Here is a 56,121-nt window from a genome sequence, read left to right on the forward strand (position 1 = left end):
ATCAAGTCCATAATTCGACAAAATTAGATAGTGAGACGACCAAGGAATTTTACGAAAACATTGACAAGTATATCGATCAAAAACTCTCTGAAAAAGATTCACAAAACGATCTCGTAAAAGAAAATGAAGCAGACAAGGATTGAGGACAATGAACTGAATCGGTTTTTACGCCGTGTTTTTCTTGTATCTTCCTCTTTCTTACTTATAGCAGGTTGTTTTTGCTTGAATAAGAAATAAATTAGAAGTTCTATCATCTAAGAAAAATGATGAAAAAAATCATTTAACTAATGGTGTGAACGTTTAGTGTTTATCAGCTCCATTCTCTGTAATTTTGGGGGTAAAATCCACACCATTTAGATAAAATTAGTTGAATTTGATTGGAAAAACGCTTTTATAAAAGCGGAGAAAAGTCTTGATATTACGCTGTTTTTAGTCCAACTGAAATTCATACTTTCCAAACCAGGTCTTAAGAAAGCTCGTAAAGCTAGCCAGTTCTCTAAACGTTAATTCGTTGCTGGACAGCAGAATACAAACGAAAACACTTTGCATATTGCAAGGTGTTTTTTCTATGAGAACCGGCGGTGCGCAATTAGGATAGCTCTAGCGACTTTAGTCGCATAGAGATATGCTATGCACAGTTGCCCCAAGAAAACAAGCGAAGCGATGTTTGATTGGATGGCAACCACTGCACTCAAAACGTTCTTCAAAAGAATGACTATACTTACAGAGAGCACCTTTCGGGGTGTTCTTTTTTATTAACACCTTGTAGATTTATAATTAGAAATCTCCTTGAAGGGTATCAGGTAAATGAAAAATTCGGCGATCATATCCTATTTCTTCGTACTTTAGTCTAATACCTATAATGTAAAAAACTCTAGCTATCAGGTAGTTGATAGTTAGAGTTTTTTTCTATTCATATGATTTAATGAGATGAAATAAGGCTTCTATTTCTGATGACAGTGTAGCCGATTTGAGATAAGCGTAATAAACTGTAAATGTTATCTGGTCCTCCGGTATTAGAGGGATTTTTATTAAATCATCATCTTCATCAGAAAGTGCGATATCAGCCAGTAAACTAACGCCAATCCCTTTCTTTAAGAGTTCTTTAATGATGACAACGTCGTCACTCTTAAAGAATATTTCTGCCTTGTTTTGATACTTTTGATTAAGTAGTTCAAAAGCTTTCAGGTGAACAAAGTGTTCGTCTAAAAGTATAAAGGATTGATCTACTAAATCCTCAAAAGTGAGGGAAGGAGCAGTAGCAAGAGGATGGTTCTTAGATAAAACGACATACAGTTCTTTATGAAAGAGTTCATGTGTCTCTATTGAAGGATGATTGAGTGGTTCAATCAAGCCGAGTAGGCTGGCATCAAGGTCTCCCTTGAGGAGAAGATTTAATAACTCTACGGAACCACCGCGGATAGGGCGTACCTTTTTTAAAAAATCGAATTTATCTTTTTCGTTTAAGGCAGCAAAGAGATACTGAATGATAATAGGAGGGAATCCTACAGTAGAGTATTGTGCAAGGAGCGATTAATTTCTTTGCGAGTAGAAATAACCTCAGATAAGATCTTTTCTGTATGCTTTAGAAGGATTTGCCCTTGAGGAGTTAATTTAAAGGAACGATGCGAGGGATCGTGGTGAATCAATTTGCAATTAAAAGATTCCTCTAAGCGCTTGATGGCATAAGAAATAGATGGTTGGCTGACTTTGTGTAGTTTTGCTACTTCCGTATAGGATTGGAGCTGACAGAGGTCATAAAAATATTGTAGATCTTTTAAATTCATATGGGCTCACTTTCATTAAATGGAGAAACATAAGTGGAAATCACCAGATAAATAAATTTTATCCGTATCCTACAATTTGACTATACGAGTATTCGCTGGTTAAAATGTAAGTGAGTCAGGAATCTCAAAGATTATCTAAGATACTTTCAAAAATGACCAACATCTTTTCTCGTTTATCAATAGGGAGCTGTTTAATCTTCATGTTGATTCTTTTGAGTGCAAGATTGTTGGTCTTATCAGAGGTTGATTCAAGGCTATCAAAATTGAAAAATTCCTCTGGGGTCATCTCTAGGGCGTCAATCACTTTTTCAAGACTGTGAATGGTCAGATTCACATTTTGGTTTTCGAGTTGGTTGATATACTTAAGCCCAAGTCCCGCTTGTTCCGAAAGTTCTTCCTGGCTCATTTTGTTTTGTGTTCGAAAATATTTCACTTTTTGGGAAATGTACTGTTGTAAATAGTTTTTAGTTGTCATATAAATAGAATACAAGTTTTGCATGACAAAAAAACACATTAAAAAGTACAAAGTATTGTTTAAGGTACTTATGTGATATTAATTTTAATCAGGATTGCCAATTTGTATGATTATTTTGCTATACTTGTAACTTTTAGTAAAGAGTGATCATCGAGAGTTTCATGAGTTCAGGACTTTATAAAATTTAACAACTTGAAATATCATCAATAATAGTGTTTTAAGTATAAAAGAGCTTATTAGAAAATTGTTCTCGTAGACTCATTATAACATATACGTACATAATCGTATTTTTTAAACGACAAAGTTTTCCAAACAATTCATTTAAGTAGTATAATAGAAGTAAAAAGGAGGTTGCACTATGACTGCACATGATATTTTAAACAATCCTTTCCTGAATAAGGGAACTGCTTTTACCTTAGAGGAGCGAAAGGAACTAGGCCTTGTTGGTTTACTGCCACCGTATGTTCAAACGATTGAAGAACAAGCGGCGCAAACTTATGCGCAAATGCAAACAAAAGCCAATGATTTGGAAAAGCGTCTTTTCCTAATGGAAATTTTTAATACCAACCGGACTCTTTTCTATTACCTCTTTTCTCAACATTTGGAGGAATTTAATCCAATTGTATACGATCCAACCATTGCAGATACCATTGAAGGCTATAGTGACCTCTTTATAGATCCCCAATATGCGGGATATCTTGATATCAATCATCCTGAAAATATTGAAGCCACTTTGAAAAATGCTGCTGGGGATCGCGAGATTCGTCTCATTGTTGTAACAGATGCAGAAGGAATCCTTGGAATCGGTGACTGGGGAACAAATGGTGTCGATATTTCTGTTGGGAAATTGATGGTCTATACGGGTGCTGCTGGAATTGATCCTTCTATGGTCCTTCCTTTAGTTATTGATGCAGGGACTAACCGTGAAGAACTTCGTAACAATCCTAATTACTTAGGAAATCGTCACGAACGGGTTCGCGGAGATCGTTACTACGACTTCATTGACCAATTTGTTCAAACAGCAGAACGTCTCTTTCCTAAACTCTACCTTCACTGGGAAGACTTCGGTCGCTTGAATGCAGCCAATATTCTTGAAAAATACCGGAAACAAATTCCAACTTTTAATGATGATATTCAAGGTACAGGAATCGTTACCTTAGGTGGTATCTTTGGTTCACTGGATATTAGTGGTGAAAAATTAACAGATCAAGTTTATCTCTGCTATGGTGGTGGTACTGCGGGTGCAGGAATTGCCTCTCGTGTTCTTCGTGAAATGGTGAGTGAAGGTCTTTCTGAAGAAGAAGCCTATAAACGTTTCTTTATGGTTGATAAACAAGGTCTTCTCTTTGATGACATGGATGACCTAACCCCTGAACAAAAACCGTTTGCTAAGAAACGTGCTGACTTTAGTAACGTAGACAAGTTGACTGACCTGCTTGAAGTAGTGAAGACTGTGAAGCCAACCATTCTTGTAGGAACTTCGACTCAACCTAATACCTTCACTAAAGAAATAGTAGAAGCTATGTGTGAAAATACAGAACGACCGATGATTTTCCCTTTGTCAAATCCAACCAAACTAGCAGAAGCTAGTGCCAAAGATTTGATCGAATGGTCAGATGGCAAAGCTTTTGTCGCAACAGGAATTCCTGCTGATACAGTTTCTTATAAAGGTGTCGACTATGTGATTGGTCAAGCCAATAATGCCTTGATTTACCCAGGTCTTGGTCTAGGTATGCTGGCTTCTGAATCAAGTCTTTTGACTGATGAAATGATTGGAGCAGCGGCTCATTCATTGAGTGGTATTGTCAATCCAGGCCAACCAGGAGCTCCTGTCTTGCCACCATTCAAGTATGTAGCAGATGTTTCTATTAAAGTAGCAGAAGCAGTCGCTAAAAAAGCACAAGAGCAAGGTCTTGCGCGTGCTAAGGAAACAGATATGGCCAAAGCAGTTCGTGATTTGAAGTGGTATCCAGAGTATAAATAATTCATTGCTGCTGTCTATCCTTCACTAGCGACAGATTTGTATGGGCTGTGGACTTAAGTAATTTAGAAAGGATACCTATGTCACTCTTTTTAACCTCGATTACGAGTATCATTCCGATTATCACTATCATTGTTTTGGGGTATATTCTTCAGGTGAAGGGATGGTTTGGAGATGACTTTGGACCTAACCTATCTCGTTTAATCATGAATGTAGCCTTGCCAGCGTCAATCTTTGTGTCGGTGATGAAATACCTAACACTAGATAAGCTAATCAGTCTTTCTGGAGGCCTCCTTTATACATTTGTGGCCTTTATCTTGGGCTATATCGTAGCTTATATTGCAGTTGTTGTTTTCAAGGTTCGTCCAGGACGGCGAGGAACCATGATGAATACCTTTGTGAATGCCAATACTATTTTTATTGGTTTACCTTTAAACGTTGCTCTTTTTGGGGATCAGGCTCTTCCTTATTTCTTAATTTACTATATTACCAACACGATTTCCACCTGGACATTGGGCGTGTATTTGATGACGAGTGACAGTAAATCGGGCCAAAGCAAGAAGACAAGTAAATTTGATTGGAAGAAATTGCTACCAGCTCCGCTTATAGGTTTTCTTGTGGCTCTACTATGTTTGATTCTTCGAATCTCTATTCCAGATTTCGCAACCAATACCTTAACCTATGTTGGAAATATCGTCACTCCCCTATCTCTGATTTATATTGGTATCGTTCTTGCAAAGGCAGGCTTGAAAACTATTACTTTTGATAAAGATACAATTGTCACTTTAGTTGGACGCTTTATCCTAGCTCCTCTAATCATGCTTCTTGTATTGAAGTTCTTTGCACCAAATATGGCCACAGTAGAATTTAAGACCTTTATGATTCAGTCCGCTACACCAGCTTTAGCTGTTCTTCCGATCCTTGCTAATCAGGGAAAAGGAGATGTGGAATTCTCTACGAATGTGGTGACTCTAAGTACGGTTCTATTTATCGTTGTTATTCCAATATTACAAACTTTGTTAGGATAAGAAGGAAGAGGATAGGATTGAAAGTTTTGCGTTAAGAAATTGCACTATTATAGATACATCTATTCCTATTTCTTGAAATCAAAATCAGAAGAAACTCTTCTGACGGTTGCTATTGAGCGCTTTTGAGCTGTCCTAAAAGTCAGACTGTTCAAATCAGGTCTTAAGTAAGCTCGTAAAGCATCACAATTTAGTAAACGTTAAAACTTATTTATACTTATTGAAAGCATTTCGTATCAAAAATACGGGATGCTTTTCTGTTTGGCTTAAAGTTACAAATTGGCAATTATGTTATAATCATTAATATGGTTGCATGCAAAAAATGGTGGATAATCACTTGGAACGGAGGCAACTAATGAGAAATAAGGTTGCTAAAATAATTGCTATTGTAATAGTTTTTATATTTGGAGGTGCTTATATATATAATAAACTAACTAAGCCGAGTCTAGGCCCCAAAACAGCCAAACTCTATCAGCATGGCTTTCAACTTCTAGAAGAGCAACTAGGAACGTATATAAAAGAGTATTACTCAGGGGTTGAAAAGATTGAATTTTCCCCAATCTACGTTACCGAAGAAGGCTCAACATTCTCAAATATCTATGTGCGTCCAACTATATATGATAAGTATGGAAATAAAGCTACCTTGGGTACGCAAATAAAAAAATATGTTCCTAATAGTTTTGGGAATGAAGCAGATCTTGTTCTTGATTTTGATTGGAGTGGTAATGAAGTAATTGAGTTGTTAGATTCAGAAGATAATAGTATTGACGTCTCAAATGCTAAAGAACTTCCTGAAGAAGCTAAATTAACAGATGCAAAAAGTATAGATATAAATATTCAAATGTTAATAGAAGATGGTCAGTTAAAAGGAGTCGTGAAGGATGGTAAGGGGAGTCCGAATGCAGAAATTGTTTATAATGTTAACTTGAGTAAAGCGAACGAATGAAATGACTTTACCTGATCAAGAAATAAAAAAATCCAGTTCCATACTAAAAATAATATTAGAAAAAGTAAAGATGCAAGTCTGTCAATATTTTGAACACATTTTGAGATGAAAATTCAAAGGGTAAGAGAAAACAAAAAAGGAGATTCTTATGTGTATAGTTGACCAAGTTAAGAAAATAGCAACTTATATTTGTGAAGCTTTTGAAGACTGGGGTTTGGATGATCCTGTAGAGGAAGGATACCTGGAAGATTATCAGGAAATTTCTGGTGCATCTGAGGAGGAAATTCAGGAGTTTGAGAAGAGACTTGGAATTTCTCTCCCCGATGAACTGAAGGAAGTCTATCGCTACAAAAACGGCAGTAAATTCTTAGCAGTCTTACCCTGTGTGATTGACCAAAGAGAAATAGCTTTTTCTCTGATGAGTTTGCAGGAAATAGAAGCTGGGAAAAGATATTTTCAAAATAGGGATGCCCTGTTAACGGAATTTCCCGACTATTTTTCGAGCCAAGAAGTTGAAGAGATGCGTGATAGTAGAGTTAAACCCTATCTTTTTAATAAAAAATGGCTTCCTTTTGCGGAATATTGCGATTCTTGTTATCTCATGCTCGATTTTGATCCAGACCAGGAGGGGCAAGAAGGGCAGATTATTTGCTACATTCATGACCCTGATGAAATTATCTATGTGGCAAAAAGTTTTACGGAGTTGATTGAAGAGATAATGGAAGTGATTGTATAAAAGAGGGTAGTATGTTCCCCTGTTTAAAAAATATTGATTCAAATTTTATGAAATCAATCAGTAGATATCATTCTGAAAAACCTTGATATGACGCTGTTTTTAGTCCAATTGAAACCCATACTTTCCCAATTAGGTCTTAAGAAAGCAGGTAAAGCATCACAATTTAGTAAATGTTCTTCGAAAGAATTATGATACTTACAAAGAGCACCTTTCGGGGTGTTCTTTTTTATGCCTCCATACTAAATTGGTGCAATTGGCACAGTTGTTGTGACTTACAAATACGGCTGCAACCTGACAAAGTCAGTTGCCTCTATACCTTAATCAACACGATACTATCAATCTATACAGACACTCAAGAATTTTCTCTTGGCTGTCTTTTTTTGTCTAAAAAACTAAAATTTATCCCGTTATTTTTTTGATTTTAAGTATCCATTTCACCTCTATTTAGAAAAATATTAAATCAATCCTTATTCAGAATAATAATTTTGATCGCTATTATTTAAAAAAATGACAAAAATAATGATATTTTTGACTAATATAGTTGTCAAAAATAAAAAGATGTGTTACAATGTAATCAAGTCAAAGAAAGAAGACCTTAGATAGGGAGAAACTATGTGGGTATCGGTAATACTATCTTATTTAATGGCAAAGGAGGAAAGATCAAATTCTACTGTTTTTAGGTTATCTAAGCCAAGTGGTTGAGTTTGATGACAATGGTAAATATGAAGCTAAAAAATCGTTTAAAAGAGCTTCGCGCTCGTGATGGTTTAAACCAAACCGAGCTTGCAAAGCTAGCAGGTATATCGAGGCAGACCGTTAGTTTGCTAGAGCGTGATGAGTATACCCCCTCTATTATTATCGCCTTGAAAATCTCTCAGATATTTCATGAGCCAGTAGAGTCGGTATTTCGCCTAGAGGAGGAAGAATCATGAACAAATATAGAGTAATGTATTATCTTTGTATCATTGCCTTTGTAGCAAATGTTTCGATGATGATCGGGACCTTGCTGGGATTGATTCACATTTTAGACAGTAACTATTTTTTCTGGACTAGCTTGATTTTTAGTTTAGTATTTGAGCGGATAGAAAAGAAAGTAAAAGAAAGAGAAAAAGTATAAAAGGAGTAAGATTATGAAAGAGTTTTTGGCGGATTTTCAAGTAGATACCGAACACAAAGAAATTGCAGGGGTTTGTGCCGGTATAGCTAATTATTTCAAGGTAGACCCTCTGATGATTCGTGCACTGGCTTGTTTGCTTTTTCTATCTTCGATAGAAATTAGTCTTCTCACCGTTATAAGCTATGCTCTTTTAGCTGGCTGGATGGGGAGTGGATCTCTTGAAGAGGTCATCAAAAAATCAGGGTACAAGATCCTATTTTTCTATATAGTTTCCATTCTCCTGAATAGCTTTGGTGATCAAGTGTTAACAGCTACCTTTGGATTTGGTCATGCTCTGGTTCAAGGGCTACTTAGTTTATTTTAGAAAGAAGATGGAAAATGAAAAAGAAACATTTATTACTATTGTTAGGAAGTTTATTGTTGGGTGGTTTAATCGGAATGTTTGGTGTTGCCTTCACAAATCTTCATTTAAACATTTCTCAAGAGCAAGTACAGTTTGTTTTGACGACCTTCTTTTTCTGTCTGGGAATACTATCGACCATAGTAGCTCTTTATTTTATTATGAATAGTAGGAAAGCTTATGATAGCTACCTAGCAGAAGAAGATGATGAATTAAATGAGCTGGCTTATATCAAGATGTATCGCTCTCTAGATTATGGGACAGTTGCTTACAATGTTTTGCAAGTTAGTATGCTTTTCAGTTTGGTTACCGTGTTACCTAGTCATGATCTTCCGTTATCAGTTTTTCTCTTAGCGGTATTAACCATTCTTGTTGGAAGTTTCTGCGTCAAAACAACGAGCAAAATTCGTAATTACCAGATCTCTATTTTAGCCACACCAAAAGAGGTATTAGATTATCTAGAAACGTATGATGAGGGAGAAAAACAGGCGGAAATGGCAGAGGCTTATTTAATCTTGTTCAAACTCAATCAGCTAATCTTACCATCGGTCTATATCATCTTATTTGCCTTATCCATCATTCTTGGTGAAGTGCAGTTAGTTGGTGTCCTTATAACGGCTCTAATCCATCTCTATATTAATATTGCACAATTAAGAAAAACAAAACGATACTTTAAATAGCGTGGATTTATATGAATGGTGTCGAAAATGGAGGTGACGATGTTGAAAGGGATGAGTCAATCAAAATTTATTCTGTTTCAAGATAAAGCGATCACATAAAAACTGAAAAGATCGTAAAGCAGCACCATTTAGTAAACCTTTCTTTAAAAGAAAGACAATCGTTATAAGAGAGTGGGACAGAAATCGGCAATTCGTTAGAATTCGATTTCGTCGTCCCACCTCCGCACAGTTGAGTAGGGCTGTAAAAGCTGATGAAATCAGCGTAGTAGAGCCCACTCAACCACTGCGTCTTGCTCGACAATCCAAAGACAATTGAGAGGCTAGGACTTTTGTCCCAGCCTCTTTTTTCTATACCCAAGATGAATGAAAAAAACACCCTATCTTCCACAGTCAAACGTGACGGTAGAAAATAGAGTGATTCCAGAATGTTAAAAATTAGTTATCGTCTTTGTGAAGGATATTCTTCACGCCCTTGATAGCTCCTTCAACAGCTTCTTTTGCATCTTCAGCAACTTCTTTAGCTTTTGATGCAACTTTTTCAGCAACGCCTTCAGCTTCTGTTTTTGTGTCGCCGGTTACTTTACCGAGACCTTCCTTAACAGAACCTTTAACTTGGTTTAATTTATCTTCTAATGACATAGCGCCACCTCCGTTAAGTAAATAGTTTTTTAATCTGAATTGAAGACAGTTCATTTAAAAAATGAAAACTATTTAGTTCAGATTAATATAAGTATATACCCTCTGAAATGGAAAGTCAAATTTTCGCTACGGTATTCTAAATACAGGATCGCCTCCTGATCCGATTGCGAATGATGAGGAACCAATCAGTCAAGACATTCAGTTTTTAGATCAAAGATTTGAAATGAAAAGAGTAAAAAATAGGGCTGTCTCCATTGAAATAAGTGGTATAATGGTCATGAATGGACAGATTGCCAAGTTGTTTTTTGAAAAAGAGAAGATGAACATGAAAAGAATCCTCAAAACCTACCCCGTTGTCAGTACTTTGTCTTTAACTTGTTTGTTGCTAGGTCTTTTGACTTCCTTTTATGGGGATGCTATGTATGACCTGTTGGCCTTTCATTCGAAGCCAGTCTATGCTTGGCAATATGTCAGTGGGACCTTGATGCATGGCAGTAAAGGAGCCCCTGTCTGGTTTTTATGGGTCCATTTGATTTTAAATGGACTCATGGTCCTTCCTTTTGGTGGACTGTTAGAAAGGAAGAGAGGACCCAGGCAAGTCTTGATCGTTTTTGTGACGGCGACAACTCTCTCTTCCATCGTTTTTCATCTTTTAACGCAAGGGCAGGACATTCAGGCAACAGGGATCTCTGCTGTAGGCTATGCCTTTGTAATGGGAGGAATCCTGATCCTACCAAATATGTGGAAAGAGTATTCACTCTTCGTAAAACTGTTTTATCTATTCTTAGTTTTTCTATCTGGCCTCATGCTCTTACCGGCCATCACCGGCTGGATCTCGACTTGGCTGCACCTTTCAGGGATTGCCAGTTATCTATTGGTCTTTTTCGGAAGTAAAAGTCTGAAGAAGGCTCCTACCAATGAAGCTCGCTCTTAAGCGAGATTTTCATCCTGCTTCCTTGACTCTTCCTTCATTGCGCCGTATAATACTCTATATCAATGAAAAATCACCTTTTGTCATTGCGCAAAGGGTGATTTTATAAGTGTAAAAAGGAGACACAATGGGCTATATTTCTACAATTAAAACAGCTGTTCAGCTCTTTCCTTTCCTGGCCTTTTTGCTGACCTTGCCCTACATGATTTTGAATTACCGAAAATATGGCTCGGTCAATAAATTACGGGTGCTGATTTTCTATTCTTTTATGCTTTACTTGATGACGGTCTATCTCTTGGTGGTCTTGCCCCTGCCAGATCCAAGTAAGATCCATACCAGCTACTCGGAAATGATCAATCTGTATCCCTTTGCCTTTGTGGTGGATTTTTTCAAGGAGAGTCCCTTTGATCTGGCGCAGACAAGCACTTGGATTCAAGCCCTTAAGCATCCGACTTTTTATGTGCCCGCCTTTAATGTCCTGATGTTGATTCCTTTTGGGATGTATCTGCGCTATTATTTCAAGTGTGGTTTTAAGAAGACGATTTTCCTGACGGCCCTCTTTAGTCTTTTTTTGGAGCTGACCCAGTTGTCAGGTCTCTACTTTCTATATCCGGGCCCCTACCGCCTAGCAGATGTCGATGATATCATTCAAAATACCACTGGTGGTGGAGTGGGCTACCTGCTCGGTTGGTTTCTGGTTTGGTTACTGCCAACACGAGATGAAATAGACCAGCATTCTTTCCGAGTGGGGACGAGAGTATCTGGCTTTCGGATGGGTCTTGCTTTCTTGATCGACTTTGTGATGGTATCGATTCTCTACGCATTGATTGGGGGTTTAGGGACGATTCCTTATGTAGCGGTTTTGGCTCTTTACTTTAGCTTGCTTCCTTTGTGGCGGGGCAAAACCTTGGGAATGGCTTTGTTGAAATGTCGCTTGCATTTTGATAAGCAAAGATGGCTTCGCACCATTTGGAGGGGGATTCTAGTGGCGGGCTATTTCTACTTGATACCCCAAGGATTGTTCTATTTGATTTCACTCTTGAATCAGGATTTGACGAAAAATTCTCTCTTAACCTTATCCATGATCTTGTTGCTCTTCTTTGTGCTTTTATTGTACCTCATTCTCACTTTTGCCATCATCTTGCTCAGTCGTCGCTTTCCGTTTGACCGCCTGGCTGGAGCAACATATGAAAGTACGGTGCGCGTGAAGAAAGAGTTCTTAAGAGATGAAACTGAATAGTCGATAGAGAGGTTGGATGTAGATCCAGCCTTTATTTTTTAGATACGCGGAAAATATCCGAACGTTCCCAGTTGAGAAGGGCGATTTTAAGGGGATTATGCTACAATGAAAGCAAATAGATAGAATGGAGCAGTGAAATGAAAGCAATTATTACAGTCGTCGGAAAAGACCACAAAGGAATCGTAGCGGGTGTCGCAACAAAAATAGCAGAATTGGGACTTAATATTGATGATATCTCTCAAACGGTATTGGATGAGTACTTCACCATGATGGCAGTCGTGACATCGGATGAGAAAAAAGATTTCACCCAGCTTCGTTCAGAATTAGAAGAATTTGGTCAGTCTCTTCATGTCAAAATCAATATCCAGAGCGCAGCGATTTTTGATGCCATGCACAATTTGTAAGATAGGGGTGAGGATTTATGGACATTAAACAGGTAACAGAAACCATTGCTATGATTGAGGAGCAGAACTTTGATGTTCGAACCATCACCATGGGCATCTCCCTTCTGGATTGTATTGATCCAGATATTGATAAGGCGGCAGAAAAGGTCTACCAGAAGATTGTGACAAAGGCCAAGGACTTAGTAGCTGTTGGGGATGAGATTGCGGCAGAACTGGGAATTCCGATTGTGAATAAGCGGGTTTCAGTCACTCCGATTTCTATTATTGGGGCAGCAACCAATGCGACAGATTATGTGCCCTTTGCCAAGGCGTTGGATCGTGCGGCTAAAGAGATCGGAATTAACTTTATCGGTGGCTTCTCAGCCCTGGTTCAAAAAGGTTACCAAAAGGGGGATGAGATCCTGATCAATTCCATTCCTCGCGCCCTAGCAGAGACGGATTTTGTCTGCTCTTCGGTTAACATCGGTTCCACTAAGACAGGGATCAATATGACCGCTGTCCGAGACATGGGTCGTATTATTAAAGAAGCCTCCCAAGCGGATCCAATGGGACCAGGGAAACTGGTGGTCTTTGCCAATGCAGTAGAGGACAATCCTTTTATGGCGGGTGCCTTCCACGGTGTTGGTGAAGCGGATGTTGTCATCAACGTTGGGGTTTCCGGACCTGGTGTCGTCCAACGGGCGATTGAAAAAGTTCATGGTGCAAGCTTTGATGTCTTGGCTGAAACCGTTAAGAAGACAGCCTTCAAGATTACTCGTGTCGGGCAACTGGTTGGTCAAATGGCTAGTGAACGTCTCGGTGTTGAGTTTGGAATTGTGGATTTGTCTCTCGCGCCAACACCAGCTGTTGGGGATTCGGTTGCCCGTGTCCTTGAAGCCATGGGGCTTGAAGTAGTAGGAACCCACGGGACAACAGCAGCACTCGCTCTGCTCAATGACCAAGTGAAAAAAGGTGGTATCATGGCTTGTAACCAAGTCGGTGGTTTGTCAGGTGCCTTCATCCCGGTCTCAGAAGATGAGGGGATGATTGCGGCAGTCCAGTCAGGTCATATCAATCTGGAAAAATTGGAAGCCATGACAGCCATTTGCTCGGTCGGTCTGGATATGATTGCCATCCCAGCTGATACTCCAGCTACGACCATTGCGGCTATGATTGCCGATGAAGCAGCTATCGGAGTGATCAACCAAAAGACAACAGCCGTTCGGATCATTCCTTATGGAGAAGAAGGCGATATGTTAGAGCTTGGAGGACTTCTTGGCTCTGCTCCGGTAATGAAGGTCAACAAGGCTTCGTCAGCTGACTTTATTGTCCGTGGTGGTCAAATTCCGGCCCCGGTTCATAGCTTTAAAAACTAAGAGAAATCGAGTATAATAGAAGAAACGAATAGAAAAGTCTGTGATGATGAAACTCCAGACTTTTTTCTTACAAAAGGAGACAAGATGGCTAAAACAAGATTATTTGTGATTCGTCATGGGAGAACCATGTTTAATACCATCGGCCGTGCCCAAGGCTGGTCCGATACCCCTTTGACAGCAGAAGGAGAGAAAGGCATCCAGGCTCTAGGAATCGGCTTGCGTGAGTCTGGTTTAGAGTTTACTCGAGCCTACTCCAGTGATTCAGGTCGTGCCATTCAGACCATGGGGATCATTCTCGATGAATTGGGGTTGAAAGACCAGATCCCTTATCGCTTTGACAAACGGATTCGCGAATGGTCTTTTGGTAGTTTTGACGGCGCCTACGGTGGGGAACTCTTTCATGGTGTTGTACCGCGTGTGCTAGATGTAGAAGATTATAAGACCTTGAGCTTGAAAGACTTGGCGGAAGGGATCTGCCAGGTCGATACAGCTGGCTGGGCGGAACCTTGGGAAGTCTTGAAAGGACGGATCCTAGAAGGTTTTGAATCCATTGCCAAAGAAGTAGAAGAAAATGGTGGAGGCAATGCCTTGGTGGTCAGCCATAGTTGGACCATTCAGACCGTGGTCTGCTTAATTGAAGGTAAACCAAATCTCAATCTGCCTCTTTCAAACGGTAGTGTTACCCTTGTAGAATATGAAGATGGAGAATTGACGGTTAAGATTTTTGGAGATAGCAGTTACCGTGAAGTCGGTGAAGGCTTGCAAGAATCCTAGTCCATCCTGAAAGGCTGACCTTTTGGTCATGGCCTTTTCTTTCTCTCAAAACTTGTAAGAGCTTTCCTACTTTCTTTTTGCAAAAAATGATATAATGAAAGAGATACATACGGAGGTAATACAATGACAAAAACCAGATTATATATTGCTCGTCATGGAAAAACCATGTTTAATACCATCGGACGAGCACAGGGCTGGTCAGACACTCCGCTGACAGAAGCAGGAGAGCGTGGAATTAAAGAATTAGGACTTGGCCTTAAGGAAGCAGGTCTTTCTTTTAAGCAGGCTGTGTCGAGTGATTCTGGACGCACCATTCAAACCATGGGAATTGTTCTTCAGGAGCTTGGTTTGACAGGTCAGATTCCTTATCGCTATGATAAACGCATTCGTGAGTGGTGTTTTGGTAGCTTCGACGGTGCCTATGATGGCGAGCTCTTTATGGGGGTTTTACCCCGTGTTTTTAAGGTCGAGGATTTTCATCAGTTGAGCTTGATGGAGTTGGCAGAAGGGATTGTTGAAGTCGACACCACGGGTTGGGCTGAATCCTGGAGCGCCTTGAGTGGTCGGATCAAAGAAGGGTTTGAAGCTATCGCAAAAGAGGTGGAAGCAGCTGGTGGTGGCAATGCTATGGTGGTCAGTCATGGCATGACCATCAGTACCTTGATTTACCTGATTGATCCAAAAGCCTTTAAAGAATTGGTCTTAGATAATGGAAGTGTAACTGTTTTGGCTTATGAAGATGGAGCCTTTACTATCGAAAAAGTTGGGGATATGTCCTATCGTAAAGTTGGAGCAAAACTTCTAGAGGAAGGCCATGACGAATAAGTACAGACGCGCAAGAAAAAAACGCAAGAAATGGTGGCCCTATCTAGTGAGTTGCTTTCTTCTTGCGGCCCTTGGATCGGGGATTGGCGCCTATTTGGCGAAACCAAACCTGTTTTCAGGGCTCCAGTTTTGGAAGGCCAAAAAAACTGTCGTGACGACTCCGTCTTCTTCTAAGAAAAAGGAAGAAAAATCAGATCTGCCAGCCGTCTCGACAAAAGATTGGCAGTTGATCTTGGTCAATCGTGACAATGTGAAGCCTGAGCTGAACCCACAATTGACAGATGTGGATGCCATAAAAGTCGATAGTCGGATTGGAGATCCAACGCGTCAATTTTTGGAAGCAGCCCGAAAAATTGCCCCAGAAGAAACCTTGATATCGGGTTATCGGAGTGTAGCCGAACAAACCGAGCTCTATAATGAGCGTGTTGCTGAGTTAGAAGCGAGTGGTCTTTCACACGAAGAAGCTGAAAAACAGGTGCAGACTCAGGTGCAGGTCCCTGGTGCTAGTGAGCATCAGACAGGTCTTGCAATTGATATGAGCGTCGAAGCAGGTCAAAGTGATGAGTTAGGCTTGCAGCTGGCTGCCATTGCACCTCAATATGGTTTTGTTCTTCGCTATCCAGATGGCAAGAGCGATATTACAGGTGTGACTTTTGAGAATTGGCATTTCCGTTATGTTGGTGTAGAAAGTGCTCAGTATATGGCCAAACATCAGCTAGTATTAGAAGAATACATTCAATTACTGAAAAAGGCCGGAAAATAGTAGGACATACACTTTTCTAGGCCTTAAGAATGATTTTTAGCACTCTTGGAAAAAGAGTGCTAATTTTTTGGATTTTTTTCTTGACTTTCTCTTGAGAGGGTGTATAATAGAATCATAGTTTAGCACTCGGATGTGTAGAGTGCTAAAGATGAAAGAGAGGTGAGGTCATGGTTACAGAACGTCAAAATGAGATTCTCAATCTTGTCGTCGATATCTTTACCAAGACCCACGAACCGGTCGGTTCAAAAGCCCTGCAAGATGTCATTCAATCCAGTAGTGCCACCATCCGAAACGACATGGCTGCCCTCGAAAAGCAGGGCTTATTAGAAAAAGCCCACACTTCGAGTGGTCGAATGCCTAGCCGGGCTGGTTTTCAATATTTTGTTCAGAACTCGCTCGATCTGGAGCTGATTGATGAGCAAGATGTCTACCAGGTGGTGAAAGCCTTCGATTTCGAAGCCTTTAAGCTAGACGATATCTTGGATGCTACGGCTAAGTTACTAGCCCAGATGACGGGCTACACCGCAGTTATTCAGGATGTTGAGCCGACACGACAGCGCTTGACGGGTTTTGAGATTGTTCCCTTGTCCAACCACGATGCTTTGGCGGTATTGACCTTGGATGAATCAAAGCCTGTTACCGTACAATTTGCGATTCCAAAGAATTTCTTAACCAGTGACTTGGAAATCTTCCATCAGCTGGTTCAAGAACGCTTCATTGGAAATACGGTCTTGGATATCCACTACCGCTTGCGGACAGAGATTCCACAGATTGTCCAGCGCTATTTTAAGACGACAGACAATGTCTTGGATCTGTTTGATTACGTCTTCTCGCAACTGTTTCAAGAACTGGTCTTTGTAGAAGGAAAGGTTTCATCTTTAACCTACGCCGATCTTCAGACCTATCAGTTCTTGGATAATCCCCAACACGTAGCCTTGGAGTTGCGAGGGGGAATGCCAGAGGACCAAATGACCCAGATCCTGGTTGCGGAGTCCCAAGAGAAGGCTTTGAAAAATGTGACCGTGATTAGTCATAAATTCCTGGTTCCTTATCGTGGGATGGCCCTCATGCATGTGATTGGTCCCGTAGAGATGGATTACAGGCGTGTGATTAGCCTCGTCAATGTTATCGGACGGGTACTGGTCATGAAGTTAACGGACTACTACCGTTACCTCAACAGCAACCATTATGAAGTAAATTAAGACCAAATGAAAGGGGTGTATGCCTTGACAGAAGAAATCAAAAAAGAAGACGTGAAAGAAGAGGAAGTTGCCCAAACAACTGAAGAAGTTGTAGAGGAAAGCAAGCAACCTTCTGAATTAGAAGAAGCACAAGCGCGTGCCGAAGAATTTGAAAACAAATACCTTCGCGCTCATGCAGAAATGCAAAACATTCAGCGTCGTGCCAACGAAGAACGCCAACTTTTGCAACGCTATCGCAGCCAAGACTTGGCAAAAGCAATCTTGCCTTCGTTGGATAACTTAGAACGTGCCCTTGCCGTTGAAGGGTTGACAGATGATGTCAAAAAAGGACTAGAAATGGTGCAAGAAAGCTTGATTCATGCTCTGAAAGAAGAAGGGATCGAAGAAATTCCAGCCGACGGAGAATTTGACCATAATTACCACATGGCCATTCAAACCCTCCCAGCTGATGACGAACATCCAGCAGACACCATCGCACAAGTCTTCCAAAAAGGCTACAAACTCCACGACCGCATCCTACGCCCAGCAATGGTAGTTGTATACAACTAGGATACCTTGTCCGAAACGACACTAAACTATGAAAGAAAGATAAACAATGGTTCAGCTTCACCAATAGTACGCGAAGCGAACCAAAGGCGATACTCTTCGCCGTGGCGCTATTTGCACAAACTTTGAGACCTTAGGCTCAAAGTTTAGTCAAAGAGATTGACGAAGTCAAGCTCTGACGGCGTCGCCACTTAAGAAGAGTATCAAAAAGAAAAAAGAAGATAAATTTAAGGAGAAAAACATATGTCTAAAATTATCGGTATTGACTTAGGTACAACAAACTCAGCAGTTGCAGTTCTTGAAGGAACTGAATCAAAAATCATCGCAAACCCAGAAGGAAACCGCACAACCCCTTCTGTAGTTTCTTTCAAAAACGGTGAAATCATCGTTGGTGACGCTGCAAAACGTCAAGCAGTTACAAACCCAGATACAGTCATCTCTATCAAATCTAAGATGGGTACTTCTGAAAAAGTTTCTGCTAACGGGAAAGAATACACTCCACAAGAAATCTCAGCTATGATCCTTCAATACTTGAAAGGTTATGCTGAAGAATACCTTGGTGAAAAAGTAACGAAAGCAGTTATCACAGTTCCAGCTTACTTTAACGATGCTCAACGTCAAGCAACAAAAGACGCTGGTAAAATCGCTGGTCTTGAAGTAGAACGTATCGTCAACGAACCAACTGCAGCAGCTCTTGCTTACGGTTTGGACAAGACAGACAAAGAAGAAAAAATCTTGGTATTCGACCTTGGTGGTGGTACATTCGACGTATCTATCCTTGAATTGGGTGATGGTGTCTTTGATGTATTGGCAACTGCAGGGGATAACAAACTCGGTGGTGACGACTTTGACCAAAAAATCATCGACTACTTAGTAGCAGAATTCAAGAAAGAAAACGGCATCGACTTGTCAAACGACAAGATGGCTGTTCAACGTTTGAAAGATGCAGCTGAAAAAGCGAAGAAAGACCTTTCTGGTGTCACTTCAACACAAATCAGCTTGCCATTTATCACTGCTGGTGAAGCTGGACCTCTTCACTTGGAAATGACCTTGACTCGTGCTAAATTTGACGATTTGACTCGTGACCTCGTTGAACGTACAAAAACTCCAGTTCGCCAAGCCCTTTCAGATGCAGGTTTGAGCTTGTCAGAAATTGACGAAGTCATCCTTGTTGGTGGTTCAACTCGTATCCCTGCCGTTGTTGAAGCTGTTAAAGCTGAAACTGGTAAAGAACCAAACAAATCAGTGAACCCTGACGAAGTAGTGGCTATGGGTGCTGCCATCCAAGGTGGTGTGATCACTGGTGATGTGAAAGACGTTGTCCTTCTTGACGTAACGCCATTGTCACTTGGTATCGAAACAATGGGTGGAGTCTTTACAAAACTCATCGACCGCAACACTACGATTCCAACTTCTAAATCACAAGTCTTCTCAACTGCAGCAGACAACCAACCAGCCGTTGATATCCACGTTCTTCAAGGGGAACGCCCAATGGCAGCAGATAACAAGACTCTTGGACGCTTCCAATTGACAGATATCCCAGCTGCACCTCGTGGTATCCCACAAATCGAAGTAACGTTTGACATCGATAAGAACGGTATCGTATCTGTTAAGGCTAAAGACCTTGGAACTCAAAAAGAACAAACTATTGTGATCCAATCTAACTCAGGTTTGACAGACGAAGAAATCGACCGCATGATGAAAGATGCAGAAGCTAACGCTGAAGCAGATAAGAAACGTAAAGAAGAAGTAGACCTTCGTAACGAAGTAGACCAAGCTATCTTTGCGACTGAAAAGACAATCAAGGAAACTGAAGGCAAAGGTTTCGATGCAGAACGTGATGCTGCCCAAGCTGCCCTTGATGATCTTAAGAAAGCTCAAGAAGACAACAACTTGGACGAAATGAAAGCAAAACTTGAAGCATTGAACGAAAAAGCACAAGGACTTGCTGTGAAACTCTACGAACAAGCCGCGGCAGCGCAACAAGCCCAAGCAGGAGCAGAAGGCGCACAAGCAACAGGAAATGCAGGCGATGACGTCGTAGACGGAGAGTTTACGGAAAAATAAGATGCAAAGCCCGTTAAAACCTCACAGTGAAAATAGGAAATCTGACGCAGAAACTTTAGTTTCTAGAAAGATTTGTCTTTTTCACCAAGAGGTTAGGGCGTGCTCGATTTAATCCGAAACTCAATTCAGCCTTACTAGTTCTAAAAAAGTATAATCGACTTTGTCTTAGAATGTCGTAATGATAGGAAGAAATCCAGAGGTTGCAACCCAGCCTCTGTTTTTCGGTAAAATAGAGGATGTTGCGTATGAAAAAAGTACTTTGTTTGATTTATCCTAATTTTTCTCTTTATGAGATAACTGCTTTAACCAGTACTTTAGCTCTATCTTTTGACGTCACGATTGATTATGTCGCTTCAGATGATTCGATAGTAGTCTCTGAAGATGGATTGCCCTGTCAACCAACGAAAACACTAGATCAAATCCGTATAGAAGAGTATTCTTGTGTGATTTTGCCAGGAATGGTCAATATAGGTCCTGCTCTACAGGATGAGAAATTGATTTCGTTTTTGAGGGCTCTTGGTGAGCAAGAAGTCCTAATTGCAGCCATTTCTTCAGCGCCTCTTTTATTAGCGAAAGCAGGCTTGTTGAACGATACGAAATTTACAGGTGGAATTTGGCAAAACTTCTTTGATTATTTTGAATTTCTTCCACGTGAAAATTTCCAACCCAAACTGGTTGTGCAAGATAAACAAATCATTACGGCTATCGGTTTTGCACATCAAGAGTTTGCAAGAAAAGTGATTTTCGGTTTAGGGTTGGCAGAGAATACGGACAACTATTTTAAAGAACAGAACGACTATGCAACAGAGGATTTGATATTTACTCTATCAGACCAAGAGTTTGATCAAGTGAAGCAAAGTATAGAAAACATCCTCTAAATATGTAGGTAAAAATTACAGAAAGGAACAAAGAGTGTTCGGGGAATTGAACTCGAGCTCTGAAGTTTCTTACTCAATAACAATAGAAAGGAACAAAGAGTGTTCGCAACTGAACACGGGCTACGGACGGTGCCAAAAAGATAGTTTTTTCTAGGACGCAAGCGTCCGTCGTCAAAACTCCTATTTTGGCTGTGTCCGTTTGACGCCCTTTGTATCTTGAATTATGAACAATACTGAATTTTATGACCGTTTGGGCGTTTCAAAGAATGCATCTCAAGATGAGATCAAGAAAGCCTATCGGAAATTATCTAAAAAATATCACCCAGATATCAACAAGGAGCCTGGTGCTGAGGAAAAGTACAAGGAAGTTCAAGAAGCTTATGAGACGTTAAGCGACGAACAAAAGCGGGCGGCCTATGACCAATATGGTGCTACGGGTGCCAATGGTGGCTTCGGTGGTGGAGCAGGTGGCTTTGGTGGCTTTAACGGTAGTGGCTTTGGTGGTTTTGAAGATATCTTCTCCAGCTTCTTTGGTGGCGGTGCAAGCCGTAATCCCAATGCCCCTCGTCAAGGAGACGACCTCCAATACCGTGTTAATCTCAAGTTTGAAGAAGCGATTTTTGGTGCTGAAAAAGAAGTTAAGTACCATCGTGAAGCAAGCTGCCATACCTGTCACGGTTCAGGTGCTAAGCCAGGGACTAGTCCGGTAACCTGTGGACGCTGTCACGGTTCTGGGGTTATCAATGTCGATACCCAAACCCCTCTTGGAATGATGCGTCGTCAAGTAACCTGTGATGTCTGCCATGGTCGTGGTCAAGAAATTAAAGATCCATGTAGCACTTGTCGTGGAACAGGTCATGAAAAACAAGCCCATAGCGTGAACGTCAAGATTCCTGCAGGAGTTGAAACAGGTCAACAAATCCGCTTAGCGGGTCAAGGAGAAGCTGGCTTTAACGGTGGACCTTATGGAGACTTGTATGTTGTTGTCAATGTTGAGCCGAGCGATCGCTTTGAACGTGATGGTTCAACCATCTACTACAAGTTAGACTTGAACTTTGTCCAAGCAGCTCTTGGAGATACGGTTCATGTGCCTACGGTTCATGGCGATGTTGATTTGGTCATTCCTGAAGGAACCCAAACCGGTAAGAAATTCCGTCTTCGCGGAAAAGGTGCTCCAAGCTTACGTGGTGGTGCCATGGGAGACCAATATGTGTCTGTCAATGTTGTCACCCCAACTGGCTTAAATGACAAGCAAAAACAAGCCCTTCAAGCCTTTGCGGAAGCAAGTGATTTGAAGGTCAATCCAAAGAAAAAAGGCTTTTTTGATAAGGTCAAAGATGCTTTAGATGACTTATAAGAATAAACGAGTTTCCTTTTGAGTAAGGAGCTCGTTTTATTTTTGGATGGCCTTCAAGAACCTTCTTTCTTTAAAAAACTGTACCCGGACAGAATGCCATTTTCTCTCTTGTATCCCCTTCTATATCCTGCTAAAATAAAACCATGACACGATACAAAGCAACTATTTCTTATGATGGGAATCTATTTGCGGGTTTTCAACGACAACTGCATGCCCGTAGTGTGCAAGAAGAAATCGAGAAGACCTTGATGCGTCTCAATCAGGGAAATCCTGTGACCATCCATGGAGCAGGCCGAACGGATGCAGGTGTCCATGCCCTTGGGCAGGTCATCCATTTTGATCTCCCCCAGCTACGGGACGAGGAGAAGCTCCGCTTTGCCCTTGATACCCAAACCCCAGAGGATATTGACTTTATCCGGGTGGAGCAAGTCCCCGAGGACTTTCATTCACGCTACCAGAAGCACAGCAAAACCTATGAATTCATCGTGGATTATGGTCGTCCCAAGAACCCCATGATGCGCCACTATGCCACCCACTATCCCTATCCCTTGGATGTGGCCAAGATGCAAGCAGCCATCCAAAAGTTGGAGGGAACCCATGATTTCACCGGTTTCACAGCTTCGGGTACCAGTGTGGAAGATAAGGTGCGTACGATCACAGAAGCTCGCTTGGTCGAGGACGCGGCAAATCACCGCCTTGTCTTTACCTTTTCGGGCAATGGCTTTCTCTACAAGCAAATCCGCAATATGGTGGGAACTTTGTTGAAGATCGGAAATGATCGGATGCCGATAGAGCAGATCGATCTGATTTTAGAAAAAAAGGACCGCAATCTAGCAGGTCCTACAGCAGCGCCAAATGGCTTATATTTAAAGGAGATACGTTATGAGTAATGAATTGATTCTCGCAATTTCAGGAAATGATATTTTTAGTGGGGGAGGTCTTCACGCAGACCTTGCTACCTATACGACTAACAAACAGCATGGCTTTGTAGCGGTGACTTGTTTGACAGCCATGACTGAGCATGGTTTTGAAGTGATTCCAGTGGATCCAACGACCTTTACTCAGCAGCTCAACTCTCTCAAAGATGTTCCTTTCTCTGCTATTAAACTCGGTCTTTTGCCAAATGTTGAAGTGGCAGACTTAGCCTTGGACTATGTCAAAGCCCATGCGGAAATCCCAGTGGTGCTAGACCCTGTCTTGGTCTGTAAGGAAAGCCACGATGTGGAAGTGTCAGCCCTTCGAGACGAATTGATCAAGTTCTTCCCTTATGTGACCATCATTACGCCAAACTTACCAGAAGCTGAGATCTTGACCCAAAGCAAGATTCAATCGCTCGACGATATGAAGGAGGCAGCGCGCAAGCTCCACGAATTAGGAGCAGCGAATGTCGTGGTCAAAGGAGGCAATCGTCTCAATAAAGAAAAGGCCATCGATGTCTTTTATGACGGACAAGATTTTACGATCTTTGAAGAGCCAGTCCTAGAAAAGAACAATACAGGAGCTGGTTGTACCTTTGCGTCTAGCATTTCCAGCCAGTTGGTGAAAGGGAAATCACCGCTTGAAGCTGTTAAAGCCTCTAAAGACTTTGTCTTCCAAGCGATTCAACATTCAGACCAGTATGGAGTATTACAATATGACATCTAATCGAACTCAACTCATTGCCCGCCTTTCCATTTTGACAGCCTTGACAGTTGTACTTGGCTACTATACCAAACTCCCAACTCCCACAGGGATTGTCACCCTGTTAGATCTTGGAGTGTATTTTACAGCCTTCTATTTTGGACGCAAGGAAGGTGCGATTGTAGGTGGTGTCGGAGCCTTCCTACTCGATCTGATTTCAGGCTATCCTCAGTGGATGTTCTTTAGCCTCCTCTTTCACGGGGGCCAAGGCTATTTTGCTGGCTTCAAGGGAAAAGCCCGTTACCTAGGCTTGCTTCTTGCGACAGTCGTCATGGTAGGCGGTTACGCACTAGCTTCTGCCCTCCTTTTAGGCAATGGCTGGGGAGCTGCTATCTCGGACATTCCAAATAACCTTGCTCAGAATTTTGTCGGAATGGCTTTAGGCTATGTGGTCTATTATGCCTTCCAAAAGAAAGGGAGCTAATTCATGGATCTGGAGCAACTGAAGAAAGATGTAAAAGAAATCCTAGCCGATGTACTAACTAAGAGTCGACTCCGTCAAGGGCAGATTCTAGTCCTAGGCTTGTCTTCAAGTGAAGTTGCAGGAGGGCAAATTGGAAAAGCTTCCAATATTGACATTGCGGAGGCCATTGTCAAAACCTTGCTGGATGAGTTAAATGCTAAAGGAATTTATCTAGCTGTACAAGGCTGCGAGCATCTCAATCGGGCCCTAGTGGTCGAGCGGGAATTAGCAGACAAGAAGGATCTAGAAATCGTCAATGTCCTTCCAAGTCTCCATGCGGGAGGAGCTGGACAACTCGCTGCTTTTAAGTATTTTAAGGATCCTGTTGAAGTGGAGTTTATCACAGCCCAAGCGGGACTAGACATCGGAGATACCTCGGTTGGGATGCATGTCAAACATGTACAAGTTCCGATTCGTCCTGTCTTGCGTGAACTAGGGGAAGCCCATGTCACAGCCCTGGCCAGTCGGCCAAAATTGATCGGTGGCGCCCGTGCTCTATACCAAGACGATCCTATTCGGAAATCCTAATTTAAACTAGCTTTTAGGGGCTAGTTTTTTTGGATGAAAAGAGAGGCAAACACGTTTTAAAACTTGCTTTTTCAAAGTTTTGTGGTAAAATTATAAGGAATGACTATATTATTTTAAGGAGAGACAGAATGTCTGTATCATTTGAAAACAAAGAAACTAACCACGGTGTGTTGACTTTCACCATCAGCCAAGAGCAAATCAAACCTGCTTTGGACCGTGTGTTTGAATCAGTTAAGAAAACTTTGAACGTACCTGGATTCCGTAAAGGTCATATTCCACGTCCAATCTTCAACCAACGTTTTGGTGAAGAAGCTCTTTACCAAGATGCTTTGAACGATCTTCTTCCAGCAGCATACGAAGCAGCTGTTAAAGAAGCTGGAATCGAAGTTGTAGCACAACCAACTTTTGATGTTGTTTCTATGGAAAAAGGCCAAGACTGGACGTTGACAGCCACTGTTGTAACAAAACCTGAAGTAAAATTAGGTGCTTACAAAGATCTTGAAGTATCAGTAGAAGTTTCTAAAGAAGTAACAGATGCTGATGTGGATGCTCGTATCGAACGCGAACGCAACAACTTGGCTGAATTGGTTGTTAAAGAAGGTGCTGCTGCAGAAGGCGACACAGTTGTGATCGACTTCGTAGGTTCTATCGATGGTGTTGAATTTGACGGTGGTAAAGGTGAGAACTTCTCACTTGGACTTGGTTCAGGTCAATTCATCCCAGGTTTCGAAGACCAATTGGTTGGACACTCTGCTGGTGAAACAGTTGACGTGATCGTAACCTTCCCAGAAGACTACCAAGCGGCTGACCTTGCAGGTAAAGAAGCGAAATTCGTGACAACAATCCACGAAGTGAAAGCAAAAGAAGTACCAGCTCTTGACGATGAATTGGCAAAAGATATCGATGAAGAAGTTGAAACTCTTGCTGAATTAAAAGAAAAATACCGCAAAGAATTGGCAGAAGCTAAAGAAGAAGCATACAACGATGCAGTAGAAGCAGCAGCGATCGATCTTGCAGTTGAAAATGCTGAAATCGTTGAACTTCCAGAAGAAATGATCCACGAAGAAGTACACCGTTCAATCAACGAATTCCTTGGAAATATGCAACGTCAAGGAATCTCACCTGACATGTACTTCCAAATCACTGGAACAACTCAAGATGATCTTCACAAACAATACGAAGCAGAAGCTGAAAGCCGCACGAAGACAAACCTTGTGGTTGAAGCAGTAGCCAAAGCAGAAGGCTTTGAAGCAACTGAAGAAGAAATCAACGCTGAAATCGAACAATTGGCAGCAGATTACAACATGCCAGTTGAACAAGTTCGCAACCTTCTTTCACCAGAAATGTTGAAACATGACATTACAGTGAAGAAAGCAGTGAACGTGATCACAAGCACAGCAAAAGTAAAATAATTTAGAATAAAAAGAAGAGTCGTGAGACTCTTCTTTTTCTGATTTCATGGAGAATCCTGGAATTTTCCTTTGACGAAAGGGGAAATTTATCGTACAATAGAGTGTAACGATAAAATTTGTGATAGATTTGGCTGCTAGAAGTTTTCAATCTATCATTTAGGATGGGATGAGGTTTGAGACCGGATCCTTCTCCATTTAGGAAATGAAACATAAGGAGATTTACCCTTGGAATTAGAAGTATTTGCTGGACAAGAAAAAAGTGAACTTTCTATGATTGAAGTGGCGCGTGCGATTTTGGAATTGCGCGGACGTGACCATGAAATGTACTTTAGCGATCTTGTAAATGAAATTCAAAATTACCTTGAAAAATCAAATAGCGAGATCCGTGAAGCTCTTCCATTGTTCTACACTGAATTGAATGTGGATGGAAGCTTTATCCCACTTGGGGATAACAAATGGGGTCTTCGTTCTTGGTATGCGATCGATGAAGTCGACGAAGAAATCATCGCCCTTGAAGAAACGGATGAAGATGAAGCTCCTAAGAAACGCAAGAAAAAACGGGTTAACGCCTTCATGGATGGAGATGACGATGCGATCGATTACAACGATGATGATCCAGAAGACGAAGAAGTTTACGAAGCAGATCCGGCTCTTTCATACGATGAAGAAAATCCAGATGATGAAAAGAGTGAAGTCGAAGCTTACGATGCTGAAATCAATGAAATCGTACCAGATGATTTGGGCGAAGAAGTTGAATTGAGCGAAGAAGACGACGAAGAAGAGGATCCTGAAGAAGAGGAAGAATAAATCATACGAAACAAGGAAATTGTTCCTTGTTTTTTTATTGAAGACGAAGTTTTCCCAGAAACTTTCCTTAGGTGAGTACGGACGTCAGCGAACTTCTACGAAGTTCCATGACTAATTATTGAGCCTTAAGTCTCAATAATTCCGAGTGCCTGAAGCTATGAAGTTTCAGGCGCTTTTCTCACGGCGGAAAGTTTCAGAATATCCTTTGATTTTTCAAAAGTAGAGGATGGTTTGCAAGTAATTTATTGACTTATATGTCAATAAAAATAGTTTATCTATCTTTTGAAAAAAACCAATTGTTCCTTGTTTCTTTTTGTTTGCATTGAAAAAGGTGGTAAAATAGAGTATGATGAACGTGTAAGTATTCCCAAATAGGAGGTGTTCCAAATGGACTTTCGTTTAGATGACAGTTTAGTAGATGTCGGCATTGACACGGTTGTGGTCGGCATAGCTAAACATGTGGATCCTCAAGCTGTTTTACCTGTCGCTTTTCTGGAAAAAAAGCAAGCAATGGAAGAATGGGCGCTCCAGTGTCAGCTGGAAGAAGTCTCAGACTCAGCGGTTGTTACAGGCTATACAGATTTGTTGCAAAAGGTAGGGCGCAGTACCAAGAAAAATCCGCCAACGATTCTTGCCCTTATCCGAAACATCCAACATCGAGGTTCTCTGCCTCAGATCAATAGCATCATTGACATTTATAATGTTGAATGTCTGAGATCTTATCTCGCTATTGGAGGACACGATCTGGATAAGATTGAAGGTCCGATTGAATTTACAATCAGTCAAAGAGAAGATCTCTTCTTCCCCATCCTTTCTAGCGAAAAGCATGTGGCATCGACAGATCCCGTCTATAGAGATCAAAAAGGAGTTTTGGCTTGGTTGGATGTGCGTGATAGCGACCTTTATAAATTTGAGGAGACAACAAAAAACGCCCTCTTTGTCATCCAAGGAAACCAAGAGACCTCAGTAGAGATGCGCATAGAAGCTCTGGAACGAATCCACAAGGATCTTGCTTCCTGTATGCCGGATCTTCAATTTGAGAAATTTCTCGTCACACAAAATGGCGTGGAGCCAGTCTCTTAAGTATATGAAAATTATTTTCATGAAAGTTTCAGTTTGACAAAGAAGAGCATTTGCGGTAAGATACTGTTCGGGCACCTCATTTTGAGGTCGGAGCTCCCTAATGATTAGGGGGCTATTTTTGTTTTTCCGAAAAGGGGATGGCCTCTACCATATTAGAAGAAGAGGAAAGCATATGTCAACAAAATATATTTTTGTCACTGGTGGTGTCGTATCATCCATCGGAAAAGGGATTGTCGCAGCGAGTCTCGGTCGCCTGCTTAAGAATCGTGGATTGAAAGTGACCATTCAAAAATTTGACCCGTATATCAATATCGACCCAGGGACGATGAGTCCTTACCAACACGGGGAAGTCTTTGTCACAGACGATGGTGCAGAGACAGACTTAGACCTTGGCCACTATGAACGCTTCATCGATATCAATCTGAATAAGTACTCAAATGTGACAACAGGGAAAATTTATAGTGAAGTCCTTCGAAAAGAACGTCGTGGAGAATACTTGGGAGCGACTGTTCAGGTCATTCCCCATATTACTGATGCCTTGAAAGAAAAGATCAAACGAGCAGCGACAACGACGGATTCAGATGTTATCATCACAGAAGTCGGGGGAACCGTTGGAGACATTGAGTCTCTACCTTTCCTTGAAGCCCTTCGCCAAATGAAGGCAGATGTTGGGGCTGAAAATGTCATGTACATCCACACGACTCTTCTTCCTTACTTGAAGGCTGCTGGTGAAATGAAAACCAAGCCGACCCAACACTCAGTGAAAGAATTACGTGGTCTTGGGATTCAACCAAATATGTTGGTCATCCGTACAGAAAAACCAGCTGGTCAAGGGATTAAGAACAAGCTGGCCCAATTCTGTGACGTTGCCCCAGAAGCTGTCATCGAGTCTCTTGATGTGGAACACTTGTACCAAATTCCATTGAACTTGCAGGCTCAAAATATGGACCAAATCGTTTGTGACCATTTGAAACTAGATGTTCCTGCAGCGGATATGACAGAATGGTCTGCTATGGTCAATAAGGTCATGAACCTCAAGAAGGAGGTCAAGATTTCCTTGGTTGGGAAATACGTAGAATTAAAAGATGCCTACATTTCTGTTGTTGAGGCCTTGAAGCACTCTGGTTTTGCCAATGATGCCGAAGTGAAGATTGATTGGGTCAATGCCAATGACGTCACAGCTGATAATGTGGCAGAACTCCTTGGAGATGCTGATGGAATCATCGTCCCAGGCGGTTTTGGTCAACGGGGAACGGAAGGAAAAATTCAAGCTATCAAGTATGCGCGTGAACAGGATGTGCCAATGTTAGGGGTCTGTCTCGGTATGCAGTTGACCTGTATCGAGTTTGCCCGTCATGTCTTAGGCTTGGAGGGGGCTAATTCATCTGAATTGGATCCAGAAACCAAGTACCCGATTATCGATATCATGCGGGACCAAATCAATGTGGAAGACATGGGAGGAACCCTTCGTTTAGGACTCTACCCATCGAAGCTCAAGCGAGGATCGAAAGCAGCAGCAGCCTATGACCATCAAGAAGTAGTGCAACGCCGCCATCGTCACCGCTATGAGTTTAACAATGCCTTCCGAGAGCAGTTCGAAGAAGCAGGTTTTGTCTTCTCAGGCGTTTCACCAGACAACCGTTTGGTCGAAATTGTTGAAATACCAGACAACAAATTCTTTGTCGCTTGCCAATACCACCCAGAATTGTCAAGTCGACCAAACCGCCCAGAAGGACTTTACACAGCCTTTATCACAGCGGCCGTTGAAAATCACGATAGCAAATAAAAATCAAGGGAGTAGGTCCCTCGACCTGCTCCCTTTTTCTGAGAAAATGACAAACTTTGAAAAAAGTTTGAAAAAAATCTTGACAAAAAAGTAGATGATTGATATACTAGTAAGGTACTCAATCGCGGGGATGGCGGAATTGGCAGACGCGCAGGACTAAGGATCCTGTGACCGCTTTAGGTCGTGAGGGTTCAAGTCCCTCTCTCCGCATCGGATAATTAAGACAGCTTCGGCTGTCTTTTTTGTTTTTCAAAACTTTATGATAGAATAGGTGTGAGATGAGGTGTGAACATGAAGAAGAACTATCTGGTTTTGATCGATGGGCTCCTAGCGCTCGTAGGAAGTGCCATTAATTTTTTTGCTCCAGTCATGATTTTGGCCATGGGGCTTGCTGCTCATGAAGATTTCGGAAGTGCCTTGATGGCTTTAATTAGCTGGAACTTCTTTGTCTGTATTCTAGCCATCGCTTCTAGGTGGCTCCTAAAAAATGAAAAGAGGATTCATAAGTGGATTCCCAATCTCTTTCTGGTAGCGGGTCTCATTCTTTTACTTGCGAATCTCCTTATTTTGTCCTGGAGCTTTCCGTATCTTGAAAGTCCCTTAATGTGGCTATTTGGAAACATCTTTGGGAAAGTTCATGAATTTACTTATTTCTTCTATTCTCAATGGGTCGCAGGAGGATTCCTAGTGATTTCCGGGATTGCATTTTTAGTTTCATTAAAAAATTTTAAAGCAGAGGATTAAAAAGAGGGAGCTTGGGCTCCCTTCTTTTGCGTTTCTATGGGCTGTAGAAGTCTTGGGAAAGTAAGCATTCCTCCTCATTTATCATAAGAAAGCGCATAAAGCTACAGGAAAAGCTAGCATTTTCAATGAAAAAGTGATAAAATAAACAATGTAAGTGGAATCAACCCCACAAAAATTTATAGGAGGCCTATCCAAATGGCAATCGTTTCAGCAGAAAAATTTGTCCAAGCAGCTCGTGACAATGGTTATGCAGTTGGTGGATTTAACACAAACAACCTTGAGTGGACTCAAGCTATCTTGCGTGCAGCAGAAGCTAAGAAAGCTCCAGTACTTATCCAAACTTCTATGGGTGCTGCTAAATACATGGGTGGTTACAAAGTTGCTCGCAACATGATCGCTAACCTTGTAGAATCAATGGGTATCACTGTACCAGTTGCTATTCACCTTGACCATGGTCACTACGACGATGCTCTTGAATGTATCGAAGCTGGTTACACTTCAATCATGTTTGACGGTTCACACCTTCCAGTTGAAGAAAACCTTAAATTGGCAAAAGAAGTGGTAGAAAAAGCTCACGCTAAAGGTATCTCAGTAGAAGCTGAAGTTGGTACTATCGGTGGTGAAGAAGACGGTATCATCGGTGATGGTGAATTGGCACCAATCGACGATGCTAAAGCAATGGTTGCTACAGGAATCGACTTCTTGGCTGCAGGTATCGGTAACATCCACGGTCCTTACCCAGCAAACTGGAAAGGTCTTGACCTTGATCACTTGAAGAAATTGACTGAAGCTGTACCAGGATTCCCAATCGTATTGCACGGTGGATCAGGTATCCCTGATGATCAAATCCAAGCAGCGATCAAACTTGGTGTTGCGAAAGTTAACGTGAACACTGAATGCCAAATCGCATTTGCAAATGCAACTCGTGAATTCGTACGTGAATACGATGCAAACGAAGCAGAATACGATAAGAAGAAACTCTTCGACCCACGTAAATTCTTGAAACCAGGTTTCGATGCTATTACAGTAGCTGTTGAAGAACGTATCGACGTATTCGGTTCAGAAGGTAAAGCTTAATTTAGCTGAACAAAACAAAGTAGAAGCCTGCCCCTAAGGGCAGGTTTTTTTGTGTCTTAAGGAAACTATTTAACAGAATTTCTGATTAAAAGTTTCATTTTAAGAGAGAAATCTCTAATTTCATAATCTATAAGCAAACGCTTGCATTCCTATTTTTATTAGATTATAATAGGTTGGTATAAAGCCTTCTGTAATAATATTGAGAAAGTGTAGAAAGTAAGGTTTTAGAATTTTTGTAGTCAAAAATACAATGTTGCTTCTTACGATAGGGAGATAGATATGGCAATGATAGAAGTGCAACATCTTCGGAAAAATTTTGTGAAGACAGTTAAGGAGCCGGGGTTAAAGGGAGCCTTGCGCTCCTTTATTCATCCTGAAAAGCAGACCTTTGAAGCGGTCAAGGATTTAACTTTTGAAGTTCCAAAAGGGCAGATTTTAGGATTTATCGGGGCAAATGGTGCTGGGAAGTCAACCACCATCAAAATGCTGACAGGAATTTTGAAGCCCACATCTGGCTTTTGTCGGATTAACGGCAAGATTCCCCAGGATAATCGTCAAGATTATGTCAAGGATATTGGAGTCGTTTTCGGACAACGCACCCAGCTATGGTGGGATTTGGCTCTGCAAGAGACCTACACGGTTTTGAAAGAGATCTATGATGTACCGGACTCGCTTTTCCATAAGCGCATGGACTTTTTGAATGAAGTTTTGGATTTGAAGGAATTTATCAAGGATCCTGTGCGGACTCTTTCACTGGGTCAACGGATGCGGGCGGATATTGCGGCTTCCTTGCTTCACAATCCCAAAGTTCTCTTTTTAGATGAGCCGACTATTGGTTTGGATGTGTCGGTCAAGGACAACATTCGACGTGCTATCACCCAGATCAATCAGGAGGAAGAGACAACTATTCTCTTGACCACTCACGACTTGAGCGATATTGAGCAACTCTGTGATCGGATTTTTATGATTGATAAGGGGCAAGAGATTTTTGATGGGACGGTTAGCCAGCTCAAGGAAACCTTTGGCAAGATGAAGACTCTCTCCTTCGAGCTGACGCCAGGTCAAAATCATCTAGTCTCTCATTATGAGGGCTTGCCTGATATGTCCATTGATAGACAAGGAAATACTCTCAATATTGAATTCGATAGCTCCCGCTACCAGTCGGCCGATATTATCAAGCAAACCTTATCTGATTTTGAAGTCCGTGATTTGAAGATGGTAGATACAGATATTGAAGATATTATCCGTCGCTTCTATCGAAAGGAGCTCTAAGATGGTCAAATTGTGGCGACGTTATAAACCCTTTATCAATGCAGGGATTCAGGAGTTGATTAGCTATCGAGTCAACTTTCTACTTTATCGGATTGGCGATGTCATGGGTGCTTTTGTGGCCTTTTATCTATGGAAGGCTGTCTTTGATTCCTCCCAGGAGCCTTTGATTCAGGGCTTCAGTATGGCGGATATCACCCTCTACATCATCATGAGTTTTGTGACCAATCTTCTGACTAGGTCGGATTCTTCCTTTATGATTGGTGATGAGGTAAAGGATGGTTCCATTATCATGCGCTTGTTGCGACCAGTGCATTTTGCGGCCTCTTACCTTTTCACCGAACTTGGCTCCAAGTGGTTGATTTTTATCTCTGTTGGACTGCCATTTTTAAGTGTCATTGTTTTGATGAAAATCTTGTCTGGGCAAGGTATTGTAGAAGTGCTAGGATTAACTGTCCTTTATCTCTTTAGCTTAACTCTGGCTTATCTGATTAACTTTTTCTTTAATATCTGCTTTGGATTTTCAGCCTTTGTATTTAAAAATTTATGGGGTTCCAATCTACTCAAGACTTCAATAGTGGCCTTTATGTCTGGCAGTTTGATTCCCTTGACGTTTTTTCCAAAGGTGGTTTCAGATATTCTCTCCTTATTGCCATTTTCATCCTTAATTTACACTCCGGTTATGATCATTATTGGGAAATACGATGCCAGTCAGATTCTTCAAGCACTTTTGCTTCAGCTTTTCTGGCTTATAGTGATGGTGGGCTTGTCTCAGTTGATTTGGAAACGAGTCCAGTCATTTATCACCATTCAGGGAGGTTAGTATGAAAAAATATCAACGCATGCATCTGATTTTTATCAGACAATACATCAAGCAAATCATGGAATACAAGGTGGATTTTGTGGTTGGTGTCTTGGGAGTCTTTCTGACTCAAGGCCTAAACCTCTTGTTTCTCAATGTCATATTTCAACACATCCCCTCGCTAGAAGGTTGGACCTTTCAAGAGATTGCCTTTATCTATGGATTTTCCTTAATTCCAAAGGGATTAGATCATCTCTTTTTTGACAATCTCTGGGCTTTAGGTCAACGGCTAGTTCGAAAAGGGGAGTTTGACAAGTATCTGACTCGTCCTATCAATCCTCTCTTTCAGATCCTCGTTGAGACCTTTCAGATTGATGCCTTGGGTGAACTTTTGGTCGGTGGCATCCTATTAGGAACAACAGTAACTAGCATCTCTTGGACTCTTCCCAAATTCCTGATTTTCCTAGTTTGTATTCCTTTTGCGACCTTGATTTACACTTCTTTAAAAATCGCGACAGCCAGCATCGCTTTTTGGACCAAGCAGTCAGGTGCCATGATTTACATTTTCTATATGTTTAATGATTTTGCCAAGTATCCTATTTCTATTTACAATTCGCTCCTTCGTTGGTTAATTAGCTTTATTGTACCTTTCGCCTTTACGGCCTACTATCCTGCCAGCTATTTCTTGCAGGACAAAGATGGTCTCTTTAATATTGGTGGTTTGATTCTGATTTCTCTTATCTTCTTTTGTATCTCTTTAAAACTTTGGGACAGGGGATTGGATGCCTACGAAAGTGCTGGTTCGTAAGAGGAATAATCTCAAAGCTTTGTCTCAGGACAGGCTTTTTCTATTGGAGATGAAAATTTCTTGACATCTATTCTCAGAGTGCTATACTAAGAAGGTAATCGCCGATTTAGCTCAGTTGGTAGAGCAACGCACTCGTAACGCGTAGGTCACAGGTTCGATCCCTGCAATCGGCATAGGAAGAAACGGCTTTGAAGGAGCGAGACGACGAATGATGGTGATCACATCTTCGTTCTGTCTCGTTCCTTTTTTGACCGCATAGGTGCTAATTTTGACCACTTAGTCAAAAGTCCTTGTCTCCATAGGGGCTCTCTGCTATCATAGAATCATCAAAGGAAGGCCCCCTTCCAACTATTGAAAACGAGGTATACGATGATGAAAAAACTACTTGGACTTGGATTTATTCTGGCAGCTCTTGCGGTTGTCACAATGGGAATGGTTGGCTTTCCAAAGCTTGATGTGAATATCTGGCCTTTATTCCCCGTTCTCTTATTTGCTTTCTTTACTCTTGAAAATCTGATGAAACAGGACTACAAGGCAAGTGTCATCTGTGCTTTAATTGCTCTGATGATTGCAAACGCGATCTACGATCTCTTGCCGGTTTCAAATGGCTTAGTGATCACAGCGGGTGTCCTTGCTTGCGTGGGTCTTAGTTTTCTTTTACCGGATAAGAATAGCAACAAATAAAGAAAGAGAGTGGGACAGAAATCGGTCATTCGTTAGAATTCGATTTCTGTCCCACCTCCGCACAGTTGAGTAGGTCTGTAAAAGCTGATGAAATCAGCGTAGTAGAGCCCACTCAACCACTGCGTCTTTCCCGACAATCCAAAGACAATTGAGAGGCTAGGACTTTTGTCCCAGTCTCTTTACTTCTCAAAAACTACCTCTTGATGGGGAAAACGTGCCACTTACTGAAAAGGCCTTGTTTTGTTTTCAACAGCTGTTATAATGGTACTATCAAAACGTTGGGAAAGGAGTTTTATGAAAGTTAGAATCGAATTGGATCCATCAATGGACGAGCCTGAGATCTTGATTCGAGCTCCTCGCTTGACCCCGGAGTTGACACAGCTACAAGAGAGCATCCTCGAACAAAAGATCGCTCCACTAGCCTTCTACAAGGATCGAAGCGAGTATTTTCTAGATGTAGCATCCATTCTATTTTTTGAGACGGATGGGGAGAAGATCTATGGGCATACCAAGGACGAGGCCTATGAGGTCAAGCAGAAGCTCTATGAGTTGGAGGAGTTGCTTCCTATCGCCTTTTGTCGGATTTCCAAATCCACTATTGTCAACGCAAAGCAGATCTACTCTCTGGAAAAGTCTTTTTCTGGAACCAGCACGGTCAATTTCTACCAGACCCACAAGCAGGTCCACGTATCTAGACGCTACTATCAACTCTTAAAAGAACGACTAAATGAAATGAGGTAATATTATGAGAAAAAAATTAATCGGAGTATTCTTAATCCTATTAGCAGCCTTACTCCTCTTACAAGGCTATTTTGTAAAATGGGATATCAGCATCTGGACCTTAGCTTGGGTCACCTTGCTTGCAGTCCTGTCCCTATCTAGTTTCTTGAAACGCCATTTTGGTTGGGGCTTCATCTATGGACTTTTAGCCCTCTTTTGTCTCAATGGGCAATACCATTTTCTTCCGGTGTCCAATTCGGTGGTTATCCTTTCTTCAATACTAGCAGTGATCGGTCTCAATATTTTATTCAGCCCCTCTAAGAAGATAAAGGAACGTTTTGGATATTATTCCACTGGCTCGATGAGCAGGGCGGATGGCAACAACATTGATGTCACTTTTTCCACAGTAACCAAGTATCTCAATGATCAACACTTTACTCACGGAAGTGCTGATGTGAGTATGGGCGAAGCATCGGTTTATTTTGACAATTGCCGCATTGAAGGGCCGTCTGCCCAGTTTGTTGTCGATGTTTCCCTTGGGAGTCTGAGCCTCTATGTACCAAGCGATTGGCGAGTTCATGTCAATGTAGAGAGTTCTTTGTCAGCTATCCAACATCAGGAAAATCCAAGTGCTCTTACTAGCAAGGATTTCTACATTACGGGCGATGTTTCCTTAGGAAATCTGGAAATTATCTATGTAGGAGCGAATTCGTTTTCTTAAGTCTGAAATGAAAAACTTTTGCCAAAAGCTTGCCAAGAGAGATTTTTTTTGGTAATATAGTACGGTATGTGGTGCTAGCACATCCGTTATATTAGATCTAATAGGAGGAAACACAGAAATGGCTAAAGTATGTTATTTCACAGGTCGTAAGACTGTATCAGGTAACAACCGTTCACACGCTATGAACCAAACAAAACGTGCCGTAAAACCAAACCTTCAAAAAGTAACTGTCCTTATCGATGGTAAACCTAAAAAAGTTTGGGCTTCAGCTCGTGCATTGAAATCTGGTAAAGTAGAACGCGTTTAATAAAGAAAGAAGGCTGGGCATAAAGTGTTCAGTCTTCGCTTTTTGATAGGAATATTAGTATGACGCAGTGGTTGATTGGAACTACTCATGTTTGAAACATTCGTACTTCCTAATCAATTTGTGCGGGGGTGGGAATACGGACTCTTTTGAACAAATCGGAGTCCTTTCCCGCTCCCTTTTCTTTTTCTCTAGAGACAGCTGTCACAGCGGGAGAAGAATAGTCCCTACCCTTTTACAGTTGACCTCTTTTATGGTAAAATAGAATATAAAATACTTTTGAGGTAGAAATTATGACAGTAAAAATCAATACAAAGGACGGTCAAATTGAATTGACTGATGAGGTTATCGCAACTGTTGTAGGCGGTGCTGCTACTGAAATTTTCGGTGTGGTTGGAATGGCCAGCAAAAATGCGATCAAAGATAATTTCCAAGCCCTCCTAGGGAAAGAAAACTTCTCTAAAGGTGTTGTTGTCAAAACAACGGAAGCAGGAACTATCGCAGTTGATGTTTACACTGTTTTGAGCTATGGAACAAAAATTAGCGAAGTCTCAAAAAATATTCAAGAACGTGTGAAATTTAGTTTGGAAAATCAACTTGGAATCACTACGGATACTGTGAATGTCTATATTCAAAATATCAAGATTGTGGGAGAATAATCGTGGCTAATATTACTACAAGTTTATTTCAAGAAATGGTTCAAGCGGGGGCTACGCGCTTAAATAAACAAGCGGAATATGTAAACTCTTTGAACGTCTTTCCTGTACCAGATGGGGACACAGGAACCAATATGGGAATGACCATTGAAAATGGGGCCAAAGAAGTATCGGACCGCTCTGCTTCGACTGTTGGAGAAGCAGCGGGGATCTTCGCTAAAGGACTATTGATGGGGGCGCGTGGGAACTCAGGAGTCATCACTTCTCAATTGTTCCGTGGATTTTCTCAAAGTGTCAAAGACAAAGAAGAATTGGATGGAGCAGCACTTGCAGCAGCCTTCCAGTCTGGTGTAGAAGTCGCTTATAAAGCGGTTATGAAACCTGTTGAAGGAACCATTTTGACGGTTTCTCGTGGGGCTGCCATCGGTGCCAAGAAAAAAGCAGAATCGACTAATGATGCGGTAGAAGTCATGCGTGCAGCTCTTGAGGGAGCTAAAACAGCTCTTGCTAAGACTCCAGATATGTTACCGGTCTTAAAAGAAGTTGGTGTGGTAGACTCTGGTGGTCAAGGTTTGGTCTTCATCTATGAAGGATTCTTGTCAGCCTTGACAGGTGAATTCATCGCTTCTGAAGACTTCCAAGCAACGCCTGCAACTATGTCAGAAATGATCAATGCAGAACACCACAAGTCAGTTGCTGGTCATGTCGCAACGGAAGACATCACCTTTGGTTACTGTACAGAGATTATGGTGGCTTTGAAGCAAGGTCCAACCTATGTCAAAGACTTTGACTACGACGAATTCCGTAACTATTTGAACAATCTTGGAGATTCTCTATTAGTCGTCAACGATGATGAAATCGTCAAAGTCCACGTCCATACTGAAGATCCAGGTCTTGTCATGCAAGAAGGATTGAAATATGGTAGCTTGGTCAAGGTAAAAGTCGACAACATGCGCAACCAGCACGAAGCACAAGTTGAAAAAGAAGAGCGCCAAGCCAAACCAGCTGAAGCAAAAGAATATGCCATCATTGCAGTCGTTGCGGGTGACGGATTAGCGGATATCTTCAAAGCGCAAGGAGTGGATTACATCATCTCTGGTGGTCAAACCATGAACCCATCAACAGAAGACTTTGTCAAAGCTGTTGAAGAGTTGAATGCGCGCAACATCATTATCTTGCCAAACAATAAAAATATCTTGATGGCCGCTCAATCTGCAGCAGAAGTCATTGAGCAACCAGCAGCAGTCGTAGAGACGAAGACCATCCCTCAAGGATTGACCAGCCTTCTTGCCTTTGATGAAAGCAAGTCCATCGAAGAAAACTATGAACGCATGAGTGCTTCATTGGGCGATGTTGTATCTGGTAGTGTGACGACAGCGGTTCGGGATACCACGATTGATGGCCTTGAAATTCATGAAAATGATAATCTTGGAATGGTCGATGGTAAGATCGTTGTTTCAAATCCAGATATGATGGAAACCTTGGAAGAAACATTCGCTCATATGTTGGACGAAGATAGTGAAATTGTGACCATCTATGTCGGTGAAGACGGTAGTGAGGAGTTGGCAAATGAATTAGCCCAAGCCCTTGCTGAGAAGTATGAGGATGTAGAAGTGGAAATCCACCAAGGTGGCCAACCAGTCTATCCATACTTGTTTAGTGTAGAATAATTGAACAGAAGGTTCCTTTCGGAACCTTTTTTTGTATATAGAAAAATGAGGAGATTTCTGATGAAATCGGCATAAATCTAAGTGTCCGAGCCGGAAGTGAACTCTCCACGGAGGCTTTATTAGTGAAGAAAAGGAGATTTTGCAAAAAGTCTCACATTCATCAGTTTTTTATTCAAATTGAAGAGCTTGAAATGAGGGGGAAATGGTTTGAAAAGTGGAGTTTTTAGACAAGAAAGACGCGATATGTTATACTGATAACAGTATGTGAAAGGAGAGTTATAAAAATGAAGAAATTTTTTGTAACCCTTGGGCTAGCCATTTTGGTATTGACTGGTTGTTCGCAATCCCAAACAAAGAAAACAACACCCGCTAGCTCTTCTAGCAGTTCCTCTGTTAAAAAAGAAGTAAAAATTGAAGAAAAAACCACAACCTTAGTTGGAGATATCAATGGGACAAAACACCGGGATATCATCAAGTCTAAGGGAGATAAGGTTGAAAACCTTCGTATCGAAGTGATAGCTGATCTCCCCCAACACCTTAGAACAATTGCTACAGAAAAGTCACCTGAAGATCTTACAGCAGCTATTCAAGCTTTGTTGGAGCAAAATGAAGACTATAAAAAGTTGAAAACCGTTCCTGGTTTTAGTTTGGAGTATAGTGTCACACCAGAGAAGAAATTGCTCTCAACTAGTGTGATTGACCTGAACCAAATTGATGCCAAGTCTCTAGAAGAAATTTCTTACTTCAAAGATGCTGGTCTCAATGACTTGAAGAATATGAAGGCGGATGCCTTGATCAAGGCTTTGAAGTTGCATGGTATGAAAGAAGAAGGCCAGTAAGAAGAAAAAAGTCGAGTGAAGTCACTCGGCTTTTTTTAGTGACTTTTGTCATGTGAGCCAGTGACAAAATCATCTAGTGGCAATTTTTACCTTTGGCTATAATAGAGTCAGAAAGTGAGAGGGTTAAAAAATGAAACAGTGGTTCTATAAAGTATTTACGTTAACAGTGGTTGGGATGGTCGTCTATTTGATCTTTTCAAAGGATGACAGCCTCTATTACCATTTTCCTTGGGAATTATTTGCGGGGATTGGCATCATGAGCTGGGCGGTTCAAGAAGGATTGAAAATGATCAAGGCTGTCAAAAAGGAGATAGAGCAATGAACAAGAAACTAGAAATTGGCTGGATGTTTGCTTCATGTATGGTCCTCTGGGGAACTGAGCAGATGACGGGCTGGTTTTCTGCCCATTTTCCTAGCTGGTTTTTCCAAACGGTTTGGGGAGTGACCTTGGTCGTCTTTGTCATCATTCCAGCTGGCCAAATCTGGTTGAAAGGAGAGCATCATGAGTGTCATTAGAGTAGAGAACTTGAAGAAAAGTATTAAAGGAAAGGTGATTTTAGAAGATCTTTCTTTCACAGTTGAGAGAGGAGATTGCCTGGCCTTGATTGGGCCAAATGGAGCAGGGAAGACAACCTTGATGAACTGCCTCCTAGGAGATATAAAGAAGACGGCTGGAACCATTGAAGTAGAGGGAAAAGTCCCTGGTCATCCACAGTTAAAGGCTAGTGTCTCTTATCTCCCTCAAGAGAATGCCATCGTGCAAAAGTTAACTGTTCAGGAACTGATCAACTTCTTTCGCTCCATTTATCCCAATCCCTTAACGGTCAATGACATCGATGATTTATTGCGTTTTACTCCAGAACAAAAGAAGCAATTGGCCAGTAAGCTGTCTGGTGGGCAAAAACGTCTCCTATCCTTTGTGTTGACCTTGATTGGTTCTCCTAGTCTTCTGTTTTTGGATGAGCCAACGGCCGCTATGGATACGTCCACTCGCCAACGCTTTTGGGAGATCGTCGGGGATTTAAAGGAAGAAGGTGTGACCATCGTCTATTCTTCCCATTATATTGAGGAAGTAGAGCATACAGCCGATCGGATTTTGGTCTTGCATCAGGGACATTTGCTTCGGGATACGACGCCACTCGCTATGAGAAGTGAAGAGGTAGAAAAACATTTTATTCTACCTTTGCGCTACCAAGCTCTAGTGGCAGGGATGGACGGAATAGGTCAAGTGACGGTCAAACCCGATGCCCTCCAAGTTGTGACAGGAGATGCCAATCGCTTGTGGGCTCGATTGCAAGAAGAAGGCTGTTCGATCCAAGAGATCGAAGTGACCAATCGAAGTTTATTGGATTCTATTTTTGAAAATACAAAGGAAGTAGGTAGAGAAGATGAAACGAATGAAAGCTCTCGGCGTGGTTGAGTGGCATTTGACCAGACGCCAAGCCATTTATTACTTGTTATCAATTGGGATGCCCACGGCCTTCTATCTCTTCTTTTCAGGGATGTACCAGGACACACCAGGGGCACCGGCTCATTTTATGAGAGATTATCTCCTCTCCATGACGGCTTTTTCCATGATGTCTACAGCCCTATTTTCCTTTCCAACGGTTCTTGAAACCGATCGACTCAACAATTGGCAAAAAGTCTTGCGCCATACCCCGGTATCTATGGTAGAATATTATTTAATAAAGGTTGCGGGTCTCTTTGTCGACTTTCTCCTCTCTATTGGGGTCGTCTTTACCGTGGGTCATGTGGTGCGCCATGTGAACATGTCCTTACAGGATTGGGTCTTAGCAGCCTTCCTTCTCATCCTAGGGAGTCTAGCCTTTGTAGCAATCGGTTTGGTCTTGACCTTGCTTCCTTCCAGTCAATTAATGTCAGTTGCGGGCAATCTTCTCTATATGGGACTAGCTGTCATGGGTGGCCTATGGATGCCGATTAGTGTCTTTCCAGAATGGATGCAAGCTATTGGCAAATGCCTGCCAACCTATCAATTGATGGAACTGATTAAGACCTTTTTAAACAAGGGACAGGTTAATGTCTCTGCTAGTCTTTATTTAAGCTTGTTTACCTTGGTCTTGTTTGCTCTTGTCATCGTCTATCGTCGTCATTCTGAGGTTCGTTCATGATCGAAAAACTCAAACATATTCATCATATGTTTTACGTGGGCCTAATCTTTATGGCCTTCCCTTTTGCTACTATTTTCTTTGGGCAAATTCCCTGGTGGCATTTCTTTTTGGTCCTCTTCTTTATGGTGAGCTATTTAGGAATCCTCATTACGGAAAATAAGAAACTGACCTGGCTTTTTTGGCTCTATCTTTTGGCTTATATAGGCGGAAATACCTTTTATATTGGTACTGGCTTTTGTTGGTTTTACTATTATCTAAGTAATATTTTAGTCTATTGTTTTGAAGTCAGCAATTTTCGTTCCCCCTTTCTTTGGACGGCCTTTGGATCACAACTGATCCTTTTGGGAGCCTTGTTATTTAATAGAGATATGAGAGAAAATGATTGGCTTTTTGTACTGATTATCTGCTTGTTCATCGCGATAATGACCTTTAGTATGGTTCGGGATCGGATGATGGAAGAGTTGAAAGCTGATCATGCCAAGCAAAACGCCCAGATCAATCTCTTGCTGGCGGAAAATGAACGCCATCGGATTGGCCGTGATTTGCATGATAGTCTAGGACACACCTTTGCCATGCTCAGTGTCAAGGCAGATCTGGCCGATCAATTCTTAGCATTCGGACAGCTTGAGAAGGCTCGGGAGCAGGTGCAAGAGATTCAAGCCATTAGCCAAGAGTCCATGCACCAAGTCCGAGAGATTGTGGAGAACTTGAAGCAACGAACGCTGGCAAGAGAGTTAGAAACTGTCCAGCAAATGCTAGAAGTGGCGCAAGTAAAAGTGGAGATCCAAAATGAGCTCGACACAGCTAGTATCTCGCCGATCCTAGAGTCTGCTCTGGCTATGGTGTCTCTGGAATTAGCCACTAATATGATCAAGCATGCCAAAGCAACGCAAGCCCTTCTCTCTTATCGATCCACCGAAACAGGGGTGGAAATGGTGGCAGAAGACAATGGTATCGGCTTTGATAAGGTCTCCGATAAGGATCTACACTCGATCCGCGAACGGATTGCCTTATTGGGAGGAGAGCTAGAGATCAGTCATCGTCACAAGCCCACCCGCATAGAAATACGGATCCCCTATCAAGAAAGGAAATAAGATGCGCTTATTAGTTGCTGAAGACCAAAGTATGTTACGAGATGCTCTTTGCCAGCTCTTGCTTTTGCAAGAGGACGTGGAAGAAGTCTTGCAGGCTGGAGACGGGCAAGAAGCCATTCACTTACTCGAAACACAACCAGTCGATATTGCTATTGTAGATATCGAGATGCCTATCAAAACAGGGTTAGAAGTCTTGGAATGGGCTAAAAGTCAACAACCTCAGCTCAAGGTCGTCATCGTTACCACCTTTAAGCGACCGGGTTATTTTGAGCGGGCCCTCAAGGCCGGAGTCGATGCCTATGTTTTAAAAGAGCGTCGCATTACGGACTTGATGGCCACCCTGCATACAGTTTTGGCAGGGCAAAAAGAATATTCTCCTGAATTGATGGAGGGAATCCTAACCCATCCCAATCCTCTAAGCTCTCAGGAGCAAGCAGTCCTAAAAGAAGTTGCCAAAGGAGCATCTAACCAAGAAATTGCCGATCGCTTATTTCTTTCAAACGGAACCATCCGTAATTACATGTCGGCTATTTTGACCAAGTTGGATGCGGAAAATCGGACGGAGGCAGCAAGGATTGCCCAAGAAAAGGGTTGGTTATAAGGAAGAAAAGAGAGTGGGACAGAAATCGGTAATTTCGTTAGAATTCGATTTCGTCGTCCCACCTCCGCACAGTTGAGTAGGGCTGTAAAAGCTGATGGAATCAGCTTAGTAGAGCCCACTCAACCACTGCGTCTTGCTCGACAATCCAAAGACAATTGAGAGTAGCTGGGTCAAAATGAACAACCCGCTATATGTATCCTACCATGATGAGGAGTGGGAACAGCCCCTCCACGATGACCAGTCGCTGTTTTGTCCTTTATGCAGGCTGCAGGTCTGGTTGATGACCATGAGAATGATTGTGAATGGAAAGGAAATTAAATGATGTCTAATAAAAATAAGGGAATCCTTGGTTTTGGTATTCTCTATACAGTTTTCTTTGAGTTTGATGGCCATAAATTGCTGGCTTCTTTGATGCCATCTGCCATTGAGAATTATCTACAATATCTACTCTATGTAGTATTAGCTCTATATGGCTCTTTCTTGTTCAAGGATGGATTGATTCAACAATGGAAGGAGATTAGAAAGACGAAAAGAAAATTCTTCTTTGGCGTTTTAAAAGGCGGGCTCTTTTTCATTCTGATGACTGTTATCTTTGAATTTGTATCAGAGATGTTGAGGCAGTTTTTTGGGCTAGTCGGACAAGGTCTAAATCAGTCGAATATTCAAAGCACCTTTCAAGAGCAACCGCTACTGATAGCTGTTTTTGCTTGTGTCATTGGACCTTTGGTAGAAGAATTGTTTTTCCGTCACACTCTATTGAAATATTTGAGAAAAAGTCTGCCAACTTGGCTGAGTATCTTTATAGTCGGCCTTGCTTTTGCCTTAACTCATATGCACAGCTTGGATTTATCCGAGTGGGTTGGTGTAGTCGGTTACCTAGGTAGCGGTCTTGCTTTTTCTATTATTTATGTGAAAGAAAAGGAGAATATCTACTATCCCCTACTTGTTCACATGTTAAGCAACAGCTTTTTCATCATCGTTTTAGCTATCGGTAGTATGTGATGAAAATGCTAGTAACGATACTGAAAAAGAGGCTGGGGCAAAAGTCCCTTATCTCCAAAAAAAGCAACGGTTCCGCAATTGGGAATCTCTAGCTTTTTTGTGACTGGGAACTTTTTGTCCCAGCTTTTTTTTGATTGGATTTGTCATTGTTTTAGGAGAGCTCTCATTATTCGGATTTGGATAGAAAATTCAGAAAATTTACTATTTTTCCTTGAAATATTTCCCAAAAATGGTATGATAGTAGCATGCTAATTTGAGAAACAAAGTACTGGAAAGGAGAGACATGGAGAAAATTACCTTAGAAACTGCGAAAACCGGTTCAGAACTTGTCCTTGAAACCCTGCGTGATTTGGGAATCGATACGATTTTTGGTTATCCTGGTGGAGCGGTTTTGCCTTTATACGATGCTATCTATAGCTTTGAGGGTATCAAGCATATTCTTGGACGACACGAACAAGGGTGCTTGCATGAAGCTGAAGGCTATGCCAAATCGACTGGAAAGCTGGGTGTAGCAGTCGTCACGAGTGGACCAGGGGCTACCAATGCTATTACAGGGATTGCAGATGCCATGAGCGACAGTGTTCCTTTATTGGTCTTCACTGGACAAGTTAATCGCGCTGGAATCGGAAAAGACGCCTTCCAAGAGGCGGATATTGTGGGAATCACCATGCCGATTACCAAGTACAACTATCAAGTACGTGAGACGGCAGATCTTCCGCGGATTATCACAGAAGCTGTCCACATCGCGACAACTGGTCGTCCAGGTCCTGTCGTCATTGACCTTCCAAAAGATGTCTCAGCTATAGAGACAGATTTCATCTATGAGCCAAGCGTGAATCTTCCGAGCTACCAGCCGACCATTGAGCCCAATGAATTGCAAATCAAAAAGATTTTGAAGCAATTAAGCAAGGCTAAAAAACCAGTGCTCCTCGCTGGTGGTGGTGTTAGTTATGCTGGTGCATCAGAAGAGTTAATTGCTCTAGCTGAGCGCTATCAGATTCCAGTAGTGACCAGTCTCTTAGGTCAAGGAACAATCCCAACCAGTCATCCTCTTTTCCTTGGAATGGGGGGAATGCATGGGTCCTTCGCAGCCAATATCGCTATGACCGAAACAGATTTCATGATCAGTGTTGGTTGTCGCTTTGATGACCGTTTGACAGGGAATCCAAAGACCTTTGCGAAGAATGCTAAAGTGGCTCACATCGATATTGACCCTGCAGAGATTGGTAAGATCATTGCAGTTGACATTCCAGTTGTTGGTGATGCGAAAAAAGCCTTGCAACAATTGCTGACAGAACCAGTGGTTCATCTGAACACTGAAAAATGGATCGAAAAGGTTACCCAAGATAAGAACCGAGTCCGTTCATATGATAAGAAAGAGCGAGTTGTTCAGCCACAAGCTGTGATTGAACGAATTGGAGAGTTGACCAAGGGAGATGCCATTGTCGTAACGGACGTTGGACAACACCAAATGTGGGCAGCTCAATACTATCCTTATCAAAATGAGCGCCAATTGGTTACTTCAGGAGGCTTAGGAACCATGGGCTTTGGTGTTCCAGCAGCTATTGGAGCAAAAATTGCCAATCCAGATAAAGAAGTCGTTCTCTTTGTCGGAGATGGAGGCTTCCAGATGACCAATCAAGAGTTGGCTATCTTAAATATCTATAAGGTTCCGATTAAGGTCATCATGCTTAACAACCATTCGCTTGGAATGGTCCGTCAATGGCAAGAAGCCTTCTATGATGGTCGGACATCAGAGTCAGTCTTTGATAGCCTTCCGGATTTCCAATTGATGGCGCAAGCCTATGGCATTAAGAATTATAAATTTGATAATCCTGAAACCCTAGAGAAGGATTTGGAAGTCATCACAGAAGATGTCCCAATGTTCATCGAAGTAGATATTTCTCGTAAAGAGCACGTTCTACCGATGGTACCTGCTGGTAAGAGTAATCATGAGATGTTGGGGGTGAAGTTTAATGCGTAGAATGTTAACAGCCAAACTTCAAAACCGCTCAGGTGTTCTGAACCGCTTTACAGGAGTCCTATCTAGACGTCAAGTCAATATCGAAAGCATTTCTGTTGGTGCAACAGAAAACCCTAATGTATCGCGGATTACCATTATCATTGATGTTGCCTCACATGATGAAGTGGAGCAAATTATTAAACAGCTCAACCGTCAGGTCGATGTCATTCGTGTCAGGGATATCACTGATAAACCGCACTTGGAACGCGAAGTGATCTTGGTGAAAGTTTCTGCACCTGCTGAGAAGCGGGCAGAGATCTTGGCCATCATCCAACCTTTCCGTGCCACCGTGGTCGATGTAGCTCCAAGCTCTATCACCGTTCAAATGACGGGAAATGCTGAAAAGAGTGAAGCCCTTATCCGGGTCATTCGTCCTTACGGCATCAAAAATATCGCCCGCACCGGTGCAACCGGATTTACTCGAGATTAATTTTCGACTGAAAATTGTTACCCTCGCCTAAAAAGGCAAAATAAAATAGAAAAGAGATTTTACTTATGGCAGTTCAAATGGAATACGAAAAAGATGTTAAAGTTGCAGCATTAAATGGTAAGAAAATTGCTGTAATCGGTTATGGCTCACAAGGACATGCACATGCACAAAACTTGCGTGATTCAGGTCATGATGTCATTATCGGTGTGCGTCCAGGTAAATCATTCGATAAAGCAAAAGAAGATGGTTTTGATACCTATACAGTAGCAGAAGCGACTAAATTGGCAGACGTGATCATGATTTTGGCTCCGGATGAAATCCAACAAGAATTGTATGAAACTGAAATTGCGCCAAATCTTGAAGCGGGTAATGCTGTTGGTTTTGCACACGGATTCAATATCCACTTTGAATTCATCAAAGTTCCAGCGGATGTCGATGTCTTTATGTGTGCACCGAAAGGACCAGGTCACTTGGTTCGTCGTACTTATACTGAAGGATTTGGTGTACCAGCACTTTACGCAGTCTATCAAGATGCTACAGGTAACGCCAAAGACATCGCTATGGACTGGTGTAAAGGGGTTGGATCAGCACGTGTTGGTCTTTTGGAAACAACCTATAAAGAAGAAACGGAAGAAGATTTGTTCGGAGAACAAGCTGTACTTTGTGGTGGTTTGACTGCCCTTATCGAAGCTGGTTTTGAAGTATTGACTGAAGCAGGTTATGCTCCAGAATTGGCCTACTTTGAAGTTCTTCACGAAATGAAATTGATTGTAGACTTGATCTACGAAGGTGGCTTCAAGAAAATGCGTCAATCAATCTCTAACACTGCTGAATACGGTGACTACGTATCAGGCCCACGTGTCATAACTGAACAAGTGAAAGAAAATATGAAAGCTGTTCTTGCTGACATTCAAAATGGTAACTTCGCTAACGACTTTGTGAACGACTACAAAGCTGGACGTCCAAAATTAACTGCTTACCGTGAACAAGCTGCTAACCTTGAAATTGAAAAAGTTGGTGCTGAATTGCGTAAAGCAATGCCGTTCGTTGGTCAAAACGACGATGACGCCTTCAAAATCTACAACTAATTGTCTGTAGAAGACTAAGCAAGTTGGGACACCCTGGCTTGCTTTTTTCATCAAAACACAGCAACAGAGGTATGAAATGATAACAGCAAAAGATGTGGCTAAGGCCCATAAAATATTAAGAGGAGTCGTTGTTAATACGCCCCTTGAATACGACCACTATTTATCTGAAAAATATGGCGCAAAGATTTATTTGAAAAAAGAAAATGCCCAACGCGTTCGTTCTTTCAAAATTCGTGGTGCTTACTTTGCGATCTCTCAATTATCAAAAGAAGAACGGGAACGTGGGGTAGTGTGTGCATCTGCGGGAAACCATGCGCAAGGAGTTGCTTATACATGTAAGGAGATGAAAATTCCAGCGACCATTTTTATGCCCATTACAACACCGCAACAAAAGATTGGACAAGTCCGCTTCTTTGGTGGGGATTATGTAACAATCAAGTTGGTCGGAGATACGTTCGATGCTTCAGCGAAGGCAGCACAAGAATTTACTCTTGCAGAAAAACGGACCTTTATTGACCCATTTGATAATCCATACGTACAGGCTGGTCAAGGGACAGTTGCCTACGAAATCCTTGAAGATGCTCGGAAAGAGTCGATTGCCTTTGATGCTGTCCTTGTTCCTGTCGGTGGCGGAGGTCTCATTTCAGGTGTTTCTGCCTATATCAAAGAAACGGATCCTCAGATTGAGGTCATTGGGGTAGAGGCCGAGGGAGCACGCTCTATGAAGGCTGCTTTTGAAGCAGGTGGCCCAGTCAAATTACCAGAAATTGATAAGTTTGCGGATGGAATTGCCGTGCAAAAGGTAGGGCAATTGACTTATGAAGTAACTCGTCAGCATGTTGAAACGCTAGTCGGTGTGGATGAAGGATTGATTTCAGAGACCTTGATTGATCTCTATTCTAAGCAAGGAATTGTTGCCGAACCAGCGGGAGCTGCCAGTGTGGCTTCCCTAGAAGTTTTGCGCGAATACATCAAGGGAAAAACGATCTGTTGTATTATCTCCGGTGGGAATAATGACATCAACCGTATGCCTGAAATGGAAGAGCGTGCCTTGATCTACGATGGAGTCAAACACTACTTTATCGTCAACTTCCCACAACGTCCAGGGGCCCTTCGCGAATTCGTAAATGATATCTTAGGACCAAATGATGATATCACTCGTTTTGAATACATTAAGCGCGCTAGCAAGGGGACAGGCCCAGTCTTAATCGGGATTACTTTAGATAATAAACATGACTATGCAGGCTTGATTAATCGGATTGAGCGTTTTGACCCTTCCTTCATTAATTTGAACGGGAACGAAACTCTTTATAATATGCTAGTCTGATTATAGTCGAGAAAGAACCGATAAGGAAGGCAATATATTTTTATGGAATATATTGCTTTTTTAGGAAGAACTGTGATATGATATGCATAAATTAAAAGGAGGAACTTATTATGCCTGGATTTTTTATATTTCTTTTATTCATACTGTTAGTTGCAGGAGGAATTGTGATTAGCTCACTCTATGTGGTCAAGCAACAATCCGTTGCCATCATCGAGCGATTCGGTCGCTATCAAAAAATTAGTGATAGCGGCATTCATATGCGGGCACCTTTTGGAATTGACAAGATTGCGGCACGAGTTCAATTGCGCGTCTTGCAGAGTGAGATCGTGGTTGAAACAAAAACTCAGGATAACGTATTCGTTACCATGAATGTGGCGACGCAATACCGAGTGAACGAGAGCAACGTAAAGGATGCCTACTACAAACTCATGCGTCCAGAATCACAGATTAAATCATACATTGAAGATGCTTTGCGTTCTTCTGTGCCTAAGTTGACCTTGGATGAATTGTTTGAGAAAAAAGATGAAATCGCTCTTGAAGTTCAAAAACAAGTAGCAGAAGAAATGTCAACTTATGGATATATTATTGTTAAAACCTTGATTACCAAAGTTGAGCCAGATGCCGAAGTGAAACAATCCATGAACGAGATCAATGCAGCGCAAAGAAAACGTGTGGCAGCTCAGGAATTGGCAGAAGCAGACAAGATCAAGATCGTTACTGCTGCCGAAGCTGAGGCGGAAAAAGACCGCTTGCACGGGGTCGGTATTGCCGAGCAACGGAAGGCCATTGTCGATGGATTGGCAGACTCTATTAAAGAGTTAAAAGGTGCGAATGTAGACTTGACCGAAGAACAAATCATGTCTATTCTCTTAACCAATCAGTACTTAGATACCTTAAATAATTTTGCAGATAAGGAAGGGAATAATACGATTTTCCTACCAGCTAACCCAGATGGCGTCGAAAACATTCGTACACAAATATTATCAGCCTTGAAAGCAAAATAAACTTTTTCTCATTTTTTAAAAAAGGTTCGTATTTTCAGCGATTTTAGTTGACAAAATGTGCAAAACAATTTATATTAGTATTGGAAATAATAATATAGGAGAAAGATCATGGCTAAATCGAACTTTGAAAAAGTAGAATCAGTTGTTGGATGGGTACGCGATAAGAAAATTACGGGATATCGTATCAGTAAAGAAACAAATGCCCGTGAAATGTCTATCATTGCCTTGGCTCAAGGACGTGCAAAAGTGAAGAATATCTCCTTCGAAACTGCACTCGGATTGATTGATTTTTATGACAAAAATCATCAAAAATTTGAAGATTAATTTGTTGTTCCAATTAAAAGTCAGAGAGAAAAATCTCTGACTTTTTTCTATGTCCGAAAAAGATAAAGCAAGCACAAAAAAACAGTTTGCTGACACAAAGGCCAGCAAGCTGTTTTAGGGTCTTAATTTAAGAAGCGTTGAAGGAATTCTTTGGTCCGTTCTTCTTTTGGATTGGTAAAGATTTCTTTTGGATCGCCTTGTTCAGCGATAACCCCTTTGTCCATAAAGATCACGCGACTTGAAACGTCTCGGGCAAATTCCATTTCGTGAGTCACCACAATCATGGTTAGGCCTTCTTTGGCTAAGTCTTGCATAATTTTAAGAACTTCTCCGACCATTTCAGGGTCCAGAGCAGAAGTTGGCTCATCAAAGAGAATCGCATCAGGGTCCATTGAGAGAGCACGCGCGATCGCCACCCGTTGCTTTTGTCCTCCTGAAAGTTGTTTGGGACGGGCAGCCCAATATTGGGACCCCATACCAACTTTTTCAAGGTTTTCTTTGGCTACTTTTTCTGCAGTTTCACGATCACGCTTGAGGACGGTTGTTTGCGCCACAATGGTATTTTCCAAGACATTTAAATTTTCAAAGAGATTAAAGCTTTGGAAAACCATCCCCAATTTTTCCCGATAATGGGTCAAATCATAGTCAGGATCAAGAACGTTTTGTCCACGATAGAGAATTTCGCCAGCAGTAGGAGTCTCCAAAAGATTAATGGAGCGTAGGAAAGTCGATTTCCCGCTACCGGAGCTTCCGATGATGGAGATCACCTCTCCTTTTTCAACGGTGAGCGAAATATCTTTCAAAACTTCATTTTGACCATAAGATTTTTTTAAATGGTTGATTTCAAGTATTTTTTCTGCCATTATTTCACCTCCTTGACTTGCATTTGATTGGCACCCGTAGTATAAGTATCAGAGTCTAAACGACGTTCGATGTAGCGAAGGATACGGGTGATGGTAAAGGTGAGAACGAAGTAAATCACCGCGATGATAGTAAAGGTTGGGAAGTATTGGTAGTTCTGAGTTGCTACCGTATTTCCTGTGAAATAAAGCTCAACAACAGAGATAACGTTCAAGACAGAAGTATCCTTGATATTGATGACAAACTCATTTCCTGTTGCTGGCAAGATATTGCGCACGACCTGAGGAAGGACGACCTTGCGCATGGTTTGTCCATGGGTCATTCCTAGAGCAGTAGCCGCTTCAAACTGACCGGGATCTACTGCCAAGATTCCTCCACGAACAATCTCACTCATATAAGCCCCTGTATTGATGGAAACAATAAAGATGGCGGCCCAAGTGCGATCCAAGGAAATGTTAAAGGCTTGGGCGGAACCGTAGAAAATAACCATAGATTGAACAATCATCGGAGTCCCGCGGAAGATTTCAATGTAGACATTGAGGAACCAACCGAAGAATGTTTGCAAGGCGGCGAGGGCCTTGTTCTTAGACATAGGCGCAGTCCGGAAGACACCGATTAACAAACCGATGATCAAACCAGCAATGGTTCCCGTCATGGAGATGAGGAGGGTCATTCCAGTTCCGCGTAAGAACTGTGGGCCATTATCTTTCAAAATCTTCATCATTTGACTGAAGAAAGTCTGCTCATCATCGCTAGCATCACTGGAAGCTGGTTGCTTCTCAATCATATCATCCATGAGTTTGACTTGCTCTTCTGACGAAATTTTAGCTAGTGCCGCATTGACTTGGTCAAGTCTAGTATCACCCTTCTTCATCCCGATAGCGATGGTCGCATCTTCTTCTCCAACTTCAAATCCTTTTTTGAATTGGATCATCTTAAATTTTGAATTAGCGGACTCAGCGGTTAGGGCTTCTGGTCGTTCGGAAACATAAGCATCGATGACGCCAGATTCAAGCGCTTGACGCATTTGAGCAAAGTCTCCCATGGCGGTTTCTTGTTTTGCCCCTTTGAGTTGAGAAATGAGCGAGTAGAGGTAGACCCCTTGTTGAGAGGTAACCTTTGCATCTTTAAAGTCATCTAGACTAGTGGCATTCGCATAGTTCCCGTCTTTGCGGACCAGCATGACCGGCTCGCTGGTATAGTAGCTATTAGAGAAGGCCACCTCTTTTTTACGTTCAGCAGTGGGACTCATCCCGGCGATAATCATATCGATTTTACCAGATGTGAGAGCTGGAATTAAACCGTTCCAAGATGTTTTCACGATCAAAGGTTTTTTACCTAAATCCTCAGCAACTTTTTTAGCGATTTGGACATCGTACCCATTGGCATATTGGTTGGTGCCATCAATCTTCACGGCTCCATTTGAATCATCTTCTTGGGTCCAGTTGAAAGGAGCGTATGCAGCTTCCATCCCAATTCGTAAATATTCATCTGCATGAGCAACCTGTGTGATCCCTAAGCAAATGAAAAGCCCTGTTAAGAGCGCAAATAATGTTTTTCTCATTTTTTCTCCTCTTCCTTATTTTAACTCTTCCTATTGTACAGTAAAATAGGTTGCATTTCAAACAAGGTCCTCTTTTTATTTAAAAAATGCTATAATAATACAAAGGAGCGTGAGCAAATGAAAAAGTATTTGTATATAATTTTCACTTTTCTGGCCTGCCTGTTTGTGAGTCAGAATGTGCAAGCATCAGGTCCATCTTATGAGGTGCTCTACTATGGTGGGACCTTGACCTTGGACACCTGGGACGACGCTACCTATGAGGAAGAATTAACCTATTATTTTAAAGATTCTTACAGAGGACAGTATGTTAGTCTAGGAACTGCGGGGAACATGCCACAAGGCTTTGAGATTGAGACCCCACCAAAGGTTGAGGTGGAAGGTCGAGAGCTTCAAATGGAGCCTGAGGTTCGTAATCTAGGCGATGGTTACCGAGTGAAAATTTATAACAGCGGTTATGCAGGAGATACAGTTAAAATAAAGGTCACTTGGAAATTGAAAAATCTCCTCTATTCGCACAGAGATATCCTACTATTGAACTGGAAACCCATCACGGATGGCGACAAGAAAGTTGAAAAGGTTCAGTTTCGTGTTATTCCTAAGTTTGCATCAGCAAATGCGCAGTCGGAACTATATATCCATACAGCCTATATGGGGCCGGATGTGACAGTTAAGAAAGAAGATGGATATTATGATGCCACCTTCTATAATCTAGGTAAAAACCAAGCTGTAGAGCTGTATGGTTATTGGTTGAAGTCAGACCTTTCTCCCTTGTATGCTTCTGATCGAGATACAGGATTGACCAAATTGGATGAATTTCATCAGACCCAAGCCAAAATTGAACAGGAAAAATACTGGACACGCATGTTTTGGCATTGGATCTTGCCGGCGCTCATTATCAGTCTCTGGCTTTTGGCTCTTTTAGGTCGCAATCGTTTTAAAAAAATGATTTGGCCTGGTGTCACTTATCCAACCAATACGCGTCTTTATGAAATTCCACAGGATATCGCGCCTCTGGTGATGAGTTCGGTTGTGTATTCAGCTGAATTGGACGAAGTTTCCCCTACCAATAAAGCGAAGATGACTCCTCCTCCTTTTACCTTTGAAAAAATGCTCCAAGCTACCTTACTTGATTTGATGGATCGCGGAGTGATTGTCTACGAGCAAAAAGGAAATGAAGTGGTTTTGACCAGGAAGTCTCATGGACACGTGGATGATTTTGAGCGCTCCTTTATGGACATGGCTTTTGGGGATCAGGTGACTTGCCCTGTCAATCGTCTCTTTGAAAATTATGAGTTCAGTGGAGATTTATACAAACATGCGAAAAAAGAAGATCAAGATGCCATTCGTTCAATTGGAAGAAAGGCTCAGTCTCATTTTGATGCAGCTGTCAACCAAGTAGCCCGAGATGTCCATCGTAAGGTAGAAGATCTCCATTTACCAAGCTATTATCGACCTTTAGAAGCGCATGAAGAAGCACAAGCTAGACGCAGTCTCTTCTTTGGTTGGACGGCTTGGTTCTTAGCTCTTGGAGCAGAGATTTTTGCTATCTTTGTACTGAATTGGTTCTCTATTCCTTGTTTGATCGGGGTTTTGACCCTTTGGTATTTGCCAGCGCGCTTCAATGCTATGTTTAAAGCCAGCCTAAGAGATGGGGTTGTTAATAGCGCAGGTGCGGAACAACGCTATTACTGGGATAGTTTCGGCCGGATGTTGAAAGAGATTGCTCATCTTAACGATACAGAGCTACAGTCTCTGGTTCTATGGAACCGCTTATTGGTCTATGCGGCCTTATATGGTGTAGCAGATAAGGTCACAAAGGTCATGAAGCTTCGAAATATTCATTTACAAAACCAAGCCTTGGATGCTTTCGTTTATACACCGTTCTATCATGACGTGACACGTACGAGTCATGCCATGTCTACCTATGGATCAACAGCATCCACGGCCAGTCATTTCACTGTTTCCTCTGGTAGTGGTGGAGGATTCTCTGGTGGAGGCGGCGGCGGAGGCTTTGGAGCCTTCTAATTCTGGCAAGAGAGGTCTAGTCCAGTCTGTAGAATTATGATATAATAAAGCAAATGTAAGTTTAGGAGAAAAAGATGTTTCTGTTCGAATTGATCAAAGCGATTCTTTTTGGAATTGTCGAGGGGATTACAGAGTGGTTGCCGATCTCAAGTACAGGTCACTTGATTTTGTTGCAGGATTTTGTTCAATTTAAAAATCAAGATTCGGCCTTCATGGAGATGTTCAATGTTGTCATCCAATTGGGAGCCATCCTTGCGGTTGTGGTAATTTATTTTGATAAATTATATCCGTTTAAACCAGGGAAATCAGCAGTAGAAGTGCGTCGGACCTGGCAGTTATGGGCAAAAGTTGCAGTTGCAACTCTCCCGCTTGTCTTTGTTTTCAAACTCGATGATTGGTTTGAGGCACATTTTCACAACTCCATTTCTGTTGCGATTATGCTGATTACCTACGGGGTTGCCTTCATCT

The 56,121-nt window shown here is 41.8% G+C and carries 59 protein-coding genes, 2 tRNA genes and 4 pseudogenes (1 of these 65 only partly in view); 60 read left to right on the forward strand and 5 right to left on the reverse strand.

The window, feature by feature from the left end; translation table 11 throughout:
- Positions 1 to 143 (forward strand): annotated as a pseudogene (locus tag QM968_RS10150) (TIGR00341 family protein); the annotation flags it as partial.
- Positions 144 to 909: 766 nt separating this feature from the next.
- Here QM968_RS10150 and QM968_RS10155 read toward each other — a convergent pair.
- Together QM968_RS10155 and QM968_RS10160 are read right to left on the reverse strand one after the other, a co-directional pair.
- Positions 910 to 1,787, reverse strand: a pseudogene (locus tag QM968_RS10155) (LysR family transcriptional regulator).
- Between the two features lie 124 nt (positions 1,788 to 1,911).
- Positions 1,912 to 2,262, reverse strand: a complete 351-nt coding sequence (locus QM968_RS10160) for a helix-turn-helix domain-containing protein (RefSeq protein ID WP_155125238.1) — start codon at positions 2,260 to 2,262, stop codon at positions 1,912 to 1,914.
- A 358-nt stretch (positions 2,263 to 2,620) separates the two neighbouring features.
- Between QM968_RS10160 and QM968_RS10165 the strand changes: the two genes are divergently transcribed.
- The 8 genes from QM968_RS10165 (at position 2,621) to QM968_RS10200 (ending at position 9,147) form a co-directional block, all read left to right on the forward strand.
- Positions 2,621 to 4,246 carry a malolactic enzyme gene (locus QM968_RS10165; protein WP_414383831.1) on the forward strand — a complete coding sequence of 542 codons (1,626 nt, stop codon included), beginning with the start codon at positions 2,621 to 2,623 and terminating at the stop codon, positions 4,244 to 4,246.
- Positions 4,247 to 4,323: 77 nt separating this feature from the next.
- Positions 4,324 to 5,271, forward strand: coding sequence for an AEC family transporter (locus QM968_RS10170; RefSeq protein WP_414383834.1), 948 nt, complete (start codon positions 4,324 to 4,326; stop codon positions 5,269 to 5,271).
- 352 nt (positions 5,272 to 5,623) lie between these two features.
- Positions 5,624 to 6,214, forward strand: a complete 591-nt coding sequence (locus tag QM968_RS10175; RefSeq protein WP_414383837.1) for a hypothetical protein — start codon at positions 5,624 to 5,626, stop codon at positions 6,212 to 6,214.
- 148 nt (positions 6,215 to 6,362) lie between these two features.
- On the forward strand, positions 6,363 to 6,950 hold the full coding sequence (locus tag QM968_RS10180) for an SMI1/KNR4 family protein (RefSeq protein WP_414383840.1): 588 nt from the start codon (positions 6,363 to 6,365) through the stop codon (positions 6,948 to 6,950).
- Between the two features lie 722 nt (positions 6,951 to 7,672).
- Positions 7,673 to 7,882, forward strand: coding sequence for a helix-turn-helix transcriptional regulator (locus tag QM968_RS10185; protein ID WP_155125239.1), 210 nt, complete (start codon positions 7,673 to 7,675; stop codon positions 7,880 to 7,882).
- The gene (locus QM968_RS10190) at positions 7,879 to 8,067 is read left to right on the forward strand and encodes a hypothetical protein (protein ID WP_414383843.1); all 189 of its coding nucleotides are present in this window, start codon (positions 7,879 to 7,881) and stop codon (positions 8,065 to 8,067) included. Before QM968_RS10185 ends, QM968_RS10190 begins: the two co-directional genes overlap by 4 nt.
- A gap of 13 nt (positions 8,068 to 8,080) precedes the next feature.
- Complete coding sequence (locus QM968_RS10195) at positions 8,081 to 8,431, forward strand: PspC domain-containing protein (RefSeq protein WP_031576104.1); 351 nt, start codon at positions 8,081 to 8,083, stop codon at positions 8,429 to 8,431.
- A 14-nt stretch (positions 8,432 to 8,445) separates the two neighbouring features.
- On the forward strand, positions 8,446 to 9,147 hold the full coding sequence (locus QM968_RS10200; RefSeq protein ID WP_414383846.1) for a DUF3169 family protein: 702 nt from the start codon (positions 8,446 to 8,448) through the stop codon (positions 9,145 to 9,147).
- Between the two features lie 435 nt (positions 9,148 to 9,582).
- On the opposite strand, the gene QM968_RS10205 is transcribed toward QM968_RS10200, so the two are convergent.
- The gene (locus tag QM968_RS10205; RefSeq protein WP_061564347.1) at positions 9,583 to 9,786 is read right to left on the reverse strand and encodes a CsbD family protein; all 204 of its coding nucleotides are present in this window, start codon (positions 9,784 to 9,786) and stop codon (positions 9,583 to 9,585) included.
- 325 nt (positions 9,787 to 10,111) lie between these two features.
- On the opposite strand from QM968_RS10205, the gene QM968_RS10210 reads away from it, so the two are divergent.
- The 49 genes and pseudogenes from QM968_RS10210 to QM968_RS10450 all read left to right on the forward strand — a co-directional run bounded on the left by QM968_RS10210 (position 10,112) and on the right by QM968_RS10450 (position 51,203).
- Entirely contained in the window at positions 10,112 to 10,720 is a 609-nt protein-coding gene (locus QM968_RS10210) for a rhomboid family intramembrane serine protease (RefSeq protein ID WP_414326176.1), read from the forward strand.
- 124 nt (positions 10,721 to 10,844) lie between these two features.
- Entirely contained in the window at positions 10,845 to 11,957 is a 1,113-nt protein-coding gene (locus tag QM968_RS10215; protein WP_414383849.1) for a VanZ family protein, read from the forward strand.
- A gap of 137 nt (positions 11,958 to 12,094) precedes the next feature.
- Positions 12,095 to 12,361, forward strand: a complete 267-nt coding sequence (locus tag QM968_RS10220) for an ACT domain-containing protein (protein ID WP_414383852.1) — start codon at positions 12,095 to 12,097, stop codon at positions 12,359 to 12,361.
- A gap of 17 nt (positions 12,362 to 12,378) precedes the next feature.
- A complete protein-coding gene (locus tag QM968_RS10225; RefSeq protein ID WP_414383855.1) occupies positions 12,379 to 13,716 on the forward strand; it encodes a PFL family protein in 1,338 nt (445 codons plus the stop codon).
- Between the two features lie 84 nt (positions 13,717 to 13,800).
- The gene (locus QM968_RS10230) at positions 13,801 to 14,490 is read left to right on the forward strand and encodes a histidine phosphatase family protein (protein WP_414383858.1); all 690 of its coding nucleotides are present in this window, start codon (positions 13,801 to 13,803) and stop codon (positions 14,488 to 14,490) included.
- Between the two features lie 123 nt (positions 14,491 to 14,613).
- A complete protein-coding gene (locus tag QM968_RS10235; RefSeq protein WP_414326167.1) occupies positions 14,614 to 15,315 on the forward strand; it encodes a histidine phosphatase family protein in 702 nt (233 codons plus the stop codon).
- A complete protein-coding gene (locus tag QM968_RS10240; protein ID WP_009732217.1) occupies positions 15,305 to 16,078 on the forward strand; it encodes a M15 family metallopeptidase in 774 nt (257 codons plus the stop codon). The genes QM968_RS10235 and QM968_RS10240 overlap by 11 nt, the downstream gene beginning before the upstream one ends.
- Positions 16,079 to 16,245: 167 nt before the next feature.
- Positions 16,246 to 17,280, forward strand: coding sequence for a heat-inducible transcriptional repressor HrcA (gene hrcA, locus QM968_RS10245; RefSeq protein WP_003004578.1), 1,035 nt, complete (start codon positions 16,246 to 16,248; stop codon positions 17,278 to 17,280).
- Positions 17,281 to 17,286: 6 nt separating this feature from the next.
- Positions 17,287 to 17,829, forward strand: a complete 543-nt coding sequence (gene grpE / locus QM968_RS10250; protein WP_414383861.1) for a nucleotide exchange factor GrpE — start codon at positions 17,287 to 17,289, stop codon at positions 17,827 to 17,829.
- A 240-nt stretch (positions 17,830 to 18,069) separates the two neighbouring features.
- Positions 18,070 to 19,893, forward strand: a complete 1,824-nt coding sequence (gene dnaK, locus QM968_RS10255; RefSeq protein ID WP_414383864.1) for a molecular chaperone DnaK — start codon at positions 18,070 to 18,072, stop codon at positions 19,891 to 19,893.
- 245 nt (positions 19,894 to 20,138) lie between these two features.
- Positions 20,139 to 20,771 carry a DJ-1/PfpI family protein gene (locus QM968_RS10260; protein ID WP_414383867.1) on the forward strand — a complete coding sequence of 211 codons (633 nt, stop codon included), beginning with the start codon at positions 20,139 to 20,141 and terminating at the stop codon, positions 20,769 to 20,771.
- Between the two features lie 223 nt (positions 20,772 to 20,994).
- Complete coding sequence (gene dnaJ, locus QM968_RS10265) at positions 20,995 to 22,128, forward strand: molecular chaperone DnaJ (protein WP_414383870.1); 1,134 nt, start codon at positions 20,995 to 20,997, stop codon at positions 22,126 to 22,128.
- Positions 22,129 to 22,271: 143 nt separating this feature from the next.
- Entirely contained in the window at positions 22,272 to 23,018 is a 747-nt protein-coding gene (truA, locus tag QM968_RS10270; RefSeq protein WP_414383873.1) for a tRNA pseudouridine(38-40) synthase TruA, read from the forward strand.
- Entirely contained in the window at positions 23,011 to 23,772 is a 762-nt protein-coding gene (locus QM968_RS10275) for a bifunctional hydroxymethylpyrimidine kinase/phosphomethylpyrimidine kinase (RefSeq protein ID WP_414383875.1), read from the forward strand. Before truA ends, QM968_RS10275 begins: the two co-directional genes overlap by 8 nt.
- Positions 23,762 to 24,232, forward strand: a complete 471-nt coding sequence (locus QM968_RS10280) for an ECF transporter S component (protein WP_414326158.1) — start codon at positions 23,762 to 23,764, stop codon at positions 24,230 to 24,232. Before QM968_RS10275 ends, QM968_RS10280 begins: the two co-directional genes overlap by 11 nt.
- Positions 24,233 to 24,235: 3 nt before the next feature.
- Complete coding sequence (locus QM968_RS10285; RefSeq protein ID WP_414326156.1) at positions 24,236 to 24,799, forward strand: TIGR01440 family protein; 564 nt, start codon at positions 24,236 to 24,238, stop codon at positions 24,797 to 24,799.
- A gap of 128 nt (positions 24,800 to 24,927) precedes the next feature.
- Positions 24,928 to 26,211, forward strand: a complete 1,284-nt coding sequence (tig, locus tag QM968_RS10290) for a trigger factor (RefSeq protein ID WP_414326154.1) — start codon at positions 24,928 to 24,930, stop codon at positions 26,209 to 26,211.
- A gap of 225 nt (positions 26,212 to 26,436) precedes the next feature.
- Complete coding sequence (gene rpoE, locus QM968_RS10295; RefSeq protein WP_414326152.1) at positions 26,437 to 27,018, forward strand: DNA-directed RNA polymerase subunit delta; 582 nt, start codon at positions 26,437 to 26,439, stop codon at positions 27,016 to 27,018.
- A gap of 387 nt (positions 27,019 to 27,405) precedes the next feature.
- Positions 27,406 to 28,101, forward strand: coding sequence for a B3/4 domain-containing protein (locus QM968_RS10300; protein WP_414326150.1), 696 nt, complete (start codon positions 27,406 to 27,408; stop codon positions 28,099 to 28,101).
- A gap of 172 nt (positions 28,102 to 28,273) precedes the next feature.
- Positions 28,274 to 29,887, forward strand: coding sequence for a CTP synthase (locus QM968_RS10305; RefSeq protein WP_414383878.1), 1,614 nt, complete (start codon positions 28,274 to 28,276; stop codon positions 29,885 to 29,887).
- Between the two features lie 124 nt (positions 29,888 to 30,011).
- Positions 30,012 to 30,097, forward strand: a tRNA-Leu gene (locus QM968_RS10310).
- An 81-nt stretch (positions 30,098 to 30,178) separates the two neighbouring features.
- Complete coding sequence (locus QM968_RS10315) at positions 30,179 to 30,631, forward strand: hypothetical protein (protein ID WP_414383881.1); 453 nt, start codon at positions 30,179 to 30,181, stop codon at positions 30,629 to 30,631.
- Positions 30,632 to 30,826: 195 nt separating this feature from the next.
- Complete coding sequence (locus tag QM968_RS10320; protein ID WP_414383884.1) at positions 30,827 to 31,708, forward strand: class II fructose-bisphosphate aldolase; 882 nt, start codon at positions 30,827 to 30,829, stop codon at positions 31,706 to 31,708.
- Positions 31,709 to 31,987: 279 nt separating this feature from the next.
- Positions 31,988 to 32,980: an ATP-binding cassette domain-containing protein gene (locus QM968_RS10325; RefSeq protein ID WP_155199281.1), complete on the forward strand. Its 993-nt coding sequence runs from the start codon at positions 31,988 to 31,990 to the stop codon at positions 32,978 to 32,980.
- 1 nt (position 32,981) lies between these two features.
- Positions 32,982 to 33,800, forward strand: coding sequence for an ABC transporter permease (locus tag QM968_RS10330; RefSeq protein WP_414383887.1), 819 nt, complete (start codon positions 32,982 to 32,984; stop codon positions 33,798 to 33,800).
- A gap of 1 nt (position 33,801) precedes the next feature.
- On the forward strand, positions 33,802 to 34,587 hold the full coding sequence (locus tag QM968_RS10335; protein WP_414383890.1) for an ABC transporter permease: 786 nt from the start codon (positions 33,802 to 33,804) through the stop codon (positions 34,585 to 34,587).
- 100 nt (positions 34,588 to 34,687) lie between these two features.
- Positions 34,688 to 34,760, forward strand: a tRNA-Thr gene (locus QM968_RS10340).
- Positions 34,761 to 34,959: 199 nt separating this feature from the next.
- Positions 34,960 to 35,271: a LiaF transmembrane domain-containing protein gene (locus tag QM968_RS10345; RefSeq protein ID WP_414383903.1), complete on the forward strand. Its 312-nt coding sequence runs from the start codon at positions 34,960 to 34,962 to the stop codon at positions 35,269 to 35,271.
- A gap of 294 nt (positions 35,272 to 35,565) precedes the next feature.
- Positions 35,566 to 36,012 carry a LytTR family DNA-binding domain-containing protein gene (locus tag QM968_RS10350; RefSeq protein ID WP_414326141.1) on the forward strand — a complete coding sequence of 149 codons (447 nt, stop codon included), beginning with the start codon at positions 35,566 to 35,568 and terminating at the stop codon, positions 36,010 to 36,012.
- A gap of 4 nt (positions 36,013 to 36,016) precedes the next feature.
- Entirely contained in the window at positions 36,017 to 36,712 is a 696-nt protein-coding gene (locus tag QM968_RS10355) for a LiaF transmembrane domain-containing protein (RefSeq protein WP_414383892.1), read from the forward strand.
- A 118-nt stretch (positions 36,713 to 36,830) separates the two neighbouring features.
- The gene (gene rpmB / locus QM968_RS10360; protein ID WP_001140948.1) at positions 36,831 to 37,019 is read left to right on the forward strand and encodes a 50S ribosomal protein L28; all 189 of its coding nucleotides are present in this window, start codon (positions 36,831 to 36,833) and stop codon (positions 37,017 to 37,019) included.
- Between the two features lie 290 nt (positions 37,020 to 37,309).
- The gene (locus QM968_RS10365; RefSeq protein WP_003004393.1) at positions 37,310 to 37,675 is read left to right on the forward strand and encodes an Asp23/Gls24 family envelope stress response protein; all 366 of its coding nucleotides are present in this window, start codon (positions 37,310 to 37,312) and stop codon (positions 37,673 to 37,675) included.
- 2 nt (positions 37,676 to 37,677) lie between these two features.
- Entirely contained in the window at positions 37,678 to 39,342 is a 1,665-nt protein-coding gene (locus tag QM968_RS10370) for a DAK2 domain-containing protein (RefSeq protein ID WP_414326131.1), read from the forward strand.
- 284 nt (positions 39,343 to 39,626) lie between these two features.
- Complete coding sequence (locus QM968_RS10375) at positions 39,627 to 40,181, forward strand: SP0191 family lipoprotein (protein ID WP_414326129.1); 555 nt, start codon at positions 39,627 to 39,629, stop codon at positions 40,179 to 40,181.
- A 130-nt stretch (positions 40,182 to 40,311) separates the two neighbouring features.
- A complete protein-coding gene (locus QM968_RS10380; protein WP_414326127.1) occupies positions 40,312 to 40,503 on the forward strand; it encodes a hypothetical protein in 192 nt (63 codons plus the stop codon).
- A complete protein-coding gene (locus QM968_RS10385; protein ID WP_414383894.1) occupies positions 40,500 to 40,697 on the forward strand; it encodes a hypothetical protein in 198 nt (65 codons plus the stop codon). The genes QM968_RS10380 and QM968_RS10385 overlap by 4 nt, the downstream gene beginning before the upstream one ends.
- Positions 40,684 to 41,601 (forward strand): ABC transporter ATP-binding protein, encoded by a 918-nt coding sequence (locus QM968_RS10390; protein WP_414326124.1) that lies wholly within the window; start codon positions 40,684 to 40,686, stop codon positions 41,599 to 41,601. The genes QM968_RS10385 and QM968_RS10390 overlap by 14 nt, the downstream gene beginning before the upstream one ends.
- Positions 41,570 to 42,310, forward strand: a complete 741-nt coding sequence (locus QM968_RS10395) for an ABC transporter permease (protein WP_414326122.1) — start codon at positions 41,570 to 41,572, stop codon at positions 42,308 to 42,310. Before QM968_RS10390 ends, QM968_RS10395 begins: the two co-directional genes overlap by 32 nt.
- Positions 42,307 to 43,404: a histidine kinase gene (locus QM968_RS10400; RefSeq protein ID WP_414383897.1), complete on the forward strand. Its 1,098-nt coding sequence runs from the start codon at positions 42,307 to 42,309 to the stop codon at positions 43,402 to 43,404. Before QM968_RS10395 ends, QM968_RS10400 begins: the two co-directional genes overlap by 4 nt.
- Before the next feature lies 1 nt (position 43,405).
- Positions 43,406 to 44,005 (forward strand): response regulator, encoded by a 600-nt coding sequence (locus QM968_RS10405; RefSeq protein WP_414326118.1) that lies wholly within the window; start codon positions 43,406 to 43,408, stop codon positions 44,003 to 44,005.
- Between the two features lie 175 nt (positions 44,006 to 44,180).
- Positions 44,181 to 44,225, forward strand: a pseudogene (locus QM968_RS10410) (hypothetical protein); the annotation flags it as partial.
- A 17-nt stretch (positions 44,226 to 44,242) separates the two neighbouring features.
- Positions 44,243 to 44,323 (forward strand): annotated as a pseudogene (locus tag QM968_RS10415) (DNA-3-methyladenine glycosylase I); the annotation flags it as partial.
- Entirely contained in the window at positions 44,324 to 45,007 is a 684-nt protein-coding gene (locus QM968_RS10420) for a lysostaphin resistance A-like protein (protein WP_414326117.1), read from the forward strand.
- 283 nt (positions 45,008 to 45,290) lie between these two features.
- Entirely contained in the window at positions 45,291 to 46,991 is a 1,701-nt protein-coding gene (locus tag QM968_RS10425) for an acetolactate synthase large subunit (RefSeq protein WP_414326115.1), read from the forward strand.
- Entirely contained in the window at positions 46,984 to 47,460 is a 477-nt protein-coding gene (ilvN, locus tag QM968_RS10430) for an acetolactate synthase small subunit (RefSeq protein ID WP_003010242.1), read from the forward strand. Before QM968_RS10425 ends, ilvN begins: the two co-directional genes overlap by 8 nt.
- Positions 47,461 to 47,525: 65 nt before the next feature.
- On the forward strand, positions 47,526 to 48,548 hold the full coding sequence (gene ilvC / locus QM968_RS10435; protein ID WP_070660840.1) for a ketol-acid reductoisomerase: 1,023 nt from the start codon (positions 47,526 to 47,528) through the stop codon (positions 48,546 to 48,548).
- 76 nt (positions 48,549 to 48,624) lie between these two features.
- Positions 48,625 to 49,875 carry a threonine ammonia-lyase IlvA gene (gene ilvA / locus QM968_RS10440; RefSeq protein WP_414326113.1) on the forward strand — a complete coding sequence of 417 codons (1,251 nt, stop codon included), beginning with the start codon at positions 48,625 to 48,627 and terminating at the stop codon, positions 49,873 to 49,875.
- Positions 49,876 to 49,985: 110 nt separating this feature from the next.
- Positions 49,986 to 50,879, forward strand: coding sequence for an SPFH domain-containing protein (locus QM968_RS10445; RefSeq protein ID WP_414326111.1), 894 nt, complete (start codon positions 49,986 to 49,988; stop codon positions 50,877 to 50,879).
- 108 nt (positions 50,880 to 50,987) lie between these two features.
- A complete protein-coding gene (locus QM968_RS10450; protein WP_003004771.1) occupies positions 50,988 to 51,203 on the forward strand; it encodes a hypothetical protein in 216 nt (71 codons plus the stop codon).
- A 122-nt stretch (positions 51,204 to 51,325) separates the two neighbouring features.
- On the opposite strand, the gene QM968_RS10455 is transcribed toward QM968_RS10450, so the two are convergent.
- Together QM968_RS10455 and QM968_RS10460 are read right to left on the reverse strand one after the other, a co-directional pair.
- On the reverse strand, positions 51,326 to 52,066 hold the full coding sequence (locus tag QM968_RS10455) for an amino acid ABC transporter ATP-binding protein (RefSeq protein ID WP_414326109.1): 741 nt from the start codon (positions 52,064 to 52,066) through the stop codon (positions 51,326 to 51,328).
- Positions 52,066 to 53,628 (reverse strand): ABC transporter substrate-binding protein/permease, encoded by a 1,563-nt coding sequence (locus tag QM968_RS10460; RefSeq protein ID WP_414326107.1) that lies wholly within the window; start codon positions 53,626 to 53,628, stop codon positions 52,066 to 52,068. The genes QM968_RS10455 and QM968_RS10460 overlap by 1 nt, the downstream gene beginning before the upstream one ends.
- A gap of 117 nt (positions 53,629 to 53,745) precedes the next feature.
- On the opposite strand from QM968_RS10460, the gene QM968_RS10465 reads away from it, so the two are divergent.
- Together QM968_RS10465 and QM968_RS10470 are read left to right on the forward strand one after the other, a co-directional pair.
- On the forward strand, positions 53,746 to 55,653 hold the full coding sequence (locus QM968_RS10465) for a DUF2207 family protein (protein ID WP_414326105.1): 1,908 nt from the start codon (positions 53,746 to 53,748) through the stop codon (positions 55,651 to 55,653).
- Between the two features lie 74 nt (positions 55,654 to 55,727).
- Positions 55,728 to 56,121, forward strand: partial view of an undecaprenyl-diphosphate phosphatase gene (locus QM968_RS10470; protein ID WP_414383899.1) — the 5' end (the start) only. The gene runs 443 nt beyond the window's last position; 394 of the gene's 837 nt are visible here — the first part of the coding sequence; it begins with the start codon at positions 55,728 to 55,730; its stop codon lies off the right edge, out of view.

The organism is Streptococcus sp. OMI870 (assembly GCF_047460295.1).
In the GTDB taxonomy this organism is placed as follows: Bacteria; Bacillota; Bacilli; order Lactobacillales; family Streptococcaceae; genus Streptococcus.

What these genes read in the sequence shown, in the direction of transcription:
- QM968_RS10385 (WP_414383894.1), top strand. Translation starts at nt 40,500, where the DNA reads ATGAACAAGAAACTAGAAATTGGCTGGATGTTTGCTTCATGTATGGTC.
- grpE (WP_414383861.1), top strand. Translation starts at nt 17,287, where the DNA reads ATGAAAGGGGTGTATGCCTTGACAGAAGAAATCAAAAAAGAAGACGTG.
- QM968_RS10450 (WP_003004771.1), top strand. Translation starts at nt 50,988, where the DNA reads ATGGCTAAATCGAACTTTGAAAAAGTAGAATCAGTTGTTGGATGGGTA.
- QM968_RS10420 (WP_414326117.1), top strand. Translation starts at nt 44,324, where the DNA reads ATGATGTCTAATAAAAATAAGGGAATCCTTGGTTTTGGTATTCTCTAT.
- QM968_RS10235 (WP_414326167.1), top strand. Translation starts at nt 14,614, where the DNA reads ATGACAAAAACCAGATTATATATTGCTCGTCATGGAAAAACCATGTTT.
- QM968_RS10165 (WP_414383831.1), top strand. Translation starts at nt 2,621, where the DNA reads ATGACTGCACATGATATTTTAAACAATCCTTTCCTGAATAAGGGAACT.
- dnaJ (WP_414383870.1), top strand. Translation starts at nt 20,995, where the DNA reads ATGAACAATACTGAATTTTATGACCGTTTGGGCGTTTCAAAGAATGCA.
- QM968_RS10225 (WP_414383855.1), top strand. Translation starts at nt 12,379, where the DNA reads ATGGACATTAAACAGGTAACAGAAACCATTGCTATGATTGAGGAGCAG.
- QM968_RS10355 (WP_414383892.1), top strand. Translation starts at nt 36,017, where the DNA reads ATGAGAAAAAAATTAATCGGAGTATTCTTAATCCTATTAGCAGCCTTA.
- QM968_RS10335 (WP_414383890.1), top strand. Translation starts at nt 33,802, where the DNA reads ATGAAAAAATATCAACGCATGCATCTGATTTTTATCAGACAATACATC.
- QM968_RS10175 (WP_414383837.1), top strand. Translation starts at nt 5,624, where the DNA reads ATGAGAAATAAGGTTGCTAAAATAATTGCTATTGTAATAGTTTTTATA.
- QM968_RS10400 (WP_414383897.1), top strand. Translation starts at nt 42,307, where the DNA reads ATGATCGAAAAACTCAAACATATTCATCATATGTTTTACGTGGGCCTA.
- QM968_RS10460 (WP_414326107.1), bottom strand. Translation starts at nt 53,628, where the DNA reads ATGAGAAAAACATTATTTGCGCTCTTAACAGGGCTTTTCATTTGCTTA.
- QM968_RS10190 (WP_414383843.1), top strand. Translation starts at nt 7,879, where the DNA reads ATGAACAAATATAGAGTAATGTATTATCTTTGTATCATTGCCTTTGTA.
- QM968_RS10320 (WP_414383884.1), top strand. Translation starts at nt 30,827, where the DNA reads ATGGCAATCGTTTCAGCAGAAAAATTTGTCCAAGCAGCTCGTGACAAT.
- QM968_RS10220 (WP_414383852.1), top strand. Translation starts at nt 12,095, where the DNA reads ATGAAAGCAATTATTACAGTCGTCGGAAAAGACCACAAAGGAATCGTA.
- ilvA (WP_414326113.1), top strand. Translation starts at nt 48,625, where the DNA reads ATGATAACAGCAAAAGATGTGGCTAAGGCCCATAAAATATTAAGAGGA.
- QM968_RS10345 (WP_414383903.1), top strand. Translation starts at nt 34,960, where the DNA reads ATGAAAAAACTACTTGGACTTGGATTTATTCTGGCAGCTCTTGCGGTT.
- dnaK (WP_414383864.1), top strand. Translation starts at nt 18,070, where the DNA reads ATGTCTAAAATTATCGGTATTGACTTAGGTACAACAAACTCAGCAGTT.
- QM968_RS10325 (WP_155199281.1), top strand. Translation starts at nt 31,988, where the DNA reads ATGGCAATGATAGAAGTGCAACATCTTCGGAAAAATTTTGTGAAGACA.
- QM968_RS10205 (WP_061564347.1), bottom strand. Translation starts at nt 9,786, where the DNA reads ATGTCATTAGAAGATAAATTAAACCAAGTTAAAGGTTCTGTTAAGGAA.
- QM968_RS10185 (WP_155125239.1), top strand. Translation starts at nt 7,673, where the DNA reads ATGAAGCTAAAAAATCGTTTAAAAGAGCTTCGCGCTCGTGATGGTTTA.
- QM968_RS10350 (WP_414326141.1), top strand. Translation starts at nt 35,566, where the DNA reads ATGAAAGTTAGAATCGAATTGGATCCATCAATGGACGAGCCTGAGATC.
- QM968_RS10375 (WP_414326129.1), top strand. Translation starts at nt 39,627, where the DNA reads ATGAAGAAATTTTTTGTAACCCTTGGGCTAGCCATTTTGGTATTGACT.
- QM968_RS10260 (WP_414383867.1), top strand. Translation starts at nt 20,139, where the DNA reads ATGAAAAAAGTACTTTGTTTGATTTATCCTAATTTTTCTCTTTATGAG.
- QM968_RS10170 (WP_414383834.1), top strand. Translation starts at nt 4,324, where the DNA reads ATGTCACTCTTTTTAACCTCGATTACGAGTATCATTCCGATTATCACT.
- rpmB (WP_001140948.1), top strand. Translation starts at nt 36,831, where the DNA reads ATGGCTAAAGTATGTTATTTCACAGGTCGTAAGACTGTATCAGGTAAC.
- QM968_RS10365 (WP_003004393.1), top strand. Translation starts at nt 37,310, where the DNA reads ATGACAGTAAAAATCAATACAAAGGACGGTCAAATTGAATTGACTGAT.
- QM968_RS10330 (WP_414383887.1), top strand. Translation starts at nt 32,982, where the DNA reads ATGGTCAAATTGTGGCGACGTTATAAACCCTTTATCAATGCAGGGATT.
- QM968_RS10180 (WP_414383840.1), top strand. Translation starts at nt 6,363, where the DNA reads ATGTGTATAGTTGACCAAGTTAAGAAAATAGCAACTTATATTTGTGAA.
- QM968_RS10395 (WP_414326122.1), top strand. Translation starts at nt 41,570, where the DNA reads ATGAAACGAATGAAAGCTCTCGGCGTGGTTGAGTGGCATTTGACCAGA.
- QM968_RS10390 (WP_414326124.1), top strand. Translation starts at nt 40,684, where the DNA reads ATGAGTGTCATTAGAGTAGAGAACTTGAAGAAAAGTATTAAAGGAAAG.
- QM968_RS10280 (WP_414326158.1), top strand. Translation starts at nt 23,762, where the DNA reads ATGACATCTAATCGAACTCAACTCATTGCCCGCCTTTCCATTTTGACA.
- tig (WP_414326154.1), top strand. Translation starts at nt 24,928, where the DNA reads ATGTCTGTATCATTTGAAAACAAAGAAACTAACCACGGTGTGTTGACT.
- QM968_RS10200 (WP_414383846.1), top strand. Translation starts at nt 8,446, where the DNA reads ATGAAAAAGAAACATTTATTACTATTGTTAGGAAGTTTATTGTTGGGT.
- QM968_RS10215 (WP_414383849.1), top strand. Translation starts at nt 10,845, where the DNA reads ATGGGCTATATTTCTACAATTAAAACAGCTGTTCAGCTCTTTCCTTTC.
- QM968_RS10380 (WP_414326127.1), top strand. Translation starts at nt 40,312, where the DNA reads ATGAAACAGTGGTTCTATAAAGTATTTACGTTAACAGTGGTTGGGATG.
- QM968_RS10285 (WP_414326156.1), top strand. Translation starts at nt 24,236, where the DNA reads ATGGATCTGGAGCAACTGAAGAAAGATGTAAAAGAAATCCTAGCCGAT.
- truA (WP_414383873.1), top strand. Translation starts at nt 22,272, where the DNA reads ATGACACGATACAAAGCAACTATTTCTTATGATGGGAATCTATTTGCG.
- QM968_RS10455 (WP_414326109.1), bottom strand. Translation starts at nt 52,066, where the DNA reads ATGGCAGAAAAAATACTTGAAATCAACCATTTAAAAAAATCTTATGGT.
- QM968_RS10465 (WP_414326105.1), top strand. Translation starts at nt 53,746, where the DNA reads ATGAAAAAGTATTTGTATATAATTTTCACTTTTCTGGCCTGCCTGTTT.
- QM968_RS10195 (WP_031576104.1), top strand. Translation starts at nt 8,081, where the DNA reads ATGAAAGAGTTTTTGGCGGATTTTCAAGTAGATACCGAACACAAAGAA.
- QM968_RS10405 (WP_414326118.1), top strand. Translation starts at nt 43,406, where the DNA reads ATGCGCTTATTAGTTGCTGAAGACCAAAGTATGTTACGAGATGCTCTT.
- QM968_RS10275 (WP_414383875.1), top strand. Translation starts at nt 23,011, where the DNA reads ATGAGTAATGAATTGATTCTCGCAATTTCAGGAAATGATATTTTTAGT.
- QM968_RS10305 (WP_414383878.1), top strand. Translation starts at nt 28,274, where the DNA reads ATGTCAACAAAATATATTTTTGTCACTGGTGGTGTCGTATCATCCATC.
- ilvN (WP_003010242.1), top strand. Translation starts at nt 46,984, where the DNA reads ATGCGTAGAATGTTAACAGCCAAACTTCAAAACCGCTCAGGTGTTCTG.
- QM968_RS10240 (WP_009732217.1), top strand. Translation starts at nt 15,305, where the DNA reads ATGACGAATAAGTACAGACGCGCAAGAAAAAAACGCAAGAAATGGTGG.
- QM968_RS10160 (WP_155125238.1), bottom strand. Translation starts at nt 2,262, where the DNA reads ATGACAACTAAAAACTATTTACAACAGTACATTTCCCAAAAAGTGAAA.
- QM968_RS10230 (WP_414383858.1), top strand. Translation starts at nt 13,801, where the DNA reads ATGGCTAAAACAAGATTATTTGTGATTCGTCATGGGAGAACCATGTTT.
- hrcA (WP_003004578.1), top strand. Translation starts at nt 16,246, where the DNA reads ATGGTTACAGAACGTCAAAATGAGATTCTCAATCTTGTCGTCGATATC.
- QM968_RS10445 (WP_414326111.1), top strand. Translation starts at nt 49,986, where the DNA reads ATGCCTGGATTTTTTATATTTCTTTTATTCATACTGTTAGTTGCAGGA.
- QM968_RS10425 (WP_414326115.1), top strand. Translation starts at nt 45,291, where the DNA reads ATGGAGAAAATTACCTTAGAAACTGCGAAAACCGGTTCAGAACTTGTC.
- QM968_RS10210 (WP_414326176.1), top strand. Translation starts at nt 10,112, where the DNA reads ATGAAAAGAATCCTCAAAACCTACCCCGTTGTCAGTACTTTGTCTTTA.
- QM968_RS10315 (WP_414383881.1), top strand. Translation starts at nt 30,179, where the DNA reads ATGAAGAAGAACTATCTGGTTTTGATCGATGGGCTCCTAGCGCTCGTA.
- QM968_RS10300 (WP_414326150.1), top strand. Translation starts at nt 27,406, where the DNA reads ATGGACTTTCGTTTAGATGACAGTTTAGTAGATGTCGGCATTGACACG.
- ilvC (WP_070660840.1), top strand. Translation starts at nt 47,526, where the DNA reads ATGGCAGTTCAAATGGAATACGAAAAAGATGTTAAAGTTGCAGCATTA.